This is a genomic window from Bradyrhizobium shewense (assembly GCF_900094605.1).
GTDB classification, from domain to species: Bacteria; Pseudomonadota; Alphaproteobacteria; order Rhizobiales; family Xanthobacteraceae; genus Bradyrhizobium; species Bradyrhizobium shewense.
In genome coordinates this window covers 1-53703 of sequence record NZ_FMAI01000039.1, presented here as the reverse complement: position 1 = coordinate 53703, position 53703 = coordinate 1, and the positions used below count along the sequence as shown (strand labels likewise).

General features: G+C 58.4%; 37 protein-coding genes and 2 pseudogenes. 18 read left to right on the top strand and 21 right to left on the bottom strand.

Annotated elements, in window-relative coordinates; genetic code table 11:
* From GA0061098_RS39260 to GA0061098_RS39245, 4 genes and pseudogenes are all read left to right on the top strand, one after another.
* Positions 1 to 393: TCP-1/cpn60 chaperonin family protein (locus GA0061098_RS39260; RefSeq protein ID WP_283808036.1), on the top strand; the 393-nt coding region annotated here is incomplete at its 5' end.
* 404 nt (positions 394 to 797) lie between these two features.
* Positions 798 to 1334: an alpha-L-arabinofuranosidase C-terminal domain-containing protein gene (locus GA0061098_RS39255; RefSeq protein ID WP_091966864.1), complete on the top strand. Its 537-nt coding sequence runs from the start codon at positions 798 to 800 to the stop codon at positions 1332 to 1334.
* A gap of 1339 nt (positions 1335 to 2673) precedes the next feature.
* Positions 2674 to 4290, top strand: coding sequence for an acyl-CoA dehydrogenase family protein (locus GA0061098_RS39250; protein ID WP_091966861.1), 1617 nt, complete (start codon positions 2674 to 2676; stop codon positions 4288 to 4290).
* Positions 4291 to 5151: 861 nt separating this feature from the next.
* A pseudogene (locus GA0061098_RS39245) lies at positions 5152 to 5407 on the top strand (transposase); the annotation flags it as partial.
* Positions 5408 to 6854: 1447 nt separating this feature from the next.
* Here the strand turns inward: GA0061098_RS39245 and GA0061098_RS47125 are convergent.
* From GA0061098_RS47125 to GA0061098_RS47570, 3 genes and pseudogenes are all read right to left on the bottom strand, one after another.
* Complete coding sequence (locus GA0061098_RS47125; protein WP_283808035.1) at positions 6855 to 7094, bottom strand: YopT-type cysteine protease domain-containing protein; 240 nt, start codon at positions 7092 to 7094, stop codon at positions 6855 to 6857.
* Positions 7091 to 7389 (bottom strand): annotated as a pseudogene (locus tag GA0061098_RS47120) (YopT-type cysteine protease domain-containing protein). Before GA0061098_RS47120 ends, GA0061098_RS47125 begins: the two are co-directional and overlap by 4 nt.
* A gap of 967 nt (positions 7390 to 8356) precedes the next feature.
* Complete coding sequence (locus GA0061098_RS47570) at positions 8357 to 8764, bottom strand: DUF7694 domain-containing protein (RefSeq protein WP_430649294.1); 408 nt, start codon at positions 8762 to 8764, stop codon at positions 8357 to 8359.
* A 4398-nt stretch (positions 8765 to 13162) separates the two neighbouring features.
* Here GA0061098_RS47570 and trpD point away from each other — a divergent pair.
* The 7 genes from trpD to GA0061098_RS39185 all read left to right on the top strand — a co-directional run bounded on the left by trpD (position 13163) and on the right by GA0061098_RS39185 (position 20317).
* Complete coding sequence (gene trpD / locus GA0061098_RS39220; RefSeq protein WP_091966852.1) at positions 13163 to 14176, top strand: anthranilate phosphoribosyltransferase; 1014 nt, start codon at positions 13163 to 13165, stop codon at positions 14174 to 14176.
* Between the two features lie 259 nt (positions 14177 to 14435).
* Entirely contained in the window at positions 14436 to 14621 is a 186-nt protein-coding gene (locus tag GA0061098_RS39215; protein WP_091966850.1) for a hypothetical protein, read from the top strand.
* Positions 14622 to 15062: 441 nt separating this feature from the next.
* Positions 15063 to 15587, top strand: a complete 525-nt coding sequence (locus GA0061098_RS39210) for a flavin reductase family protein (RefSeq protein ID WP_245323902.1) — start codon at positions 15063 to 15065, stop codon at positions 15585 to 15587.
* 531 nt (positions 15588 to 16118) lie between these two features.
* Positions 16119 to 17243: a M20 family metallopeptidase gene (locus tag GA0061098_RS39205; protein WP_091966848.1), complete on the top strand. Its 1125-nt coding sequence runs from the start codon at positions 16119 to 16121 to the stop codon at positions 17241 to 17243.
* A 983-nt stretch (positions 17244 to 18226) separates the two neighbouring features.
* Positions 18227 to 18490: a hypothetical protein gene (locus tag GA0061098_RS44385; protein ID WP_129591063.1), complete on the top strand. Its 264-nt coding sequence runs from the start codon at positions 18227 to 18229 to the stop codon at positions 18488 to 18490.
* Positions 18491 to 18635: 145 nt separating this feature from the next.
* A complete protein-coding gene (locus GA0061098_RS39190; RefSeq protein WP_091966841.1) occupies positions 18636 to 19016 on the top strand; it encodes an AMP-binding protein in 381 nt (126 codons plus the stop codon).
* Positions 19001 to 20317, top strand: coding sequence for a preATP grasp domain-containing protein (locus GA0061098_RS39185; RefSeq protein WP_091966838.1), 1317 nt, complete (start codon positions 19001 to 19003; stop codon positions 20315 to 20317). Before GA0061098_RS39190 ends, GA0061098_RS39185 begins: the two co-directional genes overlap by 16 nt.
* Before the next feature lie 658 nt (positions 20318 to 20975).
* On the opposite strand, the gene GA0061098_RS39180 is transcribed toward GA0061098_RS39185, so the two are convergent.
* The 16 genes from GA0061098_RS39180 to GA0061098_RS39105 all read right to left on the bottom strand — a co-directional run bounded on the left by GA0061098_RS39180 (position 20976) and on the right by GA0061098_RS39105 (position 40242).
* Positions 20976 to 21653 (bottom strand): 2OG-Fe(II) oxygenase, encoded by a 678-nt coding sequence (locus tag GA0061098_RS39180; protein WP_091966836.1) that lies wholly within the window; start codon positions 21651 to 21653, stop codon positions 20976 to 20978.
* A 5-nt stretch (positions 21654 to 21658) separates the two neighbouring features.
* A complete protein-coding gene (locus tag GA0061098_RS39175; RefSeq protein WP_245323901.1) occupies positions 21659 to 23005 on the bottom strand; it encodes a GFA family protein in 1347 nt (448 codons plus the stop codon).
* A gap of 982 nt (positions 23006 to 23987) precedes the next feature.
* Positions 23988 to 24830 carry an electron transfer flavoprotein subunit beta/FixA family protein gene (locus GA0061098_RS39170; protein ID WP_091966835.1) on the bottom strand — a complete coding sequence of 281 codons (843 nt, stop codon included), beginning with the start codon at positions 24828 to 24830 and terminating at the stop codon, positions 23988 to 23990.
* A gap of 574 nt (positions 24831 to 25404) precedes the next feature.
* Positions 25405 to 27228 carry a nif-specific transcriptional activator NifA gene (gene nifA / locus GA0061098_RS39165; protein WP_091966833.1) on the bottom strand — a complete coding sequence of 608 codons (1824 nt, stop codon included), beginning with the start codon at positions 27226 to 27228 and terminating at the stop codon, positions 25405 to 25407.
* 184 nt (positions 27229 to 27412) lie between these two features.
* Positions 27413 to 28249 (bottom strand): SDR family NAD(P)-dependent oxidoreductase, encoded by an 837-nt coding sequence (locus tag GA0061098_RS39160; protein ID WP_091966872.1) that lies wholly within the window; start codon positions 28247 to 28249, stop codon positions 27413 to 27415.
* A 626-nt stretch (positions 28250 to 28875) separates the two neighbouring features.
* A complete protein-coding gene (locus GA0061098_RS39155; protein ID WP_091966831.1) occupies positions 28876 to 29091 on the bottom strand; it encodes a hypothetical protein in 216 nt (71 codons plus the stop codon).
* On the bottom strand, positions 29088 to 30191 hold the full coding sequence (locus tag GA0061098_RS39150; protein WP_091966826.1) for a nodulation protein NodZ: 1104 nt from the start codon (positions 30189 to 30191) through the stop codon (positions 29088 to 29090). Before GA0061098_RS39150 ends, GA0061098_RS39155 begins: the two co-directional genes overlap by 4 nt.
* A gap of 170 nt (positions 30192 to 30361) precedes the next feature.
* Positions 30362 to 32389, bottom strand: coding sequence for a carbamoyltransferase family protein (locus GA0061098_RS39145; protein ID WP_091966870.1), 2028 nt, complete (start codon positions 32387 to 32389; stop codon positions 30362 to 30364).
* Between the two features lie 325 nt (positions 32390 to 32714).
* On the bottom strand, positions 32715 to 33503 hold the full coding sequence (locus tag GA0061098_RS39140; RefSeq protein ID WP_091966824.1) for an ABC transporter permease: 789 nt from the start codon (positions 33501 to 33503) through the stop codon (positions 32715 to 32717).
* Between the two features lie 3 nt (positions 33504 to 33506).
* Positions 33507 to 34427 (bottom strand): nodulation factor ABC transporter ATP-binding protein NodI, encoded by a 921-nt coding sequence (gene nodI, locus GA0061098_RS39135; protein WP_091966822.1) that lies wholly within the window; start codon positions 34425 to 34427, stop codon positions 33507 to 33509.
* A 1-nt stretch (position 34428) separates the two neighbouring features.
* Entirely contained in the window at positions 34429 to 36138 is a 1710-nt protein-coding gene (nodU, locus tag GA0061098_RS39130) for a nodulation protein NodU (protein WP_091966820.1), read from the bottom strand.
* Between the two features lie 13 nt (positions 36139 to 36151).
* A complete protein-coding gene (gene nodS, locus GA0061098_RS39125) occupies positions 36152 to 36781 on the bottom strand; it encodes a nodulation methyltransferase NodS (RefSeq protein WP_091966819.1) in 630 nt (209 codons plus the stop codon).
* 11 nt (positions 36782 to 36792) lie between these two features.
* A complete protein-coding gene (nodC, locus tag GA0061098_RS39120; RefSeq protein WP_129591062.1) occupies positions 36793 to 38169 on the bottom strand; it encodes a chitooligosaccharide synthase NodC in 1377 nt (458 codons plus the stop codon).
* 13 nt (positions 38170 to 38182) lie between these two features.
* Complete coding sequence (nodB, locus tag GA0061098_RS39115; RefSeq protein WP_091966817.1) at positions 38183 to 38842, bottom strand: chitooligosaccharide deacetylase NodB; 660 nt, start codon at positions 38840 to 38842, stop codon at positions 38183 to 38185.
* On the bottom strand, positions 38839 to 39471 hold the full coding sequence (locus GA0061098_RS39110; protein ID WP_091966815.1) for a NodA family N-acyltransferase: 633 nt from the start codon (positions 39469 to 39471) through the stop codon (positions 38839 to 38841). Before GA0061098_RS39110 ends, nodB begins: the two co-directional genes overlap by 4 nt.
* Before the next feature lie 54 nt (positions 39472 to 39525).
* The gene (locus GA0061098_RS39105; RefSeq protein ID WP_245323900.1) at positions 39526 to 40242 is read right to left on the bottom strand and encodes a NodY; all 717 of its coding nucleotides are present in this window, start codon (positions 40240 to 40242) and stop codon (positions 39526 to 39528) included.
* A 64-nt stretch (positions 40243 to 40306) separates the two neighbouring features.
* Between GA0061098_RS39105 and nodD1 the strand changes: the two genes are divergently transcribed.
* The 7 genes from nodD1 (at position 40307) to GA0061098_RS39065 (ending at position 50505) form a co-directional block, all read left to right on the top strand.
* On the top strand, positions 40307 to 41251 hold the full coding sequence (gene nodD1, locus GA0061098_RS39100; protein WP_091966813.1) for a transcriptional regulator NodD1: 945 nt from the start codon (positions 40307 to 40309) through the stop codon (positions 41249 to 41251).
* A gap of 642 nt (positions 41252 to 41893) precedes the next feature.
* Positions 41894 to 42838, top strand: coding sequence for a transcriptional regulator NodD2 (nodD2, locus tag GA0061098_RS39095; protein WP_091966810.1), 945 nt, complete (start codon positions 41894 to 41896; stop codon positions 42836 to 42838).
* Positions 42839 to 43777: 939 nt separating this feature from the next.
* Positions 43778 to 44491 (top strand): MerR family transcriptional regulator, encoded by a 714-nt coding sequence (locus tag GA0061098_RS39085; protein ID WP_208610728.1) that lies wholly within the window; start codon positions 43778 to 43780, stop codon positions 44489 to 44491.
* 310 nt (positions 44492 to 44801) lie between these two features.
* Entirely contained in the window at positions 44802 to 45905 is a 1104-nt protein-coding gene (locus tag GA0061098_RS39080; protein ID WP_091966809.1) for a branched-chain amino acid ABC transporter substrate-binding protein, read from the top strand.
* Positions 45906 to 46387: 482 nt separating this feature from the next.
* Positions 46388 to 47425, top strand: a complete 1038-nt coding sequence (locus GA0061098_RS39075; RefSeq protein ID WP_091966807.1) for an LLM class flavin-dependent oxidoreductase — start codon at positions 46388 to 46390, stop codon at positions 47423 to 47425.
* 1764 nt (positions 47426 to 49189) lie between these two features.
* On the top strand, positions 49190 to 49579 hold the full coding sequence (locus GA0061098_RS39070; protein WP_091966805.1) for a NolY: 390 nt from the start codon (positions 49190 to 49192) through the stop codon (positions 49577 to 49579).
* A 680-nt stretch (positions 49580 to 50259) separates the two neighbouring features.
* Positions 50260 to 50505 (top strand): hypothetical protein, encoded by a 246-nt coding sequence (locus GA0061098_RS39065; protein ID WP_091966803.1) that lies wholly within the window; start codon positions 50260 to 50262, stop codon positions 50503 to 50505.
* Positions 50506 to 51209: 704 nt separating this feature from the next.
* On the opposite strand, the gene istB is transcribed toward GA0061098_RS39065, so the two are convergent.
* The gene (gene istB, locus GA0061098_RS39060; protein WP_091966590.1) at positions 51210 to 51953 is read right to left on the bottom strand and encodes an IS21-like element helper ATPase IstB; all 744 of its coding nucleotides are present in this window, start codon (positions 51951 to 51953) and stop codon (positions 51210 to 51212) included.
* A gap of 9 nt (positions 51954 to 51962) precedes the next feature.
* A complete protein-coding gene (gene istA, locus GA0061098_RS39055) occupies positions 51963 to 53501 on the bottom strand; it encodes an IS21 family transposase (RefSeq protein ID WP_165637880.1) in 1539 nt (512 codons plus the stop codon).
* Between the last annotated feature and the right edge of the window lie 202 nt (positions 53502 to 53703).

Sequence of the window (53703 nt, the reverse complement as noted above, 5' to 3'; positions counted from 1 at the left end):
GTCGCCCTGCTCCGTGCCTCCGAGCAGCTCAAGGGCCTGCGCACCAAGAACGACGACCAGAAGACCGGCGTCGAGATCGTGCGCAAGGCGCTGTCCTGGCCGGCCCGCCAGATCGCGATCAACGCCGGTGAAGACGGTTCGATCGTGGTCGGCAAAGTCCTGGACAACGAGCAGTACTCCTATGGCTTCGATGCGCAGACAGGCGAGTATAGCAACCTTGTCTCCAAAGGCATCATTGACCCGACGAAGGTCGTGCGCATCGCGGTCCAGAACGCCTCCTCGGTGGCGGCCCTGCTGATCACGACGGAAGCGATGGTTGCCGAGCTGCCGAGGAAGGCCGCGGCTGGTCCGGCAATGCCTCCAGGCGCCGGCATGGGCGGTATGGACTTCTGATCCACTCTGTCAAGGTGTCGATGACCATGCAAACCCTGGCAGGAATGTCAGGGTTTTGCTTCCGCGAGCTTGCAACGTAGCCCTAGCAAGCCGCGCCAAAGGCCCGACCCATTGGCCTATCCGTACGAACGGCGGTAGGGCCCAGACCTAATTTGCTTGTGACTTTTCATTCGGCGGCCACAGGGGCCTCGGCCAAACGGGTCCAGAACTGCGATGGAAGTGGGCCTGTCGCTATTTGAGTCTCACGAAGCTGCCTCTGCCGAGTGTTTGAACCCTTCGTCTGGGTATATCTGGTGCCGCCTACCCGCTTTCGACTTTCTTGCCTACTTTCCCGTCCTGACGCGTGGTCGCAAGTGCCCATCCCTTTCCTGGTTCGCACTTACATCTGATGGCCAGAGGCTTATTTGAAACCCCTCAGTGAGAATGCGCATCGTCAAAAACCACAAGATATCACGCTCGGCTTCGGCGGCGCCTGCATTTCTCTGTTGAATCACGCCAATCGGGTGAGAGTTGCCTGCCTGGCGCAACTCGTGAACGTCATTGCGCCGATCACGACCAAGGCAGGCGGAGGTGCGTGGCGCCAGACCATCTTCTTTCCTTTTGCGCATATGAGCCGCTTTGGTCGCGGCAGAATTTTGCACGCGCAAGTCGAGACGGAAGCCTACTATGCGTCGTACAACAATCCTGACGGTAGACCGGCCGGGACCGTTCCAGCGCCTGACGTGCCGTATCTCAAGATAGCGGCACTCGCAGAACTAGGCGGCGGCTTGTCGCTCTTTCTGCTCAATCGTGATCTGAAGCAGAAGATGGCGGTGAGCGTCGAGTCCAGAAGCTTCGGTCCCCTGACAGTTCACGAGCGGCTCGAGCTCCGGCACGATGATCTGACGCAAATACCGAGAATACGCCGAACAAGGTTAAGCCGGCGCCCTTGCAAAGCTTAGCCTTTGACCGCGGGAGGTTGCGGGCGACGCTCAAGCGGGCGTCATGGAATGTGATCTACCTGGCGCCACGTTGAGAGAAGATGAAGGGCCCGCGAAGACAGCGCCAAAGGATCAATCGTGATCGCGGTTTAGGTTCTTGCTTGAGCATGATTTCCGCGAACATTATTAGGCCGACAGCGTGAGCACACCGCAAAGCTGTGAGCGCTGCCGGTCGTACCAGGGCCGATGATCGTGGCCAACGGCAGTGATGGGGATAGCCCCCTGCCGCGATCAGCGCGTCCGCCGCCGCGCCCGGCCCAGATTACCTGCAAGGGGGTACGACAACATTCAGGCCGCCGCATTCTGCCCCTGTAGGACATCATACCATCATCGTCGGTCGCCCGCCAAGCAATCGGTCCGTTCGAGAGCGGCTCGCCCTACCGCGTCAGCGAGGTCCCATCAAGACTACTCTCGTCGACACCGCTCTGGCCGTCGATGACTTGTTCCTGCCTGATTCTCCGTCGAAGAGCGCGAGCGCTATTGGGCTAAAAGCGGGCTGTTCTGGGCATTGTTCGGGCTGACCGTCGAGCGACTCGCCGGTGCGTTGCGGCTCGTTGCGGCTCGTTCGCGGCCTACAACGCGGCGATGATGCAGTCGGAAAACATTCTCCGTCAGAACCGCCGCGCCCGAGGTGCCCCAAGGGATCTTTGCCGGTTCACGACGATGTTGCGGCCGCCGCGCTGGTATCAAATCCTGAGTACCGGACCACTGTCGGACCGATTACTCACCGGCTTCGGGATTGCGTTCGACGAACGCGCGAGCAAGGACCAGCTGAATTGCACAAATGACGATCGGAGGCCTGCACCAGGGAGCCAGCCCAGGGAACGAACCTCGGCTTCGGTTCACATTCGAAAGCGTTACTTGCTTGACCATTGTCCGACATCACCATTCGATCCCCCGGGTGCCCATCGCGAGAGATCAAGGTAGGCGGCCGTGAACACGATGCAAGCGGTCCGCTTGCAGACGCGATCGCAAGATCATTCGGTTCGTTGGTGCCGCGCGTATGCCTGTGCTATGTCGACCACGGAGGACATGATTTAAATGCCATATTTCACGTTCGCCTCGCTATGCTGCCGATTGATGCATGACGGATCTCTCCCTGGTCGACTCTCTTTGGGACGAAACACCAATCGACAACGATGAGTGATTCTTGGGGAGAATGGGAGGTCACTGAAACGAGCGTGCGCCTCCGATAGGTCATATCGACAAGACTTATCGTGATGAGAGCCCGCGCAGCGGCCGCAATAAAGTCAAGTCCCGGAGAACGTGCTTATACTGCGCTTACATCCACACTATACCAATGTGTAACCGAGATAGCCACGGGGATGAATTGGCTCGAAGCGCGACCGGGTTCATTGTGGGCCTTATGGCTATGTATACTCAGGTTTACGCCAAATTCCGGGAGGCGCAGGAACGCACGGTCGAAGGCCGTGCAGCTGCACTATACTCCAGTTTGATCGCTGACCTCAGTCAGCTGAATTTCGCAGACGCGGATGACCGCCGAGCATTCCCTCCGACTCTACACAGCATATTGGCAAGGCATGGATTGTTCGGGCTCACCACACCAGGAGAGCACGGCGGATTAGCTCTTCCCTTGCAGGAGGCCATCAACCTCATCTCCGCCACTGCATCCTTCGATGTCTCCGCTGCCTCTACCCTCGTCATCCATAACTTCCTGGCCTTGCCCTGCATCCAAGCGGCACCGCACATCCCCGAACAAAAGCATATCATTTGGGGTGCAACACGCGGCGATCTCTGCGCTTTCGCTTTGACGGAGCCCGGGGCTGGCTCGGCCCCGAGGCACATAGAGGCTTCGGCTCTCATGCGCGAAGATAAAATTCGCATCTCTGGCCGCAAGATCTGGATCGGCCTCGCTGACTGGGCTCGCTGGATCGTTTGCTTTGCGCGCGCGTCTGGACCCGATGCGAAAGGTCGGCTCGTTGGTGTACTCGTTGACAGGCAAGCTCCAGGCCTCAAGGTCACGCACGAGCATCGCACACTCGGTCTACGTGGCATCATTCAGAATACCCTGGAGTTCCAGGATGTCGAGGTGCCGCGTTCTTACATGCTCTCTCGCGATCAAGACGGCTGGGGTGCGGCGGCATCTAGTATGAACCGCGGCCGTGTCGGTGTGGCTGCTATGGGTCTTGGAGCCCTTGAGCGCTCTATCCAGGTCGCAGCCTCTTATGCAAGGCATCGTCGGCTCGGTAAACTGCGTATGATCGAGAACAGCTACATCGAGCAGCTATTTGGGCAGATGGTGCTGCGGCGGGAAGTCGTGAAGGCGATGCTGGCCGCATCCTGCCGACTTGTTTCAGCGCAGGGCGCGCCAAACATCCACCTTGCGTCGGCAACGAAGGTTTTGTCCTCGGAGTGGTGCGGCCTTGTCGCTGATCAATGCGTGCAGCTGTTAGGTGGCCGTGGGTACGATGAGGGAGCGCCTTTAGCCAAAATCTATCGAGACGCTCGCATCCTTCGCATCTTCGAAGGTCCGACTGAGGCGCTGCTATCACATCTCGGCCGCTGTCTCCTCTCTAAAGCCACGCGTCACGAAATAGCCGATCTCTTTCGGTCAGTTGGAGCGGCATCAGTCCATGCTGCTGTAATTGAGGAGCTGTCTGGGCTCAATGAGGCAGACGGTGCCGTGCTGATCTATGCGGGTTGGCTCACCACATTGGGACTGGCAAAAGCTGTCATGTCTGCTGGTTGCTTCTCTGCCTCAGATTGCGCCGCAGCAGCGGATGACCTGGTCAGTTCCGAACTAGCAACTCTCCGTACTCGGGCGCCGGCCCGGCAATCTGTCGAAGTTCGCGATCTGGCTAATCGGACTCTGACCACCTTCCTTGAAGACGCGGCTTGTTCTATTCGCTCGCCTGTCCTCACAGACGATTACCTTAGACTGGTGCAGTATGTCTGACATCTAGCGGATGCCGGACGTCTTTCCACCTGGTGGTCCCGCGCGCGACGATGCAACTGCGGAAAGGCGAACCATCCCTGAGCACTGCCACGTCTAGCTCTGTTATGAGGGCCTAACCTAATCTCACTCCGGGCGGCGCTCCGCCGCAGCAAAGGCTTTCGCGTTCAGGAGGACCCGATACCGCTCCTCGACCCGCTGCCGCTTCAGAAGAATGGGCCCCGTCGATCAACTTGAGCACCGTTCCGTACCCTATCGATGATGGTCAGCCACCGGTTTCGTGGTCCCACATGGTCGATACTGACGCCACCGAGCTTTTGCGGCTGGCGACTGCGCGATACGGATGGGTGTTCCGACATTTCTCGTAATGCGCCCGAGAAGCGCTATGTACTCCTGAAGTGCCGCCCTACACCCAAAAGCCCCGCGCCCTTCATTCCTGGTACTGTTTTGCTCCATTGGAACGCGGCGTCGAAGCGCATGCGGCAGCGAGATGATCGCCATGACTTAGCCATGCCATGAAGCTTCTGTTGTTTCGGGCATGAGCGGCGAAGCCAGTATAATGAACCCATCAGCCATGTGTAAGCCGTCTGACGGTCTGGCTGAGGATCAATATCATCGAGCCATACGATAACCGCGCTTAAACTGGCGACGTCCAGCGAAAGGGGGGCACACTTTCTCTCGTAGAGCCGATCCACGGCGAGCATCATCTCATGGTCGTATTCCGAGTGATGGTGTAGCTCGGTAGAGCAAAGCCGCCCGGATGCGCGCCCAAATAGCACAGTAGCGGGCGGCCGGCTTTGCGGTGGCTGCCAGCAGTTCTCCGGTAGGATTGGATTGCATGCCAACGCCACCAAGGAGCCACCGATGACTGGCGGCATGATGAACCTGCGCACGCTCGTGGAGAAGACCTCTGATGCCGATCTGTTGCGCGAGATGATCGGCTATGCCGCCCAGCCCGTGATGGGGCTGGAAATCGATTGCCAGACCGGCGCCGCCTATTGCGAGAAGACCCCCGAGCGTCTGGCCGAACGCAACGGCATCTCGAGGTACCCGGGCCGGCACGATCGAGCTTCGGGTCCCGAAGCCGCGCAAACGCTCCTATTTTCCGGGTTTCCTAGAGTCCCCCGCGCACGGGCGCATATGTTCGTGCTCGCGAAGGGACGGGTCACCTGTGACATCGAGGTATTCGACATCGTCCGACGCACCGCCGACAAGGACGCGACCGGCGGCATCGAGTAACAGTGAAAGGCCGCTCGTTGGCCTGTTGTCGGATCACCTTCGAACTTGATCGGATGGGCCCGGCGGTCGTCGAAGTTGGGAGATAATGGATCGTCTTTCGTGAATGATGTCGCAGAGGCGCGCCTTGCAAATATCGATGGGTTTCTGCTGACACCTTCTCGCGGCGTGGCATATGCGAGTTTCACGACCTCTTTGAAGAGATCGGCTTATGTCTATGCTTGACCATACCCTTAAGTCGGACGTCCGCTGGATAGATGGTGGGTTCCAGACGGGAGGGCATCGACCCACACCGGCCGCTTTCATTTTGTGAATGGCGTCGGGGTCGTCAGCTTTCGGAAAGCTAGTCCGTGTACAGTGACGTCGAAGTTAGCGGCGCGTGGTAGGGACAGCGCTTGCCCTGTGTATGCGTGGGGCTTTTGGGCGCCGAGTCACGTTTCTGCTAACTTCAACCAGTGCGGGCGTGGCAGGGACAGCGTCTGATCCACCAGCCCTGACCAGCGCCGAGCCGCGCCCGCGCTGCTTCCGGTGTGAGACTGGGATCATGTGTAAACCATCGACGACGTCTTCCAGATCAAACTAATAGCCAGCTTACGCCCGCTCCGCGGAGAGGGGTTCCAGGCCGTAAATTCAGACATTGTTAAATGACCTTGCAGTCGGCTCGGCGCAATGACCGTTAGGCTTGGAGCGAACACAGTGCATAGTGTTACCAGTCCGGTTTGGAGATCTTGAACCAGAGCCGGACCTCAGCGGAAGCGCAGCGACGAGGACAAGGCGCGGATTGTTGCGGAGCTCGTGGCGAGCGTCGACTCGGTCGTGCGCTGATGCAACGACAGGCATTGTCGTTGACAGCAGCTGTTTGGCTGTCGAGATCGGTAGAGAAGTGGCCGGCGACGATTCCGAAGCAGACGAAAATACAATTTGTGTCCGATGCGCGATGCCCGCCCTTAGCCACGCAAGGGCTAAAGGCGTCGAAACACACGCGAGGAGCTTAGCCAGCTTTCAGGCAAGCTCTAACGGGCCAACGGTCCTGCTTGAGTGCAAGCGCAGAGCATTCAGGCTTTGAAGCCAGGGCACGAGCTCATCAACCTGAGTGACCGGCCAGCCTCTCTCTGAATATTCTCCCCTCGCTGCACTACTTCCAGAGAGCTTCCGTCGACGTCCGAGGGGCCGCGGTGAGCTCCGCTACAACCTCGAGCGCGCGTTCAGAGCGCCACAATCCATGTTCGCTGCCGTGGTTGCACTGTCGGAGGCGATGCGGCTGTCCGGCATCGATCGCGAAAGGATCCACTCGCGGGCCTTGGTCTGGTCTGTTGCAAACCCCGAAACACTCACGTCATCCTTTGTGTGACGACAGTCGATATTTCATGTCGGTTCGGGTTCCCGTAGCGGTCGGCGAGACTTTTGAACAACTCACCCGTCTGATCTGACCGAACAGTAAATTCCCCATAATTGGGATCAAAGAGGGTCGTCATTCCATTCGATGTCGACGTTGCGATTATGTGGGCGCCACCTGCGGCGAAACGCAAGCTGACCAAATAGATCGACTCATTGTCAGTGACCTCATTCACGATCTGGCAATGCGCGAAGATGTACCAAACCTATATCGCGTCTGTTCGGCAAACGGCTCTAGGCGGGCTTCGCGTAACATCGTACTTGTTGCCTGAAGGTTGTGAGAACCTTCCGGCCTATCGCTTCGCAACAGACTCTTGAGGTCTTCATACCGCTGCTGCCGCATTGCCGCTGAGCTGTGATTTTGAGTCCCCGGGCGCAGCGCGCTCATCCGGGATGAAGGGCTGCTCGCAGATTGAGGAGCCACTCCGCTGCAAATCCAACGCAGATTCCGTCGACATTGGCCTCGGGCAATTCAGCAGTCCTGTATTCGAACAGAGGACGGATAGGCCTGGCTGGAGAGGATGGATTTGAGCTGGAGGACAGAGGGATGTGCTTGGGTCCGAGGTGCTTGGACTATAAATGACTGCATCTGGGGTATGTAGCTTGCTGCAGCAGAGCCCCATTTTGTCGGACAATTCCCCAGATGGCGGGCTCTCCCGTTGAGCGAGATCCGTCAATGTTTGAGCAAATTCGTAACTGTCCGCCGACCGACTCGGCTCGTCAGCTTGATTAGGCGTGCGGATCGGCCACTAACTCGATTATACATGCCGGTTCGCTTGCTTCTCAGCGTACGCTTCCGCAGAGCAAGCGCGGGCTCCTTACGCTCTGCTTGCGAATGTTATTGCGGCAAGCTGACGACGAGCTGACAACCAGATAAGTTTGCGAAGCTACCGCCCCCCGCGCCTAATTGGTGTCTCGACCGTCTCTGATCACGAGCCCCGCTCCAGATACGGGGTATTGGCCAACGAGCTCATGACCGTCGCACAGCGACCGCAGGCCGACCTTGTGCAATTCCGGATGCAGTCAGGGTGATGGGGCGATAGTGCCTTCGTCAAACTGAATTCGACCGTCACGTCGCTTCGATCTCACCATCATCGCGTTATGCCGCCGGTCAGCACACACTTCTCGCTCCAAGGAGTGCGCAATTCGCGTCGTCGGATCGCCCAGTGATTGCCCTGTGGTCGGTCGCCGGCCCGGCGAGAAGTCGTTGTTGCTGCCGAACCTCGTTCAGCACGGTTCCGCGAGCTTTACCCGGATCGGTGCACTGTTAGCTGCTCCTCGTTGATAGCAGCTAATTCAGGTTGAGCCCCCGCGCACGGTAAACGGCGATCGATCCTGACATATACCCGCTTATGACGCCTCAATTCGGCGGCGCCGAACCGGTGCTTCTGCAGCCGCTCGGCGTCACCTTCCGCTCGGATATCACCAACTCAGCTCATCATGCTGTCGCGCTCATCCGCGCGAACAACATTGCTGCGTCTGAGGGCCCTAGTCCAACGATGCCTACAAAGCTCGGCGGCGGCATCGGGATGTCCCGATGAGTGGGTCTCCACAGATGAAGGCAATATCGGCTGTTATTCACATACTGCGAATGTGGCGGATGCAGTTGCATGACGCCCTCCTCTTCATCCCAAAACAGGTCTTTGACAAAGCACATCTCTTCCCAATTCGGACAGCGCCGCGGCGTCGAGACAGCGACATGCTCCCAGCCAGGACGGACGAATCCACTTATCTTTAGTTCACACCCGCAAGGGCCCTGCACAAAGAACACGCCGCAAGGGCCTGATCCCGGAACCGTAGCGAACCGGCCGTGTTGCACACGGCCGGCCTCCAGCTTCTCTATCATTTGCGCTCGCACGCCCGCTCCTTTGCCTTTCGGATGGCCTGGAACTCGACGCAGATGACGTTGTCTCGCAACTCGTCAACCGGCTCGATCCCGGGCCGAGCGCTTCTATACCGCTCTTCAGTGCACCATCTGAGAAAGCCGCAGATGTCCATCATCACTCGTTCTCCTGTTATAGCCTACTAACGCTCGCATTGTGGGCCGAACGCTCTTAGGGGCCGCTGATTGCCTGAGTATGAGCGGTAGCACGACCTGTGTGATGGCGAATTAGTCCGCCGATTGCACCTTCCCGCTCATAATGCAACTCTGTCATCGAACCCCTCTTATGCGAAGCATCTTACTCATCGATGCCAGCCAGTATTGGTCGCACCTTTCCGAAAAGAGCGCGCATCAGCAACACTAATGTCCGCCATCGCTCTCTCGCGTTTCAAGCAAGCGTTAGTGCGCATTCATGTCATGCGACCCGCTTGAGCACAAGAAATTGGCGGCATCTCCTCTTCAATGAATTGGTCGTCATCATGGCATGCTCCCTATGGCGGGCCTTGACATCCACATTCCATGATGACTCGCAAAGAAATGATGGCACCAGTTGATGCTTTGCGGCGATATTACTGTTTGGTGAGATCGCACCTGATCATTCACGGCTTTCTCGTCGAGTCGGAATAGTGCCAATGCGCCATCTATGTGTACATGATTGAATTGTACGGGGGCGAGTCGAACGGGCCTGCACCAGAGCCGCGGACGCCTGGCATGAACTGTCGTCGGACCGATGACATCTAGCGGATCGCCTGCCATCTCGGTGTCTCCTCGTAAGCTAGCCGTCAGAAACAATGATTAGTCGATCTCAATCAGGGCGACCGTCGGCCGATTTCCCGCGTCACTACGATGCAAGTCCTAACTCATTGTTCATGGTAGAGCGCTCGCGAAGCGCTGAGCCTTTTGCTGCCAATGCGGGTGTTGTCTTTCAGACAAGGACGTCGCGAATCCGACCTCTGGCAGCGACTCTGTATCGCCAACGCCCGACAGACGCGCTTTTGTTTGCATCAAAGCGGTGCCGACACTTCTGCGTCGTGGCATGTAGATTGCTGCGCTGACGGAAAGCGACGCACCGACGATACACGAGCATACCATCTGCCCGGAGCTCGCCGCGCAACGGACATCGCTTCGAATACTCTCCTTATGAAAGAGGACTGCGAACTTATGAATGGTACGAGGCATGCAAAGCCCGGCATTTTTCGGTGGACCAGCCCGACGTCTGATGAAATGACGCATTGGCGCGCACCAAAGCACACACCGATCAAGCATTACGGCGCCGATTGTCGCTCCCGGCAGGCGCAAAGGAGATGGAACCTTTGGCCGCTGGCCGCACTCCTCATAAATGCACTGCTTTGGGCCGGACTCTACTGGATCATCGCAGCGTTCTTCTGAAATAATCTCGCTGATGGCAGAGGCGCGAGGGGCTTTCCGACGCCTCTCGCATGCCGCGGCCGCACCGTATGCGCACCATCAATCGGACGTGGAGACCTCTTTCACAGACTTGGTTCCAGCGCACACTTCGCGCGACTACCTGGAAATCCGCCCCTCGGGCGAACGCAAAGGAAATATTGAGGCATGACGCAGATATCTCGAATCGGCGAAATTGATATGCCATTGCAGCCGCGACGAAGTTCCAACACTGACCTGTAAACAGCTCAACGTTCCCGCGCGGATGGCATCCGGGCTTCCGCGTTAACTGCGACCCATTGACTGCAAATTGGGTTTAGAGTTTGCGCATTTTTTTGATATGAGAATTAGCTTTCGAGAAGCAGACTAAACAAGTAGGCCTGAAGGAGCGTTGGGCAAGCGAACTGCTCCGCCTTCACGTATATGTCGTCGCGATCTGGAGCGCGGCACAGGACCGTCAGGATGCCCCGCCTACGGTGCCCCTCAACGTCCCTTCCAGGTACTGACTTGCTTTTCCTCAAGGGACGTCTCGTCCTCCGTCTTGGTGCATCTGCCACACGTGGGCACGCCGAGCCAGCTTGTCGTATTCCACGGCAATTTTGAGTAGCCTGTCTTTGGCTTTTCCGTCAGCGAGCACTTCCGCTTTCTTTCGCGTTGCTTCCGCACGGCCTCGCCAGTGCTCCGGCTGGTAGAGTTTACTTTTCGGATTCATGCCGAGAGCATGCAATACGCAGATCAAAGAAATGCGACACCGGCGCTCCGTATAATCACGTAACAGCGACACTCGGGGCCTCGGTTGCCGAAGCGGACAGTCACCATGCACAGCCGCTATTCTGAAACACCACAGTGCGCGTTGCAGCCGAGGCTCGCGCGAAAAATGCACAGCCGACATCCTCAGACGATCGGACGCACGAAGGGGCTTGAATCGCACGTAGCGTTAGATTGTACGATCCTCGACAAGCGGGAATCATGTCCGACAATTCAGACCGTTCCAGACACGTCATGAGAATTGCAAATGTTTCAAACATCTAAACTCACCTGGCGCGACTCGATCAGGACGATAAGATCCTCCAGGTGCATCCTTGTCCGCGCTTCGTCGGAGCTGCTCCTGTCGCGGCTGGACGAAATCGCGCGTTTCGAGCTCTGCACGGCAGGCGCTCCCATCACAGTAGCCTCACCGGAACGGACACAAGACGGAGGCTCCACCCACCCGACGTCTTCACATAACGCGGAACACAGGCGCGATTACACCAAACATAGTCTCGACGCGCGCCATCATGGTTCGCTCTGAACGATCGAATGCATCATCAACAGTGGCTTGAGCGCACCTGTGCTTTTGCCTGCTCCCTCTGCCTCGCGATAGCTGGCCCGGGCCCTTCAACCCGGCGTCGCGCCGGCTACGGCGTCATTGGTCGGCTGGCAGTAGGCTGGGCCGGAGTATCTAAGCACATGTCAGGCCCAAGCAATGCCTCGCGACATCCAGGCATGCACCGAATCGCTGGAAGCTCCAGAATGACTTGCTGGACCAGCTCAGCCGCCAGTGCTTCCACTCTTCGTGGTGCTCCGCCACTACGGCAGGTGTCGCTTCTGTCGTGCCGGACAGATGACCAGGACTGTACGGACCGCAAAGCGGAAGAACGAGTATGCCGGCACCGTACTGAAGCCATTCAGGCCTGTTTCCCCGTTGACAGGTCATGTCGCGCTTCGCGCAGGAAGAACAATAACGCAGCCACACGGACTTAAAGGGATATCATGACTCAAAATCAACGAACTCAGTTGACTTCGCGCCTCACAATCTACCGCTGCGCCAGCGCTCTTGTCGTCGCAATGACAGCTGTCATCCCCGGGCCGGTCAACGCGCGTGATCAAGCGCCGACCGCAGAAGAGAAAGAGGCTTGCATGGAGGACGTATTCCGCCTTTGTAGCAGCCACATACCAGATCGCGCCGCTATCACTGCCTGCCTCAGATCCAAGCAAGCGAGCCTCAGTCAGCAATGTCGCTACGTGATCTCCGTGCGAGACACTGGCAAGAAAAGCAGCGACTCGAAGTGACGATGTGGCGACCTGTTCGTTCGCCGTATCCGCAGAGTGATCCCAGCGTGACCTGCAGGACGGTCACCCGAGGTTAGGTGACGAGCGTGGTCGCCGACAATTGACCGACACTCTGGTTCAGTCGCGCTTGTCCAGATAGGCGAATGCATAATTTACCCTTCTGGCGGCCATTCAAGGGCCAGTTCTTGAAGAATATCGCGAGAGGTCAAGTTCCTATTATGCGGCCCCGGAAATTTGGGACGACTGCATTCTTGATCCGGTCGATACTAGAACTGCCCTCGCAATCGCATTGAGCGCTTCGCTCGACGCGCCTCAGTACGGCGTATTCTGCTGTAAGGCAGGACCGAACATGACCGGCTCACCGCCTCACGAGGGCGGATCAGCGGCACGCGTCCCTCGCTTCATGAAGGCCCACCTTCATTTACTATCAGGTGGGGTTATTTTGTAGAGCCAGCTGAGATCGGGCTCGATCTACCCAGCACCGATGGCCTCGAAGCCGGTAGAGGAAGCCGCTTTAACGCTTCACCATGGCGGCGCCGGAAGGCTAAAAGGCCTTGAAGGATGCGGTTATCCGGCCGGAACACCGCGGTAAAGAGGCCGCTGCCTACGCGGCAAGCGGGCGCGGGACAGTGTCATCGGTCCTGCGACAAGCAACTGCAGTGTTCTAACTTGCCGACGATCTCCTCTCGACGGCACCACCGAAATGGAGAGCTTGACCCTCACGTAGCGTCAGGTTGTAGCCTCGCCAAGTGTGCCCACACACAACGGACTGCCGCCTCAAGCGTCAATGAGGCCATGCCGCGTGGGGCGGGGCCGCTGCATCAAGGCAATTGGTGCCGGGTCTCTTCAAGGACGTCTCGCTGAATGGAAGAGCTCGAGGTTTGGACAGGGAACGTGTAAAGTTCGATGGAAGTGCTTAGATCGATCATCGGCAAAGTTGCCACGGGCGCCACTCTGACGCGTGAGGAAACTGCGTCAGCCTTCGACAGCGTGATGTCGGGTTACGCAACTCCCTCGCAAATCGGTGCCTTGCTGATGGGGATGCGGGTCCGGGGCGAGACGGTCGAAGAAGTCACCGGCGCCGCCTTGGCGATGCGGAATAGAATGCGGCGGGTCGAGGCGACATGCGACCCCGTCGGTCTCGCTGGCACGAGCGAGACCCTTAAGTATTCGGTCAACGTGTCGACGTGTGCTTCCTTCATCGTCGCCGGGGCCGGCACCCCTGTGGCCAAGCATGCCAACCGCGCTGCGTCATCGGGTTCAATTGCGGCAGCCGTGTTGGCGCGCCTCGGTGTGAAGGTCGCTCTCAAGCCTGAGGCCATCGCACGTTGCGTGCAGGAAGCCGACATCGGCTTCATGTTTGCGTCAGCCCATTATCCGGCAATGCAGCGCATCGGGCAGATCCGGACCGCAGTTGGAACCCATACGATTTTCAATCTGATCGAGGCTCTGTGCAACCCGGCCGGGGTCAAGCGGCAGATCGTTGGGGTATTGTCTCCCGAATGGGTGCAGCCTCTGGCGTACGTCTTGAAGAACCTGGGTGCCGAGTCGGTATGGGTTGTTCATGGCTCGGACGGGATCGACGAAATAACCCTCACAGGCCCAACGTTTGTTGCTGCGCTTGAGGCGGGTATAGTCCGCACCTTCGAAGTGACGCCGGAACAAGCCGGGCTCCCCCGCTGCCGCAACGACGCGCTGGAGAGCAGCGATGCGGAGACTAATGCCGTTGCGCTGCAAAATGTGCTTGATGGCGTACCAGGTCCATTTCGCGACGCCGCGCTTTTGAACGCGGCGGCGGCGTTGGTCGTGGCCGGGCGGGCCTCGACACTGCAGGAAGGCGTAGCACTTGGACAGGAATCACTTGATCGCGGCGCCGCAGCCGCTCGACTGAAGCGCCTGATCGCCGTTTCGAACGCCTGACAGCCGAGTTGGCCGATGTTCCAGTATTGCGACCAAGTCTGCTGCGCACGAGCCCGAAAATATTGCAGCCACGAATGCACGTCACTTCTGCGGGATTTCAAGGAGCCTGCGCCGCCTGCGCTCGCCCTGACGAAAGCAATTCGCGCTGAGCACGGGGCGCGAGAGCCAACTTTCTTATCGACGAGAGGCTGTTGCAACCCGGCTTGCCGAGGTGAGGACCCGCGACGAAGCGCGCGCTGCGCGCCAGAGGAGACAATCGATGATGTCCTTGCAGAGGATTGAAACACTCGGATCTATTGCAGTGATGGAACACATCATTCGGAAGTTTCGGGAATTGATCGATACAGATAGCTCAATCCCGCCGGAGCTGCGGGGTGCGCTGCACGCGACGCTTGATGAGCATCTTCTCGATGCAAAAAAACGTATTCTGCTAAAAGTACATTAGGTGCGTCGATGCCGTCTTCATGCGGAGAAACTCTGGCAGGCGCGCGCCAGTACAGCAATCGGCATCATCTCGTCCGCACGGGACCCAGCGAGGTTCCAGCCCAGCTGGTCGGATCGCGACCACCGCTCCATGTACACTGGCGCGTCGCCGGGCTGCTCAGCGCGGTTTGCTGTTTGATGAGGGCCCTGTTGAAACAGGGGCGGCGGCAATTCTCTGTTCTGCCGCTGCGATCGCCATCCGGCGTAAGGCGCCGAGATATTGCACGTCCGTCCGGTCATGACTGTAGCTGATCCAGAGCACATCAAAGTCATACCCGGTCTCAAGGTGAGCCTACTGGTCACCAATTTCGACACCGGGTACCCCATTACAGGCCCAATAGGGATCAAAGTCGTCTCTGGGTTTGGAGACACTAGAAGTGGGGTTCAACTGCAGAGGCTGATCATGAGCCACGAGTTCTCTCCTGCGATTCGGGATATGCCGTCTATCCAACCGGCAGAGTTCCGCCATGCCATGCAAAGCCTGGCGAGCGGTGTCGCCATCGTGACGACCGGGACGGCAGCCGGACGACGTGGACTGACGGTGAGTTCTGTGACGTCCATCTGCATCAAGCCGCCGTGCCTGGTCGTTGGCATCAACGCCCGCTCCGAGGCACATAATGAGATCCTTGCCAACGGCAGCTTTGGGGTCAGTGTTCTCCGCAGTGACCAGGAGGACCTTGCCCTGCGTTTTGGCGGTGGGGAGGGGGCGAAAGGCGTTCACCGCTTCGATACCGCTCCCTGGGATCGGGGCGTCCTTGATGTACCGCTATTGCCCAAAGCATTTTGCGCGCTCGAATGCGTTTTGTATGACCACAAGGTGCTTGGCACACACACCGTCTTTATCGGACGAATTATCGCGACCCGACAAAGCGATGGAAATCCATTGATCAACTTCCGGGGCGCGCTTCGTACTTTACTGCTTGACTGAGTGCGGTTTTTGCGAAGATGCCGTCAGGACAGCAGAACGGTCGATGGCCTCAATCCCTGGTCGCTTCCAGGACGGTCATCGAACAATTGCCCGGGCTGCGACTGGTTTCATAAATTAGAGCTCGTAGCGAAAGGTCTCATCAGCTCCGGCAATTTCGGCGCTTCGCCTGTCGTGCTATGCTGGTGCCGGCCTGCGACCTCCCGCATCGAGACGCGAGCGGGTCACCTGGTCAGGACAATGCGTCTTTGCTGATATCGCCGTGATCAGAACCAATCACAGCTCACCTGAACGCCCAACTCCAGTAGGGCCTCGGCTGCATAATCCCGTCGAAAACTACCAGCTTTGGTAGATCAGTTGTGATCGACAGGCGAGTAGCATCGTTGTCCGCAGCAGGATCGGGTCCAGAGGCACGCCCCGGGTCAAAACGGTTGGCGCTTCTTTGATCTTCGGCTCGATTCTGATGTGAGTACATGGTGATGTTATGATCTTGCAGAAGCGATGACAATTCGGATTAAAAAGCGTCAGACAACTATGTCCAGCAACGCGTTCGAAGTCGCCCAGATTCTCGAGGGCATTCGCCACTGGGTCCTGATCGAATCTCCGACGGAGCGGCCGGATCAGGTCAACAAACTGGCTGATGTTGTCGCAGCAGGTTATCGCAACCTGCCGGCCAGCGTCGAGCGCGTTGCGGGGCGTGACGGCTGCGGCGATCATTTGGTCACCCGCTCTTCTTGGGGGCAGGACGTACCGGGCATTCTGGTGTTGAGCCATCTCGACACAGTTCATCCGATGGGATCCATCGGACGGCTACCATTCAAGATCGAGGGCAACCGTGCATTGGGCCCCGGCATCTACGACATGAAAGGCGGTGCCTACCTCGCCTATCACGCATTCCGGCAAATCTGCGCCGATGATGCACGCCCGCCGCTCGGCATCACCCAGCTCTACGTCTCGGACGAAGAGATCGGCAGCCCAACCTCGCGCGCGCTGATCGAGGCCGAGGGCCGCAAGGCCAAATACGTACTGGTGACCGAGCCTGCACGCGACGGGGGCAAGGTCATCACCGGGCGCAAGGGCGTTGCGCGCTTTGACGTATTCATCAAGGGCGCTCCCGCGCATGCAGGTACGCGCCTCGAGGACGGCCGCAGCGCGATCCTGGAACTCCGCCATGTGATCCAGACGCTGGAGGCGATGAACGATCTCACGCGCGGTATCACCGTCAATGTCGGCGTCGTCCGCGGCGGCACCAGGCCCAACGTGGTCGCGGAACTGGCCTATGCGCAAGTCGACGTGCGCGTCCCGACCATGGCCTATGCCGACGAGCTGGTGCCGAAGATTCTCGGCATCAGCTCGCGCACCGAGGGCGTCAGCGTGAAGGTATCAGGCGAATTGAACCGTCCGCCATATGAGAAGACCAGCGCCGGTGCCGCACTTTACGCACACGCCAAAAAGCTCGCGGCCGAGCTTGGCTTCGAGCTGCTCGACGCGTTCAGCGGCGGCGGCTCCGACAGCAATTTCACCGCGCCGCATACCGCGACCCTTGACGGCCTTGGCGTCGACGGTAAGGGCGCGCATACCTATTATGAGCAACTCTACATCTCGTCGATTGAACCTCGCGCGCGGCTGCTGTACCGCCTCTATCAGACGCTGCGATAATGCCGGCGCCAGGCGAAGTCAGGGACAGCGACATGCGTTTGATGACGGCCACCGGCACATTCGCAGGATCGTTCCTCACCCTCCCCAAGGGCTACAGGCTGCGCCCCCATCAGGCCGACCATATCGCAAACTATCGGTTGGACGCCGGATTTGGCATTGCAGCGTCAGCGTCGGATAGAAGTGACTGAGCTATCCAATGCGGCAGCGGAGGTCAGGCGGGCGATCGGCTGCAAAGGTAGCGAGCACTTGGTTGCAATAGGGCGAGCGTTTCCGACAATGGGCTTATCGGCAGCGACCCTGATCTCAAAGGGAGACGAACTTTCTTGACGCAAATCGCAGCGCTGAATGCGTGCGACACCAGACCGGCCGGCGGCCCGATTCGAGAGCTTGGCCACGTTCACACGGCTGCATAAAAGGGCTTGAATCGGACGTAACGTTAAGTTGTACGGTCTTGAGGTGGGCACCTATCTCGGTCTGCCGCGGGGATTGTGAAGGATTGCGAATGTCTCAGCTGGTCAGACCCCCGTCCCCATGGTTGGCCATGATCCTCATCCCCCGTGGCGGATCGGTCGGAAGGGCTCTGCAGCGAGTCCCGATTGCGGCGCTATGGCTCGAACGTAGCTTTGAATGGCTCGTCTTTCCGGAAGCGAGACTATGTGGCTGTTCTGGGCCGGGGCACCAGAGAGCCGACGAGGTCAGAATTGACCGATGTAACCTCCATCCGAAACCACTAAGTGGGGGACGCTGCTTCCCGAACCTGAACCAAGCCCCTCCTCTGGCGCGAGACCGCGCCAAAATCAGTTCGGCGAACCGGCTTTCCGCTCGGTTCAAACTGCTTTCCCGTGGTGGCAAGGCATTTCCATCGCGCAAAGTGCGACAGACGGCGGGCCTGCGCAGGTTTTCAAAGAGCCTGAGCTGCAATTGTCGCTCCGCGTGACAAGCGCGGCATCGGAAGATATTGCTTGGCCTTATGGAGCGGCAAGTTGAAAGAGCCCGACGGCGTCAAGAAGGTCCTGTTGATCGACCATGTTGAAGGCCAATGCCGTTGCATCATCGGCTTCAAAGATGGAGATGCCAGAGAGGCCTATATGTGCGGCGAGCCTGTATATCAAAGACGCGGCAAGAAACTGTCTTCGTGGTGTGTCTATCACCACGGACAGATGCACACGACCGCAGCCCAACAGCACAGAGAGAGTGATCAATCGGCCGAGATCCCTCAAGCAGTATCCATTGTTCGCAACCCATGAGAACCATCAAAAACCGGGTCCTATCAAGGCCGAGTGATCATAGTGTACAAGGGCCAGCCGAAACATGTGATAGGGGCCTCGCCAAGCAATTCCGGGTTGCGGCGGAAGCAATTCGCAACAAACGTATTGTGCGGGTCTGACGTCGATGAATAACAAGTCGGATCTCTGCAGCCTGCTCGAGCGAAACGCTGCGTATGCTCCCGACAAAACTGCGGTCCATTTCGAAGGGCAGACTCTCAGCTACGTCAGCCTCAACCGACAGACTGAGCGGATCGCTCGCCTTCAGAGCCAGCTCGGCGTCCGGAGGGGAGACCGGATCGCGATCCTCAGCTTCAGCAGGCCGAATTATCTCGGGATGCAATGGTCGATGCGAAAGCACCGACCTATCATCTCCCGGAGCAGGACGGCGCGAAATCGAGCCTCGATCAGTGCCTCACCACGGCGCGGCAAGTTCAGCATTGTTGCATCACGATCCCTGTCTGATCGCGTCCAAATGCCCGGAGGTCGCGAATGCCGCGGATCCTGATCATGAATGCCGGTACGGCTCAAATGTCGGGCGCCGATCTGACACCAGCTCAACTTTCGCTGGCCGCCAACTCGGCATACCGTTCAGCGTGGTTTGCTCATGAGGGTGACCTGATCGTCTCCCCGGTAGTCATCCCGGCGGATCTGCTATCCTTCATTGGCGGAACGCTCGATTTTGACGCATCGAGTCTCTCTCTGCTTGTACCTCAAGGCGGCAGCCAATCGCAGGTGCTTGATGATTGCACACTCCTGTCCAAGACTGTTGTTGATCGCATCAACAGACATATTCGTCAGAAGTCGACCTGGCGATTGTATCCCTGCTACTCTACTGAAGGCGTCGCACGCCTGGCGGCCATGCTGGGCATACCGCAGACCGGCGACGACTTCGCTCTGCAGCGAGGGCCTGATCTGTTGAACCGCAAGAGCCACTTCCGTCAATTGGCGATAAGCGCCTCACTTCCGCTGCCCAATGGATCTGTCACGACGGACTCAAACGAACTATTCAGAGCGGTCACTTCCCTCAGAACCGAGACCGGTAGCGTCATTGTAAAGCTGGACAATGGAGCCGGTGGAGTCGGAAATGTCATCCTGACCGGCAATGAAAGCGATCCACTACCTGGGGCAAGAGATACCCGGCGGATTCCATGGCCGTCGTTTGATCCTGACGCGCTTTGGTCTGAAATGACAACGGCATCGTGTAAGACGCTGGTTGTCGAGTCGTACCACCTGGCTAAGTTTTTGTTTTATCTCGAGTATGAAATCGAGGATGATGGTTCAATCGTTTTCATGAACAGTGGAAACATACGTCTGCGTAAAAGCAAGGATCGATCTGAAAGAGCTCTGATCTGGACAGGACTCGAGCTTCCAAGCGACCTGGGGAACGAGCAATGGTTGACCGCCCAGGTGCATGCCTACCGATTTGTGGCGCTTGCGCGAAACCTTGGATACCGCGGAATGATCAACATTGACGCCATTTTCGCGGATGACGGACGGTTGCTGTTTAATGAAGCAAACGGCCGCTGGGGCGGCGGCTCGGTGTTACACAGCATTGCGGTCAGGCTGCTGGGCTTCGACTATTCCGGTTGCAACGTTATTTTATCCGTAAGAAATGTTCGATCAGGATCCCTCCAATCAGCGCATGATCGTTTGTTCAAGGAAGGATTTCTGTTCGACCGCACACGCAAGGAGGGCGTGATCCCGCTTGCCGCCGACGAAGAAGCTGGCACGGTGGAGTGCCTTGTGATTGCGCGCGATAGGCCCGCGGCCCGCGGTCTGGAGCATCGGCTCCTGCGAATGGTTTGATTGAGATCCCAGCGACTATATCTTCAACCGCTCAACTCATCCGAACTTGTCCCTGCTTTCGCTCGCGCGCGGTACCTGACTACGCGACGTGATTGTCTGCCTCGTCTCGCTCGAGCTCTGTCAGCCCTAATCGCGACCACCCTTGCTCCTGAAGTGCTGGCCGATCGGCGATGAGGTGCTCGAGGTGCAGCGGCTCATTGTCTGGCCGCTCGCCCTGCGCAATCGTGCAATCAGCGCTCGCGTCGCGTTACCACGTAGACTCCGCAATTATGGCCGTTTCGCTGCCGGGCCATGCGGGCCGCTTTCAGGCTGGAGCCCAGACGAGCTGCGAGCTGTTCTGCAACGTACTGTTGGAAGACCCGGCGGAGTCATCGTGATAGGCAACCGGCGCGGTAGGCGCGCGCCGATCAACCAGCAGAAGCGGCCAGTGGGCGCGGCCGCCAGTAACGCCAGCATCGTTCACAGGCACGAACAGGAAGTTGGCGGTATCGTTGCCGTCCCGATATTGACGATCTGCTGGAAGGTTTGCACTCGGTCTGGCTCGGCATCCAGCGCAGCAGCTGGGCTTGCGCAGGTTGAACACGGCCAAGCTGCCACCCTCTCCTGAGAGCTCACCCTTTACCCAATCCATTCGAAAGCCATTTTCAGCCACCCCACCTCATAGGCCAGCGGTAGAGCTTTCGATGATACGGCGGTTCGCGCCGCTGCGTTTTGAACAGAAATAGACCAGCGATCGGCGCTCGCCGGACAGCACAGGCTTCACCTCGTGCCGGAGCTTACATGTGGTGACAAGCACGGCGCCAAATGGCGGTCGGAATATCTGGTGTTCGTACCGGCTTGGATATACCACGAATTCACCCCCCTCGAAGTCCCTCGCCAGCTGCACAATCACCGAGTACTCGAAATCCGGGTCGCTCGCAGCATCCAGATGAATGCCAACAAAGGAATCAGGGGGCATCCGATGCATTTGGCATCGGCGAATCACGTAATCTGACGCGGCTCCCAAAATCTTTCTTAGCGCGAAGCTGCGGTCTTTCCTTTCAAGTAGCTCCATGATCTGCCCCGGAGCTGCACCACTCGCGTCGCTAGGAGCGCGGCCGGGTGGGTCTACCCTCACGCGTTTGACGAAAACATTGTGCGAGTCGCCGGCATCTCCCTCCCTCACTTCTTCTTCGGGAATTTCAGCCTGCAGCTGATCGATCTTCGCCAAGTCATCTTGGGTGAACAATATCTGGGGGCCGATCACGACCGTCCCCTTCACCAACAGCTCTATGCGGTATTTTGTCAAAGCTTCTTCTGAAAGCAGACGGGATTCATGATTCATTGCGCGCGCCATCGAGTTCACTCCTGGGTTTTATCTTCGACGCAGGACTCCAGGTCCTGGTGCATCGAGCGGAATGCTTGGTCCCAATGCTCGCCATCGAACTCGCTTATTCTTATGCGTTCGATAGTCCTGTTGTCCAGGCATCGAATATTTACGCTGAATCCGGAGGGGTTCGACCGCGGCCTATAGAATGGCTTTACGCCACAAATCCGGCAAAACGTGTGCCGGGCGATGTTCTTGTTGAACTGATACGCCGTGAGGAATTCTTCGCCGCACTCAATGCCAACCTTATTGCGAGGTACGAGCAAGTGCAGAAATCCAGACATTTGGCAGATTGAGCAATTGCATCGAACTGCAGAGAGATCTCGCGGTGCTTTGACGTAGAACTTGACAGAACCACAATGACAACGGCCATGGTGTTCGATCTCCGAGTGCTCATCTGCCTTCAGTGAGACAATTCGGAGCAGATCGCGGCACCACTGTACGTTGAGCCGATAGGCTAGATCGAATTCATCCAAAAAGCGATCATTACGGTCAGCCGGGACAAGTTCGCCAATCAGCCGGCTTGTCATTTCTCCGTGATACTTCTCCGCGGGATCTTCTCCGCCGACATGGCTGCGGAAGTATTCAAGATCGTCAGGCCGCGCCTTAAACGTTTTGACCAGAGTGGTCCATAGCGACTGGATCATGTCCGCAGCATGTAGCTCAAAAGCGACCATGTAGGCGCAACGCACTAAGGGATCATTTGATGACAATCCAGCGTAGAGAGAGTGCAGGTACCGCTTCGTCGTGGCGCTGTAGTTGGGCCGTATTGCTCTGCCGAGTAGTTGCGACGCATCCTTTCTAAACAGGTTCGAGTGGAAGTTCTCAGTCACCAGAATATCGGGTAGCGCCGCCTTGCCGCCCTCGACAATTTGGCCATAACCGCCCGTCTCATCCCAACAGATGAAATTTGCGACCACGCTGGTCAGTTCAATGTCCCTCGGGAGATCTCGGTTGTGATCCATTGCATCGAAAATAAGATCCCGTTGCGACCCCGCCTGCAGGTACGGGAACGCCTGTGACATCGCCAGATATTCAGGCAGCAGGCTATGGACCTGATCCTCGGACATCTCCGCAGCGAACGGGTGCGGGCCGAACAGGGCTCGCGATCGCTCAGTCAAATACTCGCAGCATATCTGCGGAGGCTGATCTGGTGTAAATCGAGACGCTTGAGATGTCATTTGGATCCCTGGCGATGAGGAGAGAACGGCCTTTGACGGAGCAACTTCGTATCGGGGCCAACTGGCTACCGCGAGTTCGTTCGTTTCGATGAGCTTTGTGATCGCGTTTACCATCCAGGCGAAATTCTTGGTGGCCACCATCGCGGTAGCAGACAGCGGTATGCTCAGTGCTACTCACCCGCATCGAATGAACGCGTAGATCAACTTAGCGACGGTGATCCAGACGGATTCCGGTTGATGAAAGGTCCGATGCTGCGAATTTCCGGCACGGCCAGCATACGCTTGCAGAGTCATGGTGAGTTATTGCGCCCCGCAGGCTCTCGCGGTTGCTGCTCCTGCAAGTTGATCGAACCGATGTGAGCATCGTGCAGCATTGCAAGACTATCCGCATCTACCTGGCTCTTGGGGTCTCGGCCGCAAACTGCGCGAAATGCCGGCTGCTGGCCGGCACGAGCTTCTCAAAGAGACCGCCGCTATGTTTCGCGTTCGCGTGCGCCACCACGCTGTCTTCCTGCACGTTTACAGCAATCACCGTGCCAACTCGTGCACTCACTCCACAGATTCTGAATACATTGGCAAAACGCTCGCGACCGACGGCTCATTGCAGTGTACGGAACCTGACAGCGCTTGCACGGCCGTCGGGCACCAGACGGCGAAGAGCCAGCCGCCACTCACAACGGGTATAGGGCTTTTGAATCGCGGAGATTGGTCCAAAGGTACCACATAGGTGGGCTTCGCGCCCGGAACAGCGCGACAGCGCTTTGGGCGTTCGTGCGCCAGCATGGTGATCCCGCTCGCTGACGTAATCCGTCTTCGCTCGTGACAACTACGCGAGAAGCGGTCGCCTCAACGCCGTCGAACACGACCATATAGTGGGATCTGGACGCATGCGCAGCCCTTTGTCGATGCGCCTGACAATCGCGGTCAACTCCGGGCATCGATCGAGGCCATAACATGGTCTACCGAACATGCGGTCCCAGGTGCTCGCGAGCAATCGAAGAACGCCATGGACCAGAATGCACTGGTCGCGGGGAGATCTAGCTGGATCTTTGCGCGCTCACTGGACGCGGGTGCCTCTCGGTGTCGAGACATCCTTGAACCATTTCGATGAGGACTCTCCAGATCAAACGTCACGGACAAGTGCCGCAAGATCGGCTTCGAGCTTCGGTTGATGCTTGAAAATCGCGTCTATCAACGCCTGCGCCGGTTGTTCGGCGGCCTCGACCAGCGCCGCCTTTTCAGCCCGCGCAGAGGGAGCGAATACTCGCTTGACGACGGTCGGCGATCCCTTGAGGCCGCATTTGGAGACGTCTTCGATACCGGCATCGTTCGCGCTCCATTTCACGATTTGGGCACGCGCGGCACGCAAGGCATCCGCCATCGCGCCGCGCCGAATCTGATTCGTTGCCTCCAGCATGGTGATCAGACAGGGCAGCCTCGTGTGCAGCACCTGGACACCACCTTCGGAGCGTCGTTCCGCTTCAATTGTGTGGGCGGCGAGATCTAAGGATCTGACTTTCGCAACGTAGGTTAGCTGCAGTACGCCCAGCCGCTTTGCGATGCCGGGCCCGACCTGCGCCGTATCGCCGTCGATGGTCTGCTTTCCCGTGAAGATGAGGTTTGTCGGACCATATTCCTTAGCTATTTTTCGGATGGCTGTTGCAAGTGCGTACGTTGTGGCCAGGGTGTCGGAGCCCGCAAAGCAGCGATCGGTGAGTAGGACGGCGCGATCGGCGCCATAAGTCAGCGCCTTTCGCAAAGAATCTTCCGCCGATGGCGGCCCCATTGTAAGCACAGTAATTTCGCCGCCGAACCGATCGCGCAGCTCCAGCGCGGCCTCGAGCGCGAAGAGGTCGTATGGGTTGATGATGGTCGGCACTCCCTGACGCATGATGGTATTGGTCACCGGGTGCACGCGGATCTGCGCCGAGTCCGGAACCTGTTTAATGCAGACGACGTTGTGCACGGTGTTGCTCCAAAAGCTGCGACAGCTGCGGAGAGCACAGCAAGTGTTGTACCATCGCCCGCCCTTTTGGAATCGGCTTGCCATCACAGAGGCTTAGACCGGGTGATGCGCCCCTCTAGCCCGCTTCCCGACGAACGAATGCTAACATAGTCAGGACTGCGACAGCGCTGTTCCGCAGGGCACGCCAGCTGAGTGAGGCGAGGACGACTTGCGACAGGTTACCGCCGCCAATCACCAGCGGGCCGCCGACCGGTTGACGTTCCATGAGCATTGCCGCTCACTAGTCAGAGCTTGATCGACGGAAGGCATGACGCTTAATTAGATGTTCAGCAACCGACTGTGCGCGATTGCGAGCTCGCAGGTGACGCTCAATATGTCATGGCGCGCAAGTCCTCTCTCATCGAACCAGGTGAGCCCGCCTTTCGACAGCAGTCCCGCAAGCGGCCGCGGTGATTTCGCTCGGGGCTAAGTCGTCCCCGAGGGCGGACCCATTCCCTAGATTGCGATGAGATGCCCATCGGAGATCGTCGCCATATAGCTATTTGGCGGTAGCGGTTCTGACCGTTGTCGTCGTTCAGAACCGCTTTATCTCGATTCCATATTTCCTCAGCGCGTAGCCAATCTGGCGCGGCGTTAGTCCGAGCAGGCGGGCTGCTTTTGCCTGCACCCAGCCAGATTTTTCCATGGCCGCAATGACCCGTTCGCGATCGGCCATTTTCGCGCCACTAACGAGAACTGTGCCGGGAGGCCCCAGTGAGGCCAGTTCGCCGCAGACAGACTGGAGCGGCTGGGTCGCTTCAGCTAGCGGAATCGTGGACTTTGCGGGCACCTGTGGCAAGGGTGCGGGCTGGGCTGGTCTCTCGTCCGACGTGCCTTTCCACAGCATCGCGGAAAGGCACTGGCCGTGACAGCATGCAAAGTCACTTCTCACGATCGATGATCCGGCGCACAGCGTCGCTGTCCGCTCGATGCAATTTTCGAGTTCGCGGACATTCCCCGGAAATCCACAGTTCATCAGTACATCGATCGCACTCGCCTCCAACGTCAGAGTACGGCCGTTCTCGTTATTGAAATTTCTGAGGAACTCCCTGGCAAGCAGCGGAATATCACTGCGTCTTTCGCGCAGCGGCGGCAACAGTAAGGGAACTACGCTGATGCGATAGTAAAGGTCCGCGCGGAACTCGCTCCTTGTGACAGCCTCTTCAAGGTTCTTGTTGGTCGCAGCTATCACTCGAACATCGACCTTAAGAGTCTGGTTGCTGCCGACGCGCTCGAACTCCTGCTCTTGCAGAACGCGCAACAACTTCGCCTGGAACGGAGCTGAGATCTCGCCGATCTCGTCAAGAAACAGCGTTCCTTTGTCAGCAAGTTCGAAGCGCCCCTTGCGCGCGCTGAACGCACCGGTAAAGGCGCCTTTCTCATGTCCGAATAATTCAGATTCCAGGACGGTCTCAGGAAGCGCCGCGCAATTCAGCTTAACGAACGGGCGCCTGGCGCGGGACGATGATTCGTGAATGGCCTTGGCCACGAGTTCCTTTCCGGTACCGGATTCGCCACGCAGCAGAACCGTGCTGTTAGATCTGGCTACGACCGCAATCTTATCGAGCAGCCCGCGCAACGCCGGACTGTCGCCAATGATCCCATGGGCGTGTAGCTTCTTGCGCTCCCGAGCGGGTGGCCTAAATTCTAGTACTTGCTTTTGTAGCCGGTCTTTCTCCGCCATCAGTCGTTCGCGATCGCAGGCGAACAAGCGATGTAACTTCACTGTTTGTCCCACCAGGTTGGCGATCATGGCGAGCAGTCGCGCATCGTACTCGAGCCCGAGACTCGACGTATCGTCCCGGATACGGTCGACCGTCAGCGTACCCACGACCTTCGGATCAATACGAATCGGAACCCCGATGAACGACACTGGCATATCATCAGAGGCGCCGAGCACTTCCTGGTCGGTAGCGCTGAATACCGGCTCGGCGGCCACGTTTTCGACGACAAGAGGCCTGTCCGTCGCGATGATCTGGTCGATTGCCTTCCGCGGCAGTCGCATTCGGTAACGTTCGTCGCTGCCTTCGCTCCAGCCGGCGCCCACTGTAATGTCCGGCATGCCGTCGTCGTCGAACAGTGAGACGATGCCGTGTCGCATCTGCACAAACGATTGCAGAAGACCAACAACGTTGGCCAACGTGACTTCGAGCCGACAAGGAGCGGTGAGTATTTTCGATATTTCGAAGATGCCGGTCAGCGCGCTCTCACGCAACGGCTCCCCCGAGAGCTTACCCTCCGGCTCAGATTGCGAGGCAGGTCTTTCACGTGAGGAAGGTATATCCAGCATGAGGCGGCCTCCGTTCTCTTGATCATCCTCCCCGGTACTTTGTCCTGGTTGGCGAGCTTCGTTTTGCATGTCACTCTCGATCTAACGCCGGTGTTGACGAGATGACATAGAACCGTGACATCTTTTCATGGCACGACAGTAAACTTACAGTGTGCCTTCATTGCATTTTTACGGATTGCGTGCGCGTCGTCAGCGAAGAACATACGTCCCGCTGTTGCAGCTCAAGTCAGCTGTGTCGCCAAGGCGGGCCGATTCACAGATGTTGCCCACCATTGATTGGCACCTCGGCCCCTGTGACATAGCTCGCGGCATCCGAGCACAGGAAAAAGATGACCTTGGCCACTTCATCCGGGGTTCCCACTCTGCGCAGCGGGATACTTGGCACGAGACGCGCTTCTGTGTCGGGCGATAACATGTCCGTCCTGATTTCGCCGGGCGCGATCGCATTCACGCGAATGCCATGCGGCGCATAATCGTGGGCCATTTCGCGTGTGAGGCTCGCGAGCGCAGCTTTCGACGTGGCATAGGCGCTGCCCGCAAACGGGTGCACCCGCGAGCCCGCAATCGAAGTCACATTCACGATCGACCCTGACGCGGCTCTTAGCTCGTCAAACAAACCCTGCGCCAGCAGGATCGGGGCCACCAGATTGAGATGGAACACGCTCATCCAAGTCTCGACTGACGTCGTCAACGACGTCATCCGATCGCCAGCGGGCGTTTTCGGCGAGACACCGGCATTGTTCACTAGCGCGTGCAAAGGTGCACCGGCCAATCGTTTCTTGACCTCAGTGATCGCGCGCGGCAGCATTCGATGATTGCTGAGGTCGATCTGGACATGATCCTCGTTCCCTGCCGGCCAGGGGCATCGTTCGCCGTCGAACGGCTGACGCGCGCAAGAAATGATGCGCCAGCCCGCCTCCGAGAACAGCTTGGCAGTGGCATGACCAATTCCGCGCGAGGCTCCGGTGAGCAACATCGCCTTCTGTTCTCCGCCATGAACACGGGCTTTGTCGGCCTGAAAGGGGCAAGCTAAATGTGTTTCGGGCAGCGGGCCTCTGATTAGATCGTCATTTGGTAGATCCAGACCCACGCCGGCCTCCTCTCCTGATGCGCGCAGCACGCGTAGCAGGATTTGGGCCACTGCGATGCATGTAAATCCGCTCTCGTTTTGCGTCCTAGTGTCGCGCACGCGGGATGTTTGGCGGGCTCAAGACACGGTGCGTGTGCTTTGTGACAGCGATGGTGCATCAGCTACGTAATGTCGCGAGCACACTCGCCTGCGTCAAGACAAAGCTACGAGCCGCGCTCTCTTTCCTGATCGCACAACCGGAAGAGCCAAAAACATGGCCAGCGCCTCTCGTCGAGGCAACGATCGATCAGGATAGCGGCCGCCGCCAGTAGCCGCTTCAACTCGAAAGCTGACGTTACCAGCTTCGTACGTTAGATTCGCCGGCAGCTGACGCCGACTTCATCGCGCCCCGCTCTGCTATGTCCAGCACTGGCACATCGCCGGGCGGATTGATTCCCGGACCACGACCTGGCGTACTGAAGGTTTTTTCAAAATAGTGGATCTCGAGAGCGCCCGTTCGCACCAGCGAGCACCGACCGCCAAGACGGAACTCGCCGGCTGAACGGAGACCCTTTCGATATGTTCATCCGCGATCGACCACCGATTAGCTTCGACTTGCGGCCCCCCGAGGCGAAGACGAAGACGTGTTACACCTGTTTACCGCGGTGGCAGCACGTAAGGTCATTGTTGTCGACGTCGAGCTTCAGCGGAACACATTCGGACCCCGCGTGGCTCTGTTCTCCGGTCGAAGTTCGCGACAGAGCATTACTTCGGGCAGGCAATTGCCGCCCCGAAACGATCTGCCAATATTGCTGGATGCAAAAAGCGGCAATCAGATCGATCAGGCCGGCTACGAATTTCATGAAGCCAGCTCTTGCGAGGATTCTTCAATCAGGATCAATCGGCTCGGATCGTTCAAATCGAATTCTATCACGCGTGGGGCAAAGAGACGCGCATAGCGCGTGAAGGCGCTTGTCGGGGGAAAACGGATCACGGTGTCGCAGCGCGCAAGGAGATACATATCGATGAGGGCCGAAAAGCCGCCCTCGGCTCCGAGCGCGGCGTTGTGCAATGGGCCGGCCCGAGGTGCCTGGAACCGTTTTGGGATCGTGAAAACATCAGGAAATATAGCCGAAACCTTCTCAAGGACGAGCGCGCTGTCCGTGCACAGGAAAGCCCTCATGGGTTTAGCGTGGGGTAACACCCTGGCCTTATCAATGGCATTACAGACCTGTCGCAAAGCCCGCTCCGGGTCAGCCCAGTAGGGAGCATGCCCCATAATGTCCTCGCCGTTGCCATGCCGGACATGAATGCCGGTTACGCAGTACGGCTCAAAGTGCTCCTGGTAGATAGCGTCAATCCGAGCCAGAATTTCAGGTCGTGGCTTGATGCTCCGAAAGATTTCTCGTTCGGCCTCCTGATCGCAGCGCCACATCAGGCACGCATCACACACAACCGTGTTAGCGTCACTATCTTTGTGACTCTGGAACAGTTGATCGAGTTCGTCGCGCTCCCGGAAAATCTGCTCGTCCGGGCGATAGACGCAATCGATGGATGGTTTGTTCCACCATGTCGGGAAGAATGGTCCCGGAAATGAACACTGATTGATCTTGTCGTCGCATATCACCCGCACGCCAGCAATGTCTTGAACCGGTTCGAAGAAGACCGGAAAGGCGTTGGTGGATGGCTCATCGAGATAACAAGATCCCCGCCAATCGATGGCCAGCGTCCGTCCTGTCTGCTTTGCAAAACGCCAAGCTGCCGCCAGCGACCACAGGCAGTCGCCGAACCCCGTGCGTCGCCGGGAAACTACGAACCTATCATTCTTCGAACCGCTCTGCATTGCCTCTTCCCGGGCTCCTGGTTGGACAAGAGATGTCATTGCAGACATCTCGCGTATCATCTTGTCCGACGTCATGGTCTGAAATCGCGGTGCCGGCGAGCTGCGTCGGTAGAACTTCATAGCAGCGCTATCCGTGATGGGCCGCGTTCTCGCAACACTTTCCCGTCTTTTCTTGAACGGTGTTGCGTCGACGTGCCCGATTTCAGTTGGATGCCCCATGCCCCCCGTGCGTCGGATGGCCTGGCCTCCTCACATGCAGGCATAGGCATGGCCATGCTCATGAGTTCCGGCTATGTTTCGCTTTGCACTTTATTGCAGCCGCAAGCCGCGCGCGGCGGATGCAGCCGAACGCCCCGCAGCTCCCACACGAGCCGCAGTTCCTTCACGAGATCTTCACGCTTGGCCCGGTCCTGCATGGTTGCGTCGAGAAGCCAGCCGAGCGACGCCTCGCCCTCGATCCGCATCAAGATCTCGAAAAGCTCATGTGAGATACGCATACTATCGTGGGCGGAATGTCCCGTGCGGATCTCGCAGACCGTTTCCTGACGATCTGGCGATGTGTGGGAGCGAACACGATGAAGGGATGCATACGGCGGCAATGAAACGCCCAGTGCACTCCAATCCTGCAGTGATGCTGGCCGCTTTCTGACAAGGAACGGCCCAACAACAAGTCCGTCCAGGTCAGTCGTCAAGAACGTGGTGATCGCATCTGACACGGACTCCACGATCGGCTCGGCATTGTTGTTAAATGAGGTATTCAGAAGGACTGGAATGCCCGTTCGCCTCTTGAACGCATCAATTACATCCCAATAGGTGGGGTTTGCCTTGCGCGATACTGTCTGCAGCCGAGCGGTCCCATCAACGTGTGTGATCGCACCGAGCACGTTACGCTTGGCTTCACGCACACGAACCACGAAGTTCATGAAGGGGAGCTGCCGGGTGCCGTCTGGGAGCTCAAAGAACTCGCTCGCATCCTCCTCCAGTACAGATGGCGCAAAGGGGCGATAGCCCTCGCGCTTCTTGACCATCGCGTTGATGCGGTCCTTGTTTTCCGCAGGCCGCGGGTCCGCAAGAATGCTGCGGTTACCAAGCGCACGTGGACCGAACTCAGAGCGGCCCTGAACCCAGCCGATTACAGCGCCATTTGCCATCCAGTCTGCCGCACTGGATGCTATGTCATCACTTCGTTCAATGTCGAGGTGGCCTGACCATGCGTTGAGCTCATGCTCTACGGCTTGCTCGTTGCCGAGATCGGGCCCCCAATAAACGTCCGGCAGTCGCTCCCGCGGCGCCGGCCTGCCCAGCTCGTTTGACACCATCAACGCAGCGCCGAGCGCGCAACCGGCGTCGTGCGCCGCGGGTTGAACAAAGATGTCGTCAAATAGCCCGGAATATAGCAGCTTACCGTTCAGCGTGCAATTATGGGCTACTCCCCCAGCCAAGCACAAGCGTGTCATGCCCGTCGCTTCACGATGGTGCCGCAGGATGTGAAACACGATCCGCTCCAGCGCCTCCTGCAGCGAAGCGCTGACATCTCGATGCTGTTGGGTGAATGGCATTCCTTTTCGCCGAACCTCGATCTTGCGGACCAGGGCGGGACCGATCCGATCCAGGTGAACGCGATAGCCACCGTTTTCCAACAACTCGTAGAACTGCGCGAAGAGCTCGCGATAGGGAGCGGGATCACCATACGGGGCAAGTCCCATCACTTTGTACTCGTCGAACAACCCGTAGCCGAGATATCGGATCGTCTCGAGATAGAACAGCCCCAGGGAGTTATGTTCCGGGAAGCTTGCAAGTTGCGCAATTTCGGTGCCAGACCCCACCGCCAATAAGCCGGAGAGAAAATCCCCACCGCCGTCGATCGCAAAAACGAGACTTTGCTCGAAGCCGGACATGGCAAACGCGCTCACGGCATGCGCTTCGTGGTGATTCACGAAGGAAAGCCGCGACGGATCGATCTCAGCGCCGAACTCCCGTGCCAGCAGCTGGCGCAGCAACAGTTTGGCGTCCAACGGAACGGGCTGAGAAACGGAAAGACGCTCGAGCATGGTATTGCAGTAGGCTTCAGTCGCGTAGAACGCGATACGGTCGATCTCGCCGAGCTCAACTCCTGCGGTAGAAAGGCAGTATCGAATCGAATTGCTCGGGAACTTGTTGGAGTGCTTGACGCGGTTGAGGCGCTCCTCTTCGACAGCAGCAATCACGCGGCCATCCTGCACAAGAACCGCAGCGCCATCGTGGAGAAATGTATTCGGCAGCTCCGGCGAGCTTTCATAGATTCTGTCAAGTCCGCCACTCACTCCCAGGCACAACATCCCATTCTCCATATGATCATGCCGAGAACGCCAACTGCGTCCCAGCTTATCTAATCTTTACAGTCACGCTCCGTCGGTTGCGCGGGTCAGACAGCACAACACAACTTTGCAAAGTCCATCTCGGCGCTTAGCGACAGGCGCTCAGAAAGTAACGGTGCTGGCGTCCGCACCGATCGACCGAACAGGCGGCCGTAGACCTTGCTCGATCTCGGCCTCTTAAGGCCATTGCAGCAGCTGCTGTGACAGACCAGGTCATCCCGAGCTACCGCAGAACGCATCGTGACATTGCATCGATGTGACTTTCTCCATTTTCGCTGAACTCACGTCAACGCAGCAGGCGGCGACGCAATAGTGCTGTCGACGCGAAGAAGGGCAAGACCGCGTAAACGCAGAGCGCACCTACGTGCAGGGCAGCGCTGTCGGCGCCACGCTCAAGCATCGCTGGGCGAATAAGGTCGACCGAATGTGCGAGAGGCAACAGGCCGGCGAAATGCTGAAATGAGCCGGGCAGTTGGCTCGTCGGAAAGACGGCGCCACACAAAAACACCATAGGAGTGAGGACAAGTGTCTGGTAAAACACGAAGTAATCGTAACTTGGCGCAAGAGATATGACGACCATCGCCATGCTGGCGAAGACAAGGCCAGTAAGGGCGATTGCTGGCATCGCATACAGAATGGATGGCCATGACGCATAACCCAGCGTGGTAGCGACGATCCAGATCGCTGTTCCGGCCAGAACGGACTTACTGGCCGCCCACACCAGTTCACCCAGAACGATGTCGCCAAGCGTGAGCTGAGTGGAGAGAATTGCTTCCCAAGTGCGCTTGGCGTCCATGCGTGCGAAGGCTGCATACATGGTTTCAAAGGTCGCGGACGTCATGGCGCTGGTCGCGACCATGCCTGCCGCCAGGAACGCGATGTACGACGTCCCCTCAACGCGCCCCACGATCAGTCCAAGGCCAAATCCGAGGCCAAACAGATTGGTTAAAGGATCTGCGAGGTTGCCGAGAATCGATGCAAGTGCGACTTTCTTCCATGCTAGGAAGTTCCGACGCCATACCGCAATCCAATTGTACGCGTTGGCGGGCATCACCGCCGCATAACTTTCGCCCATCGCTCACTTCTCCATCTCGCGCCCGGTCAGCCGCAAAAACACGTCTTCGAGATTCGGGGGACGCTCCAGAATACGAAGGCCCGCTCGCCCGCGCAGCATCACGCGTACCTGCTCCGGATATGGCGCATAACAAAAGAGCGTCTCTCCACTCACTTCGATGTGCCGTGCATGCGGCCTGATCAGCTCGCAGAGCTGATGTGGATCACCGCCATAGATTTCGACCACGTTGCAGCCAATATGCTCATCGATCAGGCCGTCTGGCTTGCCTTCGGCGATCTTGCGTCCACCCTCGAGGACACACAGCCGATCGCACAGGCGTTCGGCCTCTTCCATGAAGTGAGTGGTCAAGAGGATCGTCTTGCCACGCGCAAGCAGAACTCGCAGGCGTTCCCAAATCAGGTGGCGTGCATGCGGATCAAGACCAGTTGTAGGCTCGTCCATCACGAGTAGATGTGGATCATTAATCAGGGCGCGCGCCAGCGTCAGCCGCCGTTTCATGCCACCGGACAACTCGGAGACGCGCACGTCCGCCTTGCTTTCGAGGCGCGCAAACTCGAGCAGCGATGGCGCGACCGCCTCGATCTTGCGAGCGCTCATGCCGAAATAGCGACCAAACACGAGCAGGTTCTCTCGAACGGTGAACTCGAGTTCAAGGTTATCGAACTGCGGCACCACGCCGATGCGCACACGCGCCACACGAGCGCGGGAAGGCACAGGCTCATTGAGGACCGTAATCTTGCCTGCGTCCGGCGAAATCATGCCGAGGAGCATACGCGCAATCGTGCTCTTGCCAGCTCCATTTGGGCCAAGCAGGCCGAAGCATTCTCCGCGCGCAACCGAGAACGATAGTTCATTGACGATGACCTTGTCGCCAAATGACTTTTTCACGTCGGCAAGGTCGATCGCTACCGTGGACATGTTCATCTTAGGCTGAAAGAAGCCGTTCAGCAGACGATGGCTTCTCGACGACCGTTTTGGTCCAGAGCAGGCCCTCGCACCACACATGCTCAACGCGTCCCCACTGGCAGGCCGCGGCAGCATCCGGGAAGAATCCACGTCCGTGGAGGTTGGCACTCGTATTGCAGAGCAGCGGAATGCCGGTGAGTTGTTCAAATTCGACGAGAAGCTCGACGATTTTGTGCGGAGAGTTGCGGGAGATTGTCTGCAGCCGCGCTGAACCGTCGAGATGGACGACAGCGGGCACCTTGTCGCGCCATTCCGCGCGGGTCTGGTGATCGAACAGCATGTAAGGATCTGGGGTACCTGGGCTGAAAATCTCTGGGGCCCGATCCTCCAGACAAATCGGTGCCACCGGTCGGAAGTGCTCGCGACGCTTAATGTCGTTGAGATGATCTTTCATTGCCGGGGAGGTCGGGGCTGCAAGAATGCTTCTGCCGCCCAACGCCCGCGGCCCAAGCTCGGCGCGCCCGGAAAGGAAGATGACCGGCTTGTTGTCGGCGAGAATCGCCGCAAGTTCACGCAGACTGCATGGCGCCGCCTCCCAATCCGCCGGAAGCTCGCCGTCCTGCAGGTCCGGACCACTGTAGACTGACCATTCCAATGGCCCGAAGCCATTTTGCGCCGCCATCGCGCCGCAAGCAGCGCCGATTGCCGAGCCGCTGTCATTCGGAAACGGCGGCACCCAAACGTCATCGAACAATCCCGCCGCACGAAGCGCGCTGTTCCACTTGATGTTGAGACCGCATCCTCCGGCGATACATAGATTTCGCGCTCCTGGAAGCGACGAGTGTCGCAGCAGAACCATCGCAGTTTCCTTGACAAGAAGACGTTCCACGAACACATGAAACGACGCAAGGACGTCCTCCGCTCGCTTGGCTGTCAGGCGCAATGCGCTTGCCTCGAAGAAGTCGTGCATAGCTGCAAGCGACGATTCTGCATTGTTGATGTCAGCGCGGTAGCGACGAGCCTGCTCCGTGTCAGCGGCGAAGCGCTTTTCATAGAGCTCCTGAAACACTGCCACGATGCTTTCGTCGACAGAGCCAAGCGCGATGTAAGCCATCAGCTTGCCGGCGATGCCCAAATCCCAACTGGAGCGGTTCGGCTGCCTGTAAGGGCCGAAATGAAGGCCCGCGGCAGCATAGGCATGGCCAATCATCGGAAACAGGGATGCAATCAGCCGTGCCCCCCGAGGTTCCACATAGTAAAGACGTGGAAAGATGCAGCCGTCCCATACCAGACAGAACGCGGGTTTTCCCGCGCTGGCAAAGGGACTGGTGCTATATGCCGACGCGACGTGGCCCGTGACGTGCGGGTAGCTCTTATATGGAAACACCTTGCCTCCGAGGATCAGGCCAAAGCCGTCGACGGAATCAAGAAGGCCCTCAGCATGGCGCTCGACATATGGCGCCCCTTTCAGCGCGATCGGCACAGCGCCACTTAGGACCTGGAACTGCGACTCAATCTCCCCATCCCAGCCGTCGATCACGAACTGATCGATATCCCGCGGATCCAGGCCATGATCCGCCAAGGCGAGCACGACTGCATCGAGATTCTCGACGGATTGATAGCGCGGACTGTTGCCGAGCTTCTCTTGCTCGGTGCAAAAGACAAGCCGCCCGTCCTCGACGACAGCAATTGCCCCGTCATGTGTCAACTTGATGCCGCAGATGCGCATACGATCCCCTGGTCTAGTAACCGACGTTTGATTGTTCTGACGAGTGACCCGGCTTCCGGAACCGGACGATCAAGCAGTCTTCGTTGACCGACTCGGTGTGGCAGTGCAGACGCTCGACCTCCGATAGGCTCTCGTTTAAGAGAGCGATCACCGTTTCGGCACCAGCAGCATGACCCCATCGTTGACATGTGGCATCACGTGCGGACCCGAAAATCAGAGCTCCATTTGGCGCTAGCATACTCACCAGGTTGCGGATAACCGCATGCATCTCGACAACGTCCTTGAGGTAGTAAAGAACCTCGGCCACGACAATCAAATCGAACTGCTCAGTGGTCGAGAACCGCTGAATGTCGCCGGTCACCCAGGTGATATGTGACCACTTCCCGGTCCGTCGTCGCGCTCGCTCGATCGCCTGCGGCATGACATCGACGACGGTGAGTCGTTGGCATAGCGGCGCCAGCATGTCCGTGAATGCACCGGCTGCACATCCCACTTCGAGGGCACACGCAACATCTCCATTGCAACGCGACATCCGGAGCATTTGCGCGTATCGCTCCTGCTCGAAAGAACTACCGTCGAGGCGCCATGGATCGTCGACAGCCAACTCTCGCTCTAATAGCTGATGGTTTGCGTCCGGGATCATGGGCCAATCACCTACTTGCAGGCAGTCGAACGATCGCCACTGCAAACACTCTTCGTTGCCGTCGGGCTCGATTCACGGCACGAAAACCCCGCCTTACGAATTGTTCCAGACATTCCCCATTTACTTGCAGCACTTCGTCCAGCGTTCGGGTGCAGGATGACAGACTGCTTTTCCCCTTCGGCCGGCGTACTGGCGACCTTGCGCGATAGCCAATCGCTGTTGCTCAATGTACAAAGCGCATAGGCCTTCAAGGGAAGTAAGAGAAAGATATTGATCGGTGTGTGGAGCGAGAAGCCGAGAAACCGCAGTTCGCGAGCACGAAGGGTTGCCACACTGCAGCGGACCATTGTCATTGCTGCAATCGTCAATACCGTCCACCAGGGTACAGAGCCGACGATTAGGAGCTGTGCGAGCGCAGCCAGTGATGACAGGGCGAGAAGCAACGGGCCGAGATTTTGCCCGATAACGTCTAGCGTCAGATAGCCATCGAGCTCTGGCAGCAGGCGTAATGCTAGGAACGTATCCCGGAAGGTACTGCGCGCCCAGCGGAGCTGCTGACGTAGATATGGCCCAAGGCTGTCCGGGACGACTGTCGCTGCGATCGCGTCCGAGACGTATTCGGTTCGAAATCCCGCCTTGAGCATGAGGATGGTTAGATGGCGATCCTCCCCGAAATCGCTCGGCTTCCCACGAAAGAATTGCGCTTCGTATTGATCAAGAAGCAAGGCGAGCGCGGAGCGACGATACATGGCACATGGGCCGCAGCAGCACATGACCGCACCGAAACGCGCCTGCGCCGCGCGCTCCTCGTTGCATGCCAACCAGTATTCCATATCGATCAGCCTGGTCAGCCAGGTTTGGCTGCGGTTGCTCGCTATCAACTGCCCCATGGCCGCACCGACTTGCGGGTCGTGCATCTTCACTACAAGCTTCGTGACAACGTCAGCGGCAAGTATCGTATCCGAGTCGACGTTGAGGACCAGGTCACCGGAGGAGCTGCGTATTGCGGCGATCTGCGCCTTGCGCTTTCCAACGTTGTTTGCCAGCAAGATGATGCTGAACCTCGGATCGTTCGCATAGATTTTGTGTACAGGCGCGACAAGGTCGCGATTTGCAGATCCGTCGTCGACCACGTAGACCTGCAGCTTTCCGCTGTAGTCTTGACTCGCAAGCGACTCCAGACATTCGGCGAGCGTGTTTGGATGCTCGTTGAAGCACGGCACGATGACGTCCACACTGGGAAGGACCGCCTCCGATCGTCCCAGATTGTCCTGCAGCGATGAGGTCATCGTCGGTTGGGCATAAAGCGCTTGCGCGCTCTTGTAGATCGTCGAGAGCAGCGCATAAGACGAAACAGCGACAGCACTGGTTGTAGTGAGCAGGTCCATAGGGTGTTTTTTTTCAATGAAGTTGAGGGAGTGGACGGATTACAAACCCGCGCCGTTGTAGTGCCGGGATCAGATGTGACAGCGCGATCGTGGTCTGATCGCGCAGCGTGGCATCAGTGCGCGGTCGCTCCTCATCAGGAGGATATCCGTCATGCAGGAGCACAATTGAACCCGGGCGAACGGTCGCCAGTACTGAATTCACAATTCTATCGACCCCGGGGCGGGACCAATCTCTCGGATCGACCGACCAGTGCACAGCTGTGAGGCCAGCGCCCGCTGACACAGCAAGCACCTCTTGTGTCCACATGCCGTAAGGTGCTCGCACGTGCCTGGGTGAGGCCTGCGGGCACGCCGAACGGATCGCCTCGCTCGCCGCCAGAACTTCATCGCGTACCTCCGCTGGTCCGCACCTGGATAGATCCGGATGCGTCATCGTGTGGTTCGCAACCTCGTGCCCTTCCGCGATCATTCGTCGAATGAGTTCAGGTTGTTCGGCCGCGTACGTGCCGATCACGAAGAACGTCGCCGGAATCCGATATTGCGCCAGCACATCGAGCACCTCTGGCGTGCAAAATGGATTTGGCCCATCGTCAAAGGTCAAATAGACGGGGCGACTTCCGCTCACGTCAGCGTAGTCGCAACGGACAGCAGATAGGGGGAAACGCTCTTTCACAACTCAGGCCCGTTCCGATCGATGATCGTCCCGGCCGGCCACTCGCTTATCGAGCGTCCAACCGGGAAGATCACTACGATCACGTCTTCGATCCGGATCGGCGGCAAATTGGGATAGACATCCGGATGCGTGGAGCGGACGCGAATGCCAGACATCAGGGTTGCGAGCCCCTGCCTTTCGACCAGTCGGGTCATGTGTTTCGCAAGCGCAGGCCGAACCGTACCAAAGCCGAATGGAATCCCAAGCTCCTGCAGCATGGGATACATCACGCGCATTGCATGGCTGATTCCCAGGCCTTCAAGATCCGGACGCACCGCGTATAACCCCAGTTCGCCGACGAGAAGATCGACCCCACCAACATTGATGAAGCGGCGTAGTAGCCCGAGGTGAGCAGCTATCCCGCGCGCGTCATAACCGATTACGCGGACCTCAGGTCTTGCACCGGCCCAACTTCGGTTGCCCTCAAATGGCTGCGCGTTGAACGCACCGGTCGGCCCGTAACTCTTGCGGAAGAACTCGGCGAGTTCGGCATGATCGGTGAGCTGCAATTCGCTTTCCCAGCGACGACTCCACTGCACTTGAGCGCGTGCAGAAGGAGATTCCGCAGTCCGGGACACGGCAATGTTCATGGCTAGCTTCCCTGCGCCGGTGGAATTATGAGCGGAGATGGTCACGTGAGTTCGCTAGTCGTCGAACCGCTGATCAATACTGAAATGAGCTGCCATGACCCGCCGGAGCGCGGCACTCCTCGCCTGCACCGCGCCGTGCACCTTCGCTCGCGACGAAGCGATCTCATGGTTCGCACTCGTCATCCGGCCAATGCGCTGCGCGAGATATCCCGGAAGATGCCGACGAGGCGATTGGACTAGCCAGAACCTCTCTGCACCACGATGCTTTTCCGCCTCGTCTAGCATCGCTGTCGACATTTTGACGTCGACGGGCAGGCCTTCGATGCGCCGTGCCTCATCGATGGCGCATCCGAGTGGCATCAGATCATACTGGTCCTTATACATCTTCGACACGCCCTGAATGCGGTGGACAGGCGAGCCATTTGGAGAGTCGCCTGAATTACTTGGCATCCGCAATCTGCGCCTGCCGCTATTTCGCGACACTAGAATGCGGCTGAACGCGCTCTCAAGTGTACGCGGGTAAACCTCCAATATGGAAACGGATGAAACACGCATACCAAGGTTTATGGAGATCTGCCTGGCGGCTCGATCGAGCGAGCTTCGCACCGAGAAGAAGCGACGCGCCTCGCCCGGCGCGCCCATAGCCGCGCTCGAAGCGGATGCGCCGGCTGCTCGCACGTCTAGGAGTTTTTCTCTGAGCCAGCGTGAACGAGCAGCAGCCATCATGGTATGCCTGAATACTTTTGCAAACTGATGTTTGCTATCCAACATCCCGCAATTTGGTAAAATTGATTGTTCCGATGGAACACATCCACACGATGGATAGACTCACAACATGCGGTTCAAGGGACTTGATCTAAACCTTCTAGTTGCGCTCGATGCTCTGATGACGGAGCGCAACCTCACAGCGGCGGCGCGCAAAATTCACCTGAGCCAGCCCGCTATGAGCGCTGCGATCGCGCGGCTGCGCACCTATTTCCGCGATGAGCTATTTACCATGAGAGGTCGCGAGCTTGTCCCGACACCTGGCGCGGAGGCGCTTGCAGGTCCGGTTCGCGAGGCCCTGCTGCACATCCAACTCTCGATCATATCGCGGGACGGGTTCGACCCTACTCAGTCGAGCCGACGCTTCAGGTTCATTCTCTCCGACTTCATGACGATCGTCTTTCTTCGCAAAATTGTGGACCGCATCGCACAGGAAGCTCCCGCGGTGCGCTTCGAGTTGCTGCCATTTTCCGATGAACCCGATGAGCTGCTCCGCCGGGGCGAGGTCGACTTTCTCATTCTGCCGGAGCTGTTCATGTCGAGCGCGCATCCTAAGGCGACGCTGTTCGACGAGACCCTCGTATGCGTGGGATGCCGCGAGAACAAGCAGCTATCGCGGCAGCTGACGTTCGAGAAATACATTTCGATGGGGCACGTTACGGCAAAGTTCGGACGGGCGCTCAGACCAAACCTCGAAGAATGGTTCTTGCTTGAGCACGGCGTCAAGAGACGCATTGAGGTCGTTGTGCAGGGCTTTAGCCTGATTCCGCCCATATTGTTGGACACAGGCCGTATCGGCACAATGCCCTTACGACTTGCCAAACACTTCGAAAAGCGGATGCCACTGCGGATCGTCGAACCGCCGCTCCCCCTGCCCACATTCACCGAGGCTGTGCAGTGGCCTGCGTTCCACAATACCGACCCGGCGAGCATTTGGATGCGACGGATATTGCTGGAGGAAGCATCCAACATGGCACCTGGGAATCAGGAGCCTTCAACTCGCAGGCGCTGCTAGGCTCACCATAAGCCGCTCCCAGCACGTTCCAAATACGCTATCAATCCTTCGACCTGCTCGGCCGCTTTCGCCACTTCAACGTGACTGGGGCGAAGCTGCCAGAGACGGCGATCGGTTACGAAGACTTGCCGAGTGGTGAGCGTGGTGACCTCGCAGGTGAGGTTTGATGCACTTGCACTGCAAACAGGCGGTGCCCGGGACTATCGCGGCACAACACGCCTCCTCCTGTACACTAATGTTTGGCTTGAATGTTTGGCTTGCCCGATAAAATCGCTTGAACCACACACTGCGTCAGGTTGTAGGTTGGCCGCCGTGACTAACGTTGCGCTACGCGGCCGCCGACTCGGCGCTTTGGCGAACTCACGGCGCTGGCCGGACACTGGGTTGATCCGCCATTAACCAACCGACCGGGTCCTGTTGCGTGGCTCGCCGGAAGCGGCGAGACCGATCAACTTCGGGATTCCTGACGGTTTCCGGCCGCTGCTGGTCGGCCTACCGCCTTGCTCTCCATTGTGGCGGTCATTGCACGAGCGTCTTTTTCGCGACCGTAGGATGGAAACGATGTCCAATAGGACCTCTCCAGACGCAACCGCCAACGCTCGTTGTATGCGCCGCAATTACGTTCGTGCCGGATAAGAAGACATGCGTTTCAAAGGTCTGGATCTAAATCTTCTCGTCGCGCTGGATGCTCTAATGACTGAGCGAAACCTCAGCGCAGCGGCACGCAAGATTAATCTTAGTCAGCCTGCCATGAGCGCAGCCGTTGTCCGGCTGCGTTCCTACTTCGGTGATGAGCTATTTGGCATGAGGGGCCGGGAACTTGTCCTGACCTCGCGCGCGGAAGGACTCGCAGCTCCTGTGCGCGAGGCTCTAACGCACATTGAGCTCTCAATCATCGCGCGGCACGTGTTCGATCCAGCTCGATCGAACCGACGATTCAGGATCGGCCTTTCTGATTTTATAACAGTCGTATTCTTTCGAAATGTCGTGGAGCGCGTCGCGCGAGAAGCACCCGCTGTCAGCTTCGAACTGGTGGCCCTCACCGATGAGCGCGATGAGCTTCTCCGCCGCGGCGAAGTCGATTTTGTTATCTTGCCGGAATTATTCATGTCCAGCGCGCACCCCAGGGCAGCCCTATTCGAGGAGAGACTCGTCTGTGTCGGTTGCTGCACGAACAGCCAACTACTGCGACGTCTTACATTTGATCGCTACATGTCGATGGGCCACGTGGCGGTTCAGCTCAAAGGTGAGCGCAAGACGCCGGTCGAGGAATCCCTTTTACTCGATCTCGGTCTCAATCGGCGCATCGACATTCTCGTGCAGAGCTTCAGCATGATCCCGCCCCTGCTGGTAGGCACGAACCGGATAGGGACGATGCCATTAAGCCTCGTAAAGCATTTCCAAAGAACGATGCCCCTTCGCATTGCGGAGCTCCCGCAGCCATTCCCCGCCTTCACTGAGGCGGTCCAATGGCCCGTGCTTCAGAATAGCGACCCGGAAAGCCTATGGATGCGAGAGATATTGTTGCAGGAGGCTACCCGCATGGCGACTGGAGAAGAGCCCTCCATCTTCTGCGCTTCGGAATGAGCGGATACGGCCTGAGATTTCGTACGATCTGTCTCGCCGTTGTCGTAAGGACGTTTGCAAGATCTGCGAGCCTCATATCCGCTCAGCGCCGCCAGTTTTGGCTCGCCTCGCTCGAATTCATGGTCGATCTATAAAGATCGTCGCGGCGGACGGCTATCGTGACGACGTTGTGTAGGTCTTTCGCACGTTGGCAATAGGCTCGACGTGCGAGCGGCGGCTCAGACTATTGGCCTGGTTTTAGAGAAAGGGACGTACGCCGCACCCGGCCGCGGGGCACACCTGCCTCGGTACAGCAGAACCGGCGCTGGGCTGTCCTCGTCAACTCCCCGAATCAGTAGTGGCTCCCGATGAGCGGAGACGCTTCGGCTTCTTCGGCGTCTTACCATCATGCACCGTGAGCGTGATGGTCATCGATCATGCACATGACCGCGATCTCTTGCGCTGTCGCAGCAAGCATCGCGCGCACGCGTGTTGCCCTGTCGCATCACCTGGGAGTACATCGCACCTTCGTCGCTCCGCGCCGCGGGTCTGACTTCTTTTGGCCCTATCGCAGCCAAACGACTTGACGACGTGCGCTGCCATGACGCAATGACAGAAGGAGCTGAGCGTTGGAGCAATGCAGCGGCGTGTTCGATCCGGAAGAACTTTCCGTCCTGGGACGCCTTTATGATAGTGCGGTTAACGCGCTACCCCCATCGATGCGAAGTCCGGAAAATCGCACAGCAATCGCCAAACTCATCCTGGAGCGTACAGCGGCTGGCGAGGCTCAACTGGCATGCCTGACGAACTTGTTGATCACCATTTCCCCTCAGGGTTGATCCCCCGCCAATCTGAGGATAGTCACCACTCTCGCGCTGGAATGGAAGACGATCCAGCTAGAGCTTTGAAATAGCTTGAATCATACGTGACGTCAGGTTGTAGGCTTTGAAATTGAACAACATGAGCAAAGCTACACCACGAAGGCGTCGATGGCGCATTGGCGAACTTGCAGAGGCGACCGGAGTAACGGTACGCACGCTGCACCATTATGAACACACCGGGCTACTAGCAGCTTCAGAGCGTACTGACGGCGGCCACCGGATGTACGACCGCGAAAGCGTGCAACGGGTTCACCAGATCCGTGCGCTACGTGAGCTTGGCTTCTCCCTTATCGAGATCCGTAAAGCTATGGAGGGCACGACCTCACTTATCGATCTTCTTCGCAAACATTTAGAGCGGATAGAACTTCAAGTCGCCCGAGCAACTCTGCTGCGAGATCGCTTGCGCAACATGACCATCGACAGTGATACCCAGGTAAGTGTGGATGAGCTGCCTGCCACTCTCAACGCCATGTCGCGGGTCGAGACGCCCAATCAGACGTCCCGATGCACCTGCAAGTTAGCTGCAGATCGCGAGGAGCGGTGGCGGCGGATCCGCAACGACCTGCGTGATTGTATGGATCGGGGCGAGCATCCTTGCGGCGAACGGGCGAAGGCTGTCGCAGTTGCAGCACGCTTGCTAATCGGCGAAATCGCCGGCGCCGATTCACGCGTTTCGATGATCCTGAAGGTACTTGCACGATTAAGCGCCCCCCGCAGTCTGGCTGGTTGGGATCCCTGCCTTATGCAATATCTCGATCTCGCCCTCGGCGGGTTGGAGGATCAGCCGTACTGACGTCCTCATGGCCGGCTCCGCACGGCATTGCAGATCGGCCCTGGCAATCTGAAAACGCGATGACGCTTGGTTGATCGGCGGCTCTGATGCGGGCAGACAGTTTTATGGACTCAACCGGCGATCCCTGACGCACTGATCGAGGCTCCCCTCAAAAGGGGGTTGAACCGCACGTAACGTCAAATTGTAGACTCTACCGTGGTCGCAATCTGGCCGACCTAAGCAAGCTTCACTTGGCAGATAGCCTCACGTGCAGGCACGTCTGATCACAGCTGCTGACGGTTCACTTCAGGTGAGCATTGGGAGCTCTACAATGTTAAATGGGCGTTACGCTTCTGCTGCGAGTGCGGCGCTTCTCTTCTGCGCCCTAGCCTCGGTTGCGCGCGGCTCCGAGGTCAATATTGCCGTAGTTGGCCCAATGAGCGGAAGCAGCGCGGCCTTCGGCGCGCAAATGCGCGATGGTGCGGCTGCGGCGGTCGAGGCGTTGAACGCTTCTAGCCTACTTCTCGATACCAAGGTGATATTGAGTGTCGCCGACGACGCGTGCGACCCGAAGCAAGCTGTCGCAGTTGCGAATAAGCTCACAACAGAGCGGGTCCGGTTGGTCGTTGGCCACTTTTGTTCTTCTTCGTCGATCCCGGCCTCCGAGATCTACGCCGAAGCAGGCATCATTCAGGTGTCACCAGGCTCGTCGAATCCTCAGCTGACAGAACGCGGCCTTGAGAATGTCTTTCGGATCTGCGGCCGCGACGACCAACAGGGCATCGTTGCCGCGGAGTATATTCACCGGAGCTTCCCTAACGACAAGATCGCAGTGCTCGACGACAAGAGCACCGCAGGCAAGGGTATCGCCGACGTCGTTGAAGCACAGCTTCGGAGATTCGGTGAACAAGTCATTCGCCAAAGCTATGTAGCCGGTGAAAAGGATTACAGGGCGCTGGTCTCAAGAATGAAGAAGGATCGGGTGCGCGTCGCCTATATCGGCGGCTATCATACCGAAATCGGATTGTTTGTACGCCAGGCGTCAGAAGCAAGAGCGGGACTCATCGTCATGGCGAACGATCCGTTGATGACCTCTGAATTCTGGGCCATTACAGGCAGCGCCGGAAATGGCACGTTGTTTACCTTCATGCCGGACCCTGGCAGGAATGCCAATGCGGCCGGCGTGGTGGCCGAACTCAAAGCTTCCAACCTGTCCGCTGAAGGCTACACGCTTTACGCCTATGCAGCCGTGCAAGCATGGGCAGAGGCGGTGAACCGGACCGGCTCTTTCAATGCTGCGCGCGTCGCCAGCGCACTTCGTTCGCGGCCGATCGATACCGTGATTGGCCCAGTCCAGTTCGATACAAAGGGAGACAATGCGGCTCCTGGTTTTCTGGTTTACCGCTGGCGAGACGGCCGGGTCGAGCAGAACTGATTGGCATCAACGCCGCATCCCCCAACCCAAAGGTGACACGGATGATCAGACGCACTCAGGTCGTTGGAGCAGCGATACTCCCAAGCTCTCTTGTACTTGCAGCTTTCGGAGCGTTTTTCGCTTTCGTTGCGGCGCTCGCAGAGCTGCCCGGTGTCGACCTGAAGGAGATGCTACGTCCGATGATAGACAAATAGTAGCCGTGCCGAGCTGGTCTCGCGCGCGGGCACAGGACCTCTGAAGCGGCTAACGATCCTTCTGGTCGAGCACATGCTCGCTGTGGAGGCGCTTCGCGAACGTCTATCAACGTAACGGCCGAACCGCCATTTGCGCATTCTCATGACCCACTCACATGGTGCAAGCTCGGATCCAAGCACCCAAAGAGAAACGGCCTAAGCGGTCAAATGACGAACGAGACCTCTTTGAGCGCGACGGCATGAAGCAACCAGGATGCGCCATCTGACCCATAATCGGAGATTGATCGAGTGAAGAGTGGCCTTCCTTCAAGACTAAGGTGCGGCATTTTCGACCATTTGGATGACGACGGCCGAGATGCCGCACGACAATATGAAGATCGTCTTAAGCTGATCGAGGTCTGCGACTCGCTCGGCTTCTACGCTTATCACCTGGCCGAACACCACTGCACACCTCATGGCAGAGGGCCCTCGCCGAACCTGTTTCTATCGAGCGTCGCGCAGCGCACCCGGCGATTACGCTTCGGTCCGCTCGTCCTGTTGCTCAACCTTTATCATCCACTGCGCGCATTCGAAGAGATCTGCATGCTTGACCAATTGAGCGGCGGCAGGCTCGAGGTCGGGATAGGCCGCGGCTCCCAGCCGATTGAATGGGGTTATCTCGGCATCAGCGCCGACGCTGCACCAAGCCGTTTTACGGAAGCCAGTGAAATCCTGAATATTGCGCTGAAGCTAAAGGGACATACGCTATCTTATCAGGGACACCACTTCGAGTTGAGCGAAATACCCTTAACGTTGAGGCCTCATCAACGTCCATATCCGCCTACCTGGATCGCGAGCAATCGGCCTGAGTCGGCGCAGTGGGCCGCTGCAAATGGCGCCAATCTGGCGTGCATAGGCCCGGCCTGTGTTGTCCGGAACGTTACGGACGCCTACCGCTCCCATCGAGCCCACAATACAGCTGCACACGGCCGCGAGCCATTTCTCGGGCTGGCCCGCATGGTCGTGATTGCGAAGTCTGATCGGGACGCTCATGCGGCGGCCGAAACTGCGTATCGGCGATGGCTGGAAAGCTTTAAGTTCCTCTACGAGCTGAACGACATTCCGACACCGCCCGTCCTTCCGCTGACCTTCGATGCAGCACTTGAGAGCGAATTGTGCGTCGTTGGAACGCCAACATCGGTCCGACAGCTCCTTCATCAGCAGATGGAAGTGGCAGGTGCCAACTACTTGCTTTGCCAGCTTGCATTCGGAAACCTTCCGCTGGAGAGTTCCCTGTACACCGCAACCGCAATCAAATCTGAAATTCTCGATAGCTTTGGCGGATAATGCATTGGGGGATCGTATGCTTGGCAACTAGACCGACCCGCCGAGGTTATCCGAAGCTAGTTGCGATTTAGTTGTCGTTGCCCTAGGCGCAAAGGCGATCGTCAGCGCTCAATGGCAGCGATCAAGCCGTCGACTTTTCTAACTGCGCTTCTTCTTACTCGGACCCATGACCCTCTGCTTTCGAACGGAATTCTTCGTTGTGAGCGAGCCTTGCGACCTTCTTTCTTCTCAATCATGGCCGGTCATCAACGAATCGGCAGGTTCGCCTAAAAGGCCCATAAGCTCACTGCACCAAGACGGCAGGAAAAAACTAACTGACCCGCTTTCGATGTAAGAGATGAGATTACGCGCGTGCGCGATCCACGAACCGGATGCATCCCATCAACACTTTCGATTTACCACTTTCACCCAAATACCCCATAAGTCGGTCGCCGGTTTCCGGAAAGCACATTTCACGAACGTCGTGTGAGCAATGGACCCTTTTTGCTTTCAGCATAGTCGCAGGCCGATTCAAGGTTCTCGTGGCTGCACCGCCAACGAGACCCATCGACCTTTGGAATCGACGCACGTGCGGCGCAAATGCGGTCGGATGACTAATCGCAACGTCTGGCACGTAATCTATCGCGCTGGCGCCTCCCCCTTTGCAATCATACTAAGGCCCTCCACGAAGATCGACTCTCACGCACACCGCTTGGCCAAGGTAAATGCGTGCGCTGCATAGAATTGGGGCAGGCGAACTGCCCTCTACACCGGTGCGGGCTGGCCATTTTGCCCTGACCAGGCGGGCGCCGCCGACCATCCGACGCTGTCGCCGCCTTCAAACAGAGCAGTGCGGTCAGCTATCTGACCACGCTAAGTGCAAGCCGCATATCCTCCGACCAGGACGAGGCACTGACGTCGATCGGTGTGATGGGACCAGTCTCGCGATCTTACTGCCCACCCCAGTAGGTCGTGTGATCGTGAATTCTCACTCTGCTCGCGTCCTCAGTCTTCGCCGGCGGGCGGCTTCCATACCCATTTCCTACAGGCTGACGCCACCCTATCTCATTCTATGCGCCGACGCTCTTCGACCATATCCCGGCGCCGTTATCCCTTCTCAGCAATCCTTACATCACCATCGCAACGAGGGGTGGAGGTGCGCGATCTGCCGGTCTTTTCTCTTAGCGCGCCCACCCTCCAGGATCCCACCCGCACCCTCACCGGGCCAGACATCGCCTGTCAAAGAATGCAGAGAGAAACCGCAGTCGTATGTAGCGGATGTTGTTTCTGGATTGCCTGGCATGGGCTGGGACATAATTTCCTGGCATGATGAGGAGACTGGTCTGGACCGGTTGACGGCGCGCCCTGAGCAACAGCTTCGTCCAGCGCCAAGCGCTCTTTATGGCACTCTGCCTGGCGTCTGGATCGCTCTGTCAGGCGGCAAGCAATCCCGCAGCAGTTCGGGCCGCACTTCTGGACCTGCCGTCATCAGCGGTGTCCCCGCTGGTTGGAGTCACGGCCCCTGTCCGACGCGGTGGACCGGCTCGACGGTCGAATCAAATGACGGGCCATCTAGAACGCAGTTCGCAGCGTTCTATAGTCGATTCCGCCTTTGCGGTCCGGCACCATGCCTGCCTCTCTCTCCCTTCGGCGACCGTGCGTGCGCACCTTGCCTTGTGCAGCAGCCATTCGTTCTATCGCCGCGTCTGCCGTGTTGCGAACGGGAAAGCACGACACAACCGTTACTTAGTCGCCGCCTGCATTTAACTACATTGGAGCAACACCGTGGAACTTGATCCTTCCAATTCACGCGCAGAGGACCTTGAGGATCGCATCGAACTGCAACTCGACATCGTGGCCGCCCTCATACGCGAAGAAGGCAACGAGCTCGAAGCGATCCGACTGCTAAACGCACTCACAAACCAAATGATTACGGCGGAACTGGAGCTCGGCCAGCTCGGCGATACGAGAACCGGGGCCCGCGCCGGCGACCGGCAAACGACGCGACTGTCGCGAGACCGTGGCGTTTACTACCCAGAAGACCTTCAGGTTTTGGGACGCCTTCACGATCAGGCCGTGGCGGCATTACCGGCAGAGCTCCGAACTCCCGCCAACCAAATGAAGATCGCAAAATTAATTCTGTCACGTGCAGCAGCGGACCGAGATTTCATTTAGCTTTTTCTGCGGTTGATAGCGCCCCCTATCGAACGTCTATCGCTGGGCTGAGTGCTACGGCCGTACGCACCAAGGATCGACGACTTAGCGTTTATGGGCTCAGGTCCCGTAAGCGCGCCGATTCCGCTGGCCTTTCCATATCACAACTGTTCGCCACCATGCTCGAAAGCTGGAGCCCGCACCCAGAGCAGGGAACGCGCAGGGTCGAGCAAAGGTCGAGTGCCCGCCGACACATGTCAGAAAGCAAACAAGCAGTGTCCGGAAAACGCCAGACTCTTCCAGAAACGCTTCTTAGCTTGAGACTGCGAAAGGAGCGGAACGATCCATTTTCATCGATGTTCGGCTTTAGTCGTGATTGGCGTGGCCCCGATCTTACGATTGCAGGAAGAAGAGCCCCAATTATTGACCGATACCGAGCAACAAGAGCATTTCGGCAACGAAGCCGCGCGAACAACGCGAGCTCGTTTCAACCGCTAAAGAATTATTCGAATGCGCCTGGCAATACGACATTCGGGCGTCATCTGAACTTCAACAAACATCGATAAATTCATTGAAGCATCGAGAGCGGCTCGGCGTCCGAGCGTACTGCGGCTTTGATGTCTGTGCTGGGACAAGCCACAGACTCTCGGTTTGCTATTGCCAAGTTACTTCCTTGTATCAGTGCGTCGTGGAGTGTTGGGATGGATCGGTTGTTATCCGAGCAAGTGCAGATGCAAGATGCTACCGTGAGCGTCGCATTTGATAAAGCCTGGCGCTTTGTTGAGAAGGATCCGTTGCTGGCGCATAATCGCAAGACGGTCCTCCGTAGCCGGTTGTGCACATTCCTTGAGTCTTCGATAAAGAAGGGCGAACGGAATACTTTGAATCTGGCTAACGAGGCGATACGCAGCTTGCGGGCTGAACTGGCGCCGTCGACCGAGCAATAAGGCGCATGAACCTCTACGGCCACATGAGTTTGGCTTGTTAAGGCTCTTGGGGACCTTATGCGGCGGGAAAACAACCGGGGCAGAACGTGGTGGAGCTGACCTTAATCCACTCATGTTCAGCCCCCTGCAGACGAGCACGTTCGCGACGACTTTCGCGCGTATGCAGCTCTTCTGGTGACCCCAGGCCAGCCACCTGGAACGCAGAGCAAGTCGGCGACGAGGCGGGACAGCCGCGCTAATATTCGCTGGCGCCAGGAAAAGCCATACCGTTTCCTCTTCTGCCCCTTGGCTCGGCACGAGCTTGCGCAAGTTCAAGCAAGAGCCTCGTCAAGCACAGCGCATCGGCTCCTTGAGATCCGTCGATCGACGTCGAGGTTGAGGAACATCGTACTACACTTGCGAGCAAAGCGATCCAGGCCTGTGATCGATCCGCAAGCGGCAGCAATGCTGATTCCGAGGATCTCGCCCGGGTGTACCGATTTGATCTCGCCCAGGATTCCGAGATGATCTCGCCCACCATTCCGATTTGATCTCGCCCGGGGCGCGAGGCATTCTGGCTGTCTGGTTTCTGGCATCGGCGAAGCCGCGTGGTCAATCTTGAATCGCGGCTCGACGGGTTGGTTTTTCTGTTGCTCCTGCTGTGGGCATGTGGGCAACGCTCTTGCGTTGTCCAAGCGTAGCGGCATGTCCACAGCGCCACAGGCTCAAGCCTTTCGGTCGGGTTTGCGGGTTCGCCGCAGGCTTTCGCCGTTGAGATCGATCCGGTGGGCGTTATGGACCAGGCGGTCGAGGACGGCGTCGGCGTAGGTGGGATCGCCGATCAGCGCGTGCCATTGATCGACCGGGAGCTGGCTGGTGACGATGGTGGAGCGGCGGCCGTAGCGGTCCTCGAGGATCTCCAGGAGGTCGTGGCGGGCGGCGGCGTCGAGCGGCTCGAGGCCCCAGTCGTCGAAGATGAGGAGATCGACGCGGCCAAGCGCGCGCAGCAGGCGGGAGTGGCGGCCGTCGCCGCGCGCCAAAGCGAGATCGGTGAACAGCCGCGGGACGCGCTGGTAGAGCACGGAGCGATTGTCGCGGCAGGCCTTGTTGCCGAGCGCTGAGGCGAGCCAGCTCTTACCGACGCCGGAGGGCCCGCAGATCAAGAGGTTGGCGTGGTCGCCGATCCATTGGCCTTCGACCAGCATCGTCAGCAGACTGCGGTCGAGGCCGCGCGGGGTGCGGTAGTCGATGTCCTCGACGCAGGCCTGCTGACGCAGCTTGGCGTATTGCAGCCGCTTCGACAGCCGCTTGTCGCGCCGCAGCGAGGCTTCGCGTTCGAGCAGCAGCGCAAGCCATTCGGCATGGCCAAGGCTTGCGGCATCGCCGCCGGCTTCGATGTCGGCAAAGGCCTTGGCCATGCCATGCAGGCCGAGCGCGTAGAGTTGATCGAGGGTCGGATGCTTGAGCAATGTGATCTCCTAATTGTAGTAGCGCGGCCCGCGGATGTTGGGATGAAGGATCGGCGCGTCGTCCGCGGAGCGCTTGGGTGAAGGACGCCGATCGAGATTGTTGGCAAGGATTGATTTGACCGAGCCGTAGGTGCGCGCGCCAATATCGATCGCCCGCATGGCGGCGGCATCGAGCCGCTCGTGCCCGTAGGATCGGGCGAGCCGGATGATGCCGAGACAGGCGCGGAAGCCCTGTTCCGGATGCGCGCGCTCGTTGAGGATCAGGTCGCACAGCGCCGCGGTGGCCGGCCCGATCGAGGCGGCGTCCTTACGGATGCGCTCGATGGTCCAGCCAGCGTAGCGCCGATGACTGGAGGCCATGTGCTCCGGCACGGTCGTGTGCTTGTGGTTGCCGCTCATGCGCTGATGCGCGGCGATCCGCTCACCCTTGTGGAAGATCTCGACGGTGCGAGCGGTGAAGCGCACCTCCACCTCGGCGCGGACGAAGCGATGCGGAACGCTGTAATAATGCGCCTCGACCTCGACGTGATAATCGATGCTGACCCGGCAGATCCGCCACTCGGCGAACTCGTGAGGGCTCTCCGGCAGGGCCTTCAGCGCCGGCCGGTCGATCTCCTCCAATAGCTTGCGGCGGGTGACACCGAGCCGCCGGATCGGTCGCTCCTCGTTGAGCCGGATCATCAACTCGGCGATCGCCGCGTTGACGTCGGCGAGGCTGTGGAAGGTGCGGTGGCGCAGCCGCCCGAGCAGCCAGCGTTCGACCATCAGGACCGCCTGCTCGACCTTGGCCTTGTCCCGCGGCCGTCGCGGCCTGGCCGGCAGAATGGCGGTGCCGTAATGCGCCGCCATGTCGGCATAGCTGCGATTGATCCTGGGATCGTAGAGACAGGCTTTGATCACTGCGACTTTGGTGTTGTCCGGCACCAGCAGCGCCGGTACACCGCCGATCGCTTCGAAGGCGCCGACGTGGCCGCTGATCCAATCGGCGAGCCCCTGCGTCCAGGTCGCCTGCGCGTAGGTGAAGCTCGATGCGCCGAGCACCGCGACGAAAATCTGCGCGCTGCGCCGCTCGCCGGTGCGCCGGTCGATCACCACCGGCACGCCGTCGCCGGCATAGTCGACGAACAGCTTGTCGCCGGCCGCATGCGACTGGCGCATCGTCACCGACAGGCGGCCTTCCCAGGCGCGGTAGAGTTCGCAGAAGCGCGAATAACGATACCCGCCGGATTCGCCCGCGATGTACTCCTCCCACAGGATCGACAGCGTCACATGCTTGCGCCGGAGCTCGCGGTGCACCGCCGCCCAGTCCGGCTCCGCCTGCCGGCGATGGCCCCGCCGCGTGCCGGGACCGGCACCGGCGCTGGCGAACAGCCGGGCTTCCAGCACAGCGTCGGTGATGGCGTCGGGCAATGGCCAGGTCAGCCCCGCCGCCTCGAACCGGTGGATCGTCAACCGCACCGTCGAAGGGGCTGTCCCCACCCGCCGCGCAATCTCGCGGGTCGGCATCCCGGCCGACTTCAATCTGATCACATCGCGCACATGGCGCATCGCAAACCTCTCCGTCGGCATCATGGTCCCCCTTGCAAAGCCGAAAGGCGGGACCGTAGCGGAGCCAGAAGAGGCCTCGTCACCCCGGGCGACATCATCCCGGAATGGTGGGCGAGATCATCTCGGAATGGCGGGCGAGATCAAATCGGAACGGTGGGCGAGATCATTCCGGAATAGTGGGCGACATCGAGCGGAATCAGCA

What these genes read in the sequence shown, in the direction of transcription:
- GA0061098_RS39250 (WP_091966861.1), top strand. Translation starts at nt 2,674, where the DNA reads ATGTGTAACCGAGATAGCCACGGGGATGAATTGGCTCGAAGCGCGACC.
- GA0061098_RS47570 (WP_430649294.1), bottom strand. Translation starts at nt 8,764, where the DNA reads ATGATAGAGAAGCTGGAGGCCGGCCGTGTGCAACACGGCCGGTTCGCT.
- trpD (WP_091966852.1), top strand. Translation starts at nt 13,163, where the DNA reads ATGGAAGTGCTTAGATCGATCATCGGCAAAGTTGCCACGGGCGCCACT.
- GA0061098_RS39215 (WP_091966850.1), top strand. Translation starts at nt 14,436, where the DNA reads ATGATGTCCTTGCAGAGGATTGAAACACTCGGATCTATTGCAGTGATG.
- GA0061098_RS39210 (WP_245323902.1), top strand. Translation starts at nt 15,063, where the DNA reads ATGAGCCACGAGTTCTCTCCTGCGATTCGGGATATGCCGTCTATCCAA.
- GA0061098_RS39205 (WP_091966848.1), top strand. Translation starts at nt 16,119, where the DNA reads ATGTCCAGCAACGCGTTCGAAGTCGCCCAGATTCTCGAGGGCATTCGC.
- GA0061098_RS39190 (WP_091966841.1), top strand. Translation starts at nt 18,636, where the DNA reads ATGAATAACAAGTCGGATCTCTGCAGCCTGCTCGAGCGAAACGCTGCG.
- GA0061098_RS39185 (WP_091966838.1), top strand. Translation starts at nt 19,001, where the DNA reads ATGCCGCGGATCCTGATCATGAATGCCGGTACGGCTCAAATGTCGGGC.
- GA0061098_RS39180 (WP_091966836.1), bottom strand. Translation starts at nt 21,653, where the DNA reads ATGGCGCGCGCAATGAATCATGAATCCCGTCTGCTTTCAGAAGAAGCT.
- GA0061098_RS39175 (WP_245323901.1), bottom strand. Translation starts at nt 23,005, where the DNA reads ATGGTGGCCACCAAGAATTTCGCCTGGATGGTAAACGCGATCACAAAG.
- nifA (WP_091966833.1), bottom strand. Translation starts at nt 27,228, where the DNA reads ATGCAAAACGAAGCTCGCCAACCAGGACAAAGTACCGGGGAGGATGAT.
- GA0061098_RS39155 (WP_091966831.1), bottom strand. Translation starts at nt 29,091, where the DNA reads ATGAAATTCGTAGCCGGCCTGATCGATCTGATTGCCGCTTTTTGCATC.
- GA0061098_RS39150 (WP_091966826.1), bottom strand. Translation starts at nt 30,191, where the DNA reads ATGAAGTTCTACCGACGCAGCTCGCCGGCACCGCGATTTCAGACCATG.
- GA0061098_RS39145 (WP_091966870.1), bottom strand. Translation starts at nt 32,389, where the DNA reads ATGTTGTGCCTGGGAGTGAGTGGCGGACTTGACAGAATCTATGAAAGC.
- GA0061098_RS39140 (WP_091966824.1), bottom strand. Translation starts at nt 33,503, where the DNA reads ATGGGCGAAAGTTATGCGGCGGTGATGCCCGCCAACGCGTACAATTGG.
- nodI (WP_091966822.1), bottom strand. Translation starts at nt 34,427, where the DNA reads ATGAACATGTCCACGGTAGCGATCGACCTTGCCGACGTGAAAAAGTCA.
- nodU (WP_091966820.1), bottom strand. Translation starts at nt 36,138, where the DNA reads ATGCGCATCTGCGGCATCAAGTTGACACATGACGGGGCAATTGCTGTC.
- nodS (WP_091966819.1), bottom strand. Translation starts at nt 36,781, where the DNA reads ATGATCCCGGACGCAAACCATCAGCTATTAGAGCGAGAGTTGGCTGTC.
- nodC (WP_129591062.1), bottom strand. Translation starts at nt 38,169, where the DNA reads ATGGACCTGCTCACTACAACCAGTGCTGTCGCTGTTTCGTCTTATGCG.
- GA0061098_RS39110 (WP_091966815.1), bottom strand. Translation starts at nt 39,471, where the DNA reads ATGAACATTGCCGTGTCCCGGACTGCGGAATCTCCTTCTGCACGCGCT.
- GA0061098_RS39105 (WP_245323900.1), bottom strand. Translation starts at nt 40,242, where the DNA reads ATGTTGGATAGCAAACATCAGTTTGCAAAAGTATTCAGGCATACCATG.
- nodD1 (WP_091966813.1), top strand. Translation starts at nt 40,307, where the DNA reads ATGCGGTTCAAGGGACTTGATCTAAACCTTCTAGTTGCGCTCGATGCT.
- nodD2 (WP_091966810.1), top strand. Translation starts at nt 41,894, where the DNA reads ATGCGTTTCAAAGGTCTGGATCTAAATCTTCTCGTCGCGCTGGATGCT.
- GA0061098_RS39085 (WP_208610728.1), top strand. Translation starts at nt 43,778, where the DNA reads ATGAGCAAAGCTACACCACGAAGGCGTCGATGGCGCATTGGCGAACTT.
- GA0061098_RS39080 (WP_091966809.1), top strand. Translation starts at nt 44,802, where the DNA reads ATGTTAAATGGGCGTTACGCTTCTGCTGCGAGTGCGGCGCTTCTCTTC.
- GA0061098_RS39065 (WP_091966803.1), top strand. Translation starts at nt 50,260, where the DNA reads ATGGATCGGTTGTTATCCGAGCAAGTGCAGATGCAAGATGCTACCGTG.
- istA (WP_165637880.1), bottom strand. Translation starts at nt 53,501, where the DNA reads ATGCGCCATGTGCGCGATGTGATCAGATTGAAGTCGGCCGGGATGCCG.